This is a genomic window from Cupriavidus basilensis (genome assembly GCF_008801925.2).
GTDB lineage: Bacteria > Pseudomonadota > Gammaproteobacteria > Burkholderiales > Burkholderiaceae > Cupriavidus > Cupriavidus basilensis.
This window is the reverse complement of sequence record NZ_CP062803.1, coordinates 3,565,996-3,623,666: the sequence shown is the minus strand read 5'-3', so window position 1 is coordinate 3,623,666 and position 57,671 is coordinate 3,565,996. Positions and strand designations below refer to the sequence as shown.

Sequence of the window (57,671 nt, the reverse complement as noted above, 5' to 3'; positions counted from 1 at the left end):
GCGGAGTAGGTGTGATAGACCACGCCATCCTCAAGCACGAATGCGCTCAGGCCCGGCCGATCGCGCGAGTACGTGGCTGCGTCGGTGCCGCATGTGGCTGCGAACCGGGCGACGGGTTCCGGGGCCGGTGTGGCGTCCATCGCGTGGCCGCCGCGCTTGTAGTTGTATTCGACGAACCCGTCGCGCTGTTGCGCCTCGGTGAAGGAGACGTTGGCATCGAAGTTGAAGTCGCTGCCGAGCGAGGACGCCCAGGGAAACGTCCAGCCCATCCGCTGCTTGTACGCCTGCAGTTTCGCCAGCGGTGCGCGCGACACCGCCGCAAGCGTGACGTCGTGGTTTGCCAGGTGAACCACGACGCCGTCGAACCCGTCCGCGATCGACGAGCAGGATGGGCACCCCGCTGTGTAGTCGGGCCCGAACATGAAGTGGTAGATGAGGAGCTGCGAGCGCCCCCGGAAGAGGTCTGCCAGCGAGGCGCTGCCTTCGTCGGTCTCGAACCGGTACGCCTTGTCGACCCGGACCCATGGCAGCGCCTGGCGTCGCCGCGCGAGCTCGTCGCTGCGCCGCGTCAGGTCCTTTTCCGCCTCGAGCAGCGCGAGCCGCGCTGCCAGCCACTCTTCGCGTGTCGCGGTGATGTGTTGCGTCATCATGCTTTCCTCCGTTGGGTGTCCATCGTCGTTCGCTCAGTACCAGCTACCAGGGACGATGTGCGGGTTGGTGGTCGTGATAGATTAGTGCCGGGCATCCGAACGGCGGGAGTGACAAGTGTGGCGCGATTGGGATTCAGATGGATTCGCTGATCACGGCCGCGGCGCGCGCGCTCGCGGCGGGTGACCCGCTTGGTGCGCTGAACCGGGTCGCCTTGCGCGACGACGCGCCAGCGCTTGCGCTGCGTGGCATCGCGATGGCGCAGCTTGGCGATCTCGTGCGCGCGAAGGCGCTGGTGCGAAGCGCGGCGCGCGCCTTCGGCCCGAAAGAGGCCGTGGCCCGCGCGCGGTGCGTCGTCGCCGAGGCCGAGATCGCGCTGGCCTCGCGCGACCTGAGCTGGCCGGCGAAGGCGCTCGACGCAGCGCGCGCCACCCTGGAGGCGCACGGCGACCCGGTGAACGCCGCGCACGCGCGGTTTCTCGAAGCCAGGCGCCTCCTGCTGATCGGGCGCCTCGACGAGGCCGAGCTGACGCTGGCCCAGCTCGACCCCGCGCCCTTTCCGCCCGCGTCCAGCGCCGTCCATGCGCTGGTCGTTGCGGGGATCGCGCTGCGGCGCCTGCGCACAAAGGCGGCACGCGCCGCGCTTGCCCGGGCTGAGCACGCCGCGCGCCACGCCGGCATCCCTGCGCTGACGGCGGAGGTCCAGAGCGCATTCCTCGTCCTGCAAACGCCCGCGGCGCGCCTGATTGCGCGTGGCCAAGAGCGGTTCCTGCTGCTCGATGAGGTGGAAGCGTTGCTGGCATCCAAGGCGCTGGTTGTGGACGCGTGCCGTCATGCCGTGCGTGAGGCGGGCACGGTGGTCTCGCTGGCGAGGCGTCCGGTGCTGTTCGCGCTCGCACGCGCGCTGGCCGAAGCGTGGCCTGCGGACGTGCCGAGGGACGCGCTGATTGCGCGGGCATTCCGTGCCCGGCACGCCGATGCGTCGCATCGCGCGCGGCTACGCGTTGAAATCGGGCGGCTTCGCACCTTGCTTGGGCCGCTGGCCGGCGTGGGCGCGACCCGGCGCGGGTTTGCGCTGGTGCCGCACGTCGCCCGCGAGGTTGTCGTGCTGGCGAGGCCCGTCGACGAGGCGCACGCGGCGGTGCTCGCTGTCGTTGCGGACGGTGAGTCATGGTCTAGCTCGGCCCTGGCAGTGGCCCTTGGCGCCAGCCAGCGCACCGTGCAGCGCGCACTCGACGCGCTTGCGGCAGCAGGCAAGGTGCAGTCGTTTGGCCGCGGGCGCGCGCGCCGCTGGCTGACGCCGCCCGTGCCTGGATTCGCGACGACCTTGTTACTCCCCGCGCCACTGCCGGGTGACTAGAATGCACTGCATCGATTGCCCTTCATCGATTGCCCTTCACTGCAGCGTCATGAGGATGGAAACATGAAACGATCAGCGGCCGAAATCATCCGTGAGTATGGTCCCTTTCCGGGTGTCGACAGCGTGCATGGGGTTACCTATGACGGCCAGCAAGTCTGGTTTGCCACCGGCGACAAGCTGATCGCGCTGGACCCGGCGAGCGGGAAGACGCTGCGCGCGATGGATGTCGCCTCACACGCGGGAACCGCCTTCGACGGCCAGCACCTGTTCCAGATTGCCGAGGATCGCATCCAGAAGATCGATCCGCAGACCGGCCGCGTGGTCGCCACGATTCCGGCGCCCGGCGGCGGCAACGACTCGGGACTCGCATGGGCCGAAGGCACGCTCTGGGTGGGGCAGTACCGGGAGCGCAAGATCCATCAGGTCGATCCCCAGACCGGGGAGATTCTTCGCACCATCGAGTCCAATCGCTTCGTCACCGGGGTCACATGGGTCGAAGGAGAGCTCTGGCACGGCACCTGGGAAGGCGAGCAGAGCGAGTTGCGCAAGGTCGATCCCCAAACGGGAAAGGTCCTGGAGAGCATCGAGATGCCAGGCGGCGTCGGCGTGTCGGGGCTCGAATCCAATGGCGGCGACCAGTTCTTCTGCGGAGGCGGCGACAGCGGGAAGGTGAGAGCCGTGCGCCGGCCCGCGCGAGGCGGCGCGGCCGGCAGCAACGCCGGGATCCCTGTCGACGCCACTAGCAAGTAACCGAGGCGACCCTCACGGGCGACGGTGGCGGAAGCGGGGGCCACCTGATACCCGTCGCTAAACGGTATATACTGTTTAGCCTGTTTTTGATTTTGAGAGTTGCCGTGAATTCACCCATCATCAAGCCGCCGACGAACGAGGTCTTCTATTTTCCGACGAGCGTGCAAGTAGCCGACAGCGGCGCAGCCGCCCCCAAGGAGAAGACGCCAAGGGTCTCGGGCAGCAAGAAGGCAGTGTCCAAGGTTGCGACGAAGGCGCAGACCAAGGTTGCAACGAAGGCCGGGACCAAGGCCGAGACGAAACCGCAGAAGAGCAAGCCATCGAAGGTGGAAGCTCGCGCCGATGTGGCCGTGCCGAAAAAAGCGCAGGGCGCCAAGAAGGAAAAGGTGCTGCGCGACAGCTTCACGATGCCGAAGTCCGACTACGCGAAAATCGCCGAGCTCAAGCAGCGGTGCGTGGACGCGGGCGTGCAAATCAAGAAGAGCGAGATCCTGCGCGCCGGCTTGCTGCTGCTTGCCGCAAGCTCGCCGAAGCAATTGCTGGCCGCGGTCTCGAAAGTCGAAGCCATCAAGACCGGGCGTCCCGCGAAGGCTTAAGCGTCGCGCCGTGGGCCGGCGGGCTCCGGTTGCGGACAAAGCGCCTCGGGCCACGCCAGGCGCTCGTCGCGCGCCTGCGCGGCCTGCCGTTGCCGAAGCATCGGCCTATCCCTGTTTTGCCGAGCCCTCGAACTTGGCAAACACCCGAGCCTGGACCGCATCCATGACGGCGAGCACCTGCGCATCGGCGGGTGCACTTGCTGTCACGCCAGTCGCGTCCTTCGGTTTTGAGCCGACCGGATAGCACACAAACTCCGTATCGAACCTGCCTGCCGATTCCTTCTTCAGGCGCCGGTTGAGTGCCTTCAGGTATTGCTTCTTGGTGGTCTTTGACATAGGTGCCTCGGTCCTCCGTGCAGTTGCAAATAGCAGGGCGCAAGCGTCGTGACGCATGGTCCCCGTTTCCGTTGAAGTGCTTCCACGACTCTCTTCTTCGCCGACACTAGAACATAGCCCAGGAAGTTCCCATTGGTCAAATGTGCGTCCCGGGGCTGCTGGAGCTGGCACTTGCGCTGCCTGGTGGGCCAGCTTCGCATCACCGGGTACGCCAGCGTACCGACGCCTGGCGTGGCCGTGCACCATCAAGCCGGTGGAAACTCGCGCGTTCAAGTTCATCATCCAGACTGGTCGACATGGCCTATGGCAACGTCAAAATAGTGCTGACGGCCGCGGCGTGAGGCAGGGGGGAGTGGGGCAAGCACCCGGTCACGGTGGCTTCCCGAACCGCCATCAGGAAACCGGAGTCTGTCATGTCCCAACGCGTGCTATCCGTGGACCAGGTGCTGCTCGAACCCGGCAAGCGGATCGAGGCGAGGAACCCGGCGGCGGCCGCGACCAGAATGGCCAACAATTGTTGGCATATGGGGCGGCCGAACGTTAGCTCAAGCCATCGGCCACTATTGCTGCGTGAGCATCAGGTTCAGGTTCTGAACCGCAGCGCCGGATGCGCCTTTGCCAAGATTATCGAACACCGCGGACAGCAGGACGTGCCCGTGTTCCATGTTGGGAAATACGCTCAAGCGCATGTCGTTCGTGCCGTTCAGCACTTGTGGATCCAGGTGTTTCAAGGCGCACGATTCGTGCAGCGGCAAGACATGGACGTGGGCAGCCTCGGCGTAGTGGCGTGCGAGGCATGCGTGTAACGTAGCGCCATCCACGCCGGGTGCCAGCAGCCGCAGCGCCAAGGGCACCGTCAGCACGATGCCCTGGCGGAACGCACCCAACGCAGGGATGAAGATGGGACGCTGCGCGAGCCCGGCGTGCTGCTGGATCTCCGGGGTGTGCTTGTGCGCGAGTTCCAGGCCATATACCTGGTATGAAAGCGCGTTGGCGGCACCCTGGCCCTCATGTTCCTCCACGCCGGCACGACCGCGTCCGGAGTAGCCCGACACCGCATGAATGCTGATAGGGTAGTCCGCTGGTATGAGCCCAGCTTGCAACAGCGGACGCAGCAAGCCAATGGCGCCGGTCGGATAGCAACCGGGATTGGTGACCCGACGTGCGTTGGCAATGCGCTCAGCCTGTCCCTGCGTCATTTCCGGAAAACCGTATGTCCAGTCGGGCTGTGTGCGGTGGGCGGAGCTTGCGTCGATGACCCTGACGGCAGGATTCACAATGGCGTGCACCGCCTCGCGCGCGGCGGCATCCGGCAAACAGAGGATGGCGATGTCGCAGGCGTTGATGGCTTCTGCGCGACGGCGCGGATCCTTGCGCTCCGCAGCGGCAAGCGTGAACAGCCTGAGGTCGGTCCGGTCGCGCAGCCGTTCGTGGATTTGCAACCCCGTGGTGCCTTGGTCGCCGTCGATGAAAACAAGGGGAAAGCGCATACGTGAAATACTCCGGTGACTGCGGGTTTTGACAAGGAGAACGAGCCCCTATGTTCCACGGACCGCTAGAATAGAGAAAGTTGTATTTCATAACGTGAATATTCAGTTTTTCTGAATCTGGACGCCAACATGCGAGAGATCAGCCTGGACCGTTTGCGCACTCTGGTCGCCATTGCCGACCGTGGCTCATTTGTCGAAGCGGCGCGTGCATTGCACCTGGCGCCGCCAACGGTCAGCCTCCACATCGCTGAACTCGAAGACCGCATCGGGGCGCCACTCCTGTCACGCAAGCGCGGACATGTCAGGCCGTCGGCGATAGGAGAGGTGCTGGTGGAGCGCGCGCGCCGGCTGCTGGCCGATGCGGAGCAGGCGTTAGACGATATTCAACGCCAGGTGCAAGGGCTCGAAGGGCGCGCGCGGCTCGGTGCGTCGACCGGGGTGATCGCGCACCTGTTGCCGCAAGCGCTTGAGGTGCTGCGCCAGGACCATCCCGCTATTGACATTCAGGTTGCCGTACTCACTTCGCAAGAAACGCTGTCCCGGCTGGCGGATGGCAGGCTGGATGTCGGGCTGATCGCACTGCCTCAGCCCCCGGTGGCTGGACTCGTGATAAAGCCTTGGCGCCGCGACCCCGTGATGGCCTTTTTGCCGGCGCATTGGCGGTGTCCGGCCCGCGTCACGCCTGAATGGCTCGCTGCCCAACCTCTGATTCTCAATGACGCGACCACGCGACTCTCGCGACTGACCGCGGAGTGGTTCGCGACCGCGGGGCACCATCCTGCCCCGCGCATTCAGCTCAACTACAACGACGCGATCAAAAGTCTGGTCGCGGCAGGCTACGGCGCAGCGCTGTTGCCCCATGAGGCCACTACGCCATTGCCCGATGGGCGCATCGTCATGCGTGCGCTGCGCCCGGCGTTGTGGCGCCGGCTCGGCATTGCACATCGTGCGGGGTACGTTGAGCGTTCCACGCAACACGTGCTTGATGTGTTGTGGGGGCTGCGATTGGCGTAGGCGTTGCCATTCGCCATTCGCCATTCGCCATTCGCCGCTTCGGTTCGTTCCCGCTGGGACAGTAGCCTTATTGCACGCCGACGAGCAAATGGCCGGTTCGTAGAAATCTGACGGACAGAATTGGGGCGGCCGAGCGCTGGCCGCGTATTTTATGGCGCGCCCGCGGCGCCCCTATCTGCGGCAGCAAGTATGGCTGCGGGAAAACTGTTTTCTGCTTGCGAGGTGCTGCTTGCCGACCACTCACCGAACCTCTTGGGCGAGTGGTGCATCGCAGACGTCGACCTTGCTCTGATGCTGAACCGGCTCGTCCGCAATGGTGATGCGGTGCCGGGAAGGTTGGCTGACTACGCTGCGCACCAGTGGCGAAGGCCGTCTGTTCAGCGTTGGGTCGCCCTGAATCGCCCACCGCTGTGAAGCCCTTGAACTTGCCGCTCATTGCATATGCGACCGGCTAGTTGCTAGCCTCGTACCGCACTCCTGAAGGCGGCTGAAAGCACGGCAAGCGCATCGCGTGGCTAGCCTTGTCGAGGTCGCAAAGGCGAATTGGTCCCTTGGCAAAGGGCTCGCGCAATACGCCTGAGCCGGTGGTCGATGCTGTTGATCGCCTTGCTTTGTGGCCGGTGGGCGCCGCAAGGCGCAAGCGGCGCTTTGCGGCGTGCGGCCAGAAAAGCGACGGTCCTGCACGTCCGGTCGGCTATCATGCCATTCCTCTCCGAAGTGGCTCCCTATGATTTCCGTCCGTAATGTCACGCTGCGTCGTGGCGTCAATGCCGTACTCGACCGCGCATCCGTCACCTTCAACCCCGGCGAAAAGATCGGTCTTGTCGGGCGCAATGGCGCTGGCAAGTCGTCCTTCTTCGCCCTTCTCAACGGCACGCTGCATGAAGACAGCGGCGAGTTCTCGATTCCCGCTGCATGGAAGATGGGCCAGGTCGCGCAGGATATGCCGGAGACGGAGCAGAGCGCGACGGACTTCGTCGTCGAGGGTGACACCGTGCTGCTGGCCGCGCAGGCCGAAGTCGCCGCCGCCGAGGCCAGCGACGACGGCATGCGCATGGCGCACGCCTACATGGCCCTGCACGACGCCGGTGCACACGATGCCCCCGCACGCGCCCAGGCGCTGATCCTGGGCCTTGGCTTCAGTGCCGCGCAGCTTAGTCAGCCGGTCAACAGTTTCTCCGGCGGCTGGCGCATGCGACTGCAACTGGCGCGCGCGCTCATGTGCCCGTCCGACCTGCTGCTGCTCGACGAGCCGACCAATCACCTGGACCTCGACGCGCTGGTCTGGCTGGAAGCCTGGCTCAAGCGCTATCAAGGCACCATGGTCGTGATCAGCCACGACCGCGAATTCCTCGACGCGGTGACGCAGGTGACGGTGCACGTCGACAACGCCAAGCTCGTGCGTTATGGCGGCAACTACAGCAAGTTCGAAGACATGCGCGCTGAGCAACTCCTGTTGCAGCAGGCCGCGATGGCCAGGCAGGCAGACAAGATCGCCCACCTGCAGAAATTCATCGACCGTTTCAAGGCCAAGGCCTCGAAGGCGAAGCAGGCGCAGAGCCGGGTCAAGGCGCTCGAGCGCATGGAGAGAATCGCGCCGGTGCTTGCCGACGCAGAGTTCAACTTCGAGTTCAAGGAGCCACTCAACGTCCCGAACCCGCTGTTGTCGATGCTGGACGCGAGCTTCGGCTACCCGGCGCCGACCGACGCACTGTCGGGCACGCCGCCCACGGTCATCGTGCGGGGCATCAACCGTTCCGTGCTGGCCGGGCAGCGCATCGGCATTCTCGGTGCCAACGGCCAAGGCAAGTCCACGCTGGTGAAGACGGTGGCGCACGCGCTGGCGCCGATTTCCGGCGAAATCAGCGAAGGCAAAGGCCTGAATATCGGCTACTTCGCACAGCAGGAACTCGACGTGCTGCGCCCGCTCGACACGCCGCTGGAACACATGATCCGCCTTGCCAAGGACACGCCGGCGCACATGCGCGCGCCCGGCCAGAGTGGTACGGAGCAATCCCTTCGCACCTTCCTCGGCACATTCAGCTTCAGCGGCGACATGGTCCATCAGGCGGTCGGCACGATGAGCGGCGGCGAAAAGGCGCGGCTCGTGCTGTGCATGATCGTGTGGCAGCGTCCCAACCTGCTGCTGCTCGACGAGCCTACCAACCACCTCGACCTGGCCACACGCGAAGCGCTAGGCATGGCGCTCAACGAATTCGAAGGCACGGTGATGCTGGTCAGCCACGACCGGGCCCTGCTGCGGGCCGTATGCGACGAGTTCTGGCTGGTCACCAAGGGCGGCGTCGAGCCCTTCGACGGGGATCTGGACGACTACCAGCAGTTCCTGCGCGACGAAGCCCGTCGCATGCGCGAGCAGCCTGCCGCAATGGGCGCTGCCTGAGATATTCACCGGCCGCTTTGGCGGCGACCACGGAAGTTCGTAGTTCAGTCGGGGCGATCGAGCACTGGCCGGCGACGAACTTCCGGGTTCGGCCAGTTCGCGACGATTCTCGCCCGAGATCGAATGATCGCAGCAGGCACGAAGACAGCCACACGTTTCGTTTCTGCATCGCCTCATGACCCTGTTCGTTCGACAGGCGTCTACAAAATCCCCCCAACTATCGTTGCTCAAGCCATCTGGGCTTGCCTTCACTTCTAGCCACTGAAAGCGCTTTTCACATTGCGGAATTCACGCCGGGTTTCCGCGGTGTTTTGTTTTCGTTCCTCGAAAACGCGTTCCGCATCGCGAAATTAAATGCCTATCTCATTGAAAAATAAGGGAAAACCAACTCTTATGTCTTATATAAGACTTCACCGCAGTGCACCAGAAGCGCCATACAATGATTCCACGCTGCCTGCTTCGACATTCATAGATCCGTAGCGGCACAAGCACCCCTTTCTTCAAACACGCTTAGGAATTCGACATGGCCCAGTATCAAGACGACATCAAGGCAGTTGCCGGTTTGAAAGAGAACCACGGCAGCGCATGGAATGCCATCAACCCCGAGTATGCTGCCCGCATGCGTGCCCAGAACAAATTCAAGACGGGCCTGGACATTGCCAAGTACACCGCCAAGATCATGCGCGCCGACATGGCCGCCTATGATGCCGATTCGTCCAAGTACACCCAGTCGCTGGGTTGCTGGCACGGCTTCATCGGCCAGCAGAAGATGATCTCCATCAAGAAGCACTTCAACAGCACCGAGCGCCGCTACCTTTACCTGTCCGGCTGGATGGTGGCCGCACTGCGCTCCGAGTTCGGCCCGCTGCCGGACCAGTCGATGCACGAAAAGACCTCCGTCAGCGCGCTGATCCGCGAGCTGTACACCTTCCTGCGCCAGGCCGACGCCCGTGAACTGGGCGGCCTGTTCCGCGAACTGGATGCTGCCCAGGGACCCGCCAAGGCCGCCATCCAGGCAAAAATCGACAACCACGTCACCCACGTTGTGCCCATCATCGCGGATATCGACGCGGGCTTCGGCAACGCCGAAGCAACGTACCTGTTGGCCAAGCAGTTCATCGAAGCGGGCGCCTGCTGCATTCAGATCGAAAACCAGGTGTCCGACGAGAAGCAGTGCGGCCACCAGGATGGCAAGGTCACCGTGCCGCACGAGGACTTCCTGGCCAAGATCCGCGCCATCCGCTACGCCTTCCTGGAACTGGGCGTGGACGACGGCGTCATCGTGGCCCGTACCGACTCGCTGGGCGCTGGCCTGACCAAGCAGATCGCCGTGACCAACACGGCGGGTGACCTGGGCGATCAATACAATTCCTTCCTCGATTGCGAAGAACTGTCGGCCGACGAACTGGGCAATGGCGACGTCATCATCAAGCGCGACGGCAAGCTGCTGCGTCCCAAGCGCCTGCCTAGCAACCTGTTCCAGTTCCGCGCCGGCACGGGCGAAGCGCGCTGCGTGCTGGATTGCGTCACCGCACTGCAAAACGGCGCTGACCTGCTGTGGATCGAGACCGAAAAGCCGCATATCGCCCAGATCGGCGGCATGGTCAGCGAGATTCGCAAAGTCATCCCGAACGCCAAGCTGGTGTACAACAACAGCCCATCGTTCAACTGGACCCTGAATTTCCGCCAGCAGGTGTATGACGCGATGAAGGCCGAGGGCAAGGATGTGTCGGCATACGAGCGCAGCCAGCTGATGAACGTGGAATACGATCAGACCGAACTGGCGAAGCTCGCCGACGAAAAGATCCGGACCTTCCAGGCCGACTCGTCGCGCGAAGCCGGTATCTTCCACCATCTGATTACGCTGCCGACCTACCACACCGCCGCACTGTCGACCGACAACCTGGCCAAGGAATACTTCGGCGACCAGGGCATGCTGGGTTATGTGGCCGGCGTGCAGCGCAAGGAAATCCGCCAGGGCATCGCCTGCGTCAAGCACCAGAACATGTCCGGCTCGGACATCGGCGACGACCACAAGGAGTATTTCAGCGGCGAAGCAGCCCTGAAGGCGGCAGGTAAGGACAACACCATGAACCAGTTCTGATACCAGTTCTGATACCAGTAGTACGCCCCAAAACACAACGCCAACCCAAAGCGGGTTGGCGTTTTTTTATCCGGCGATATAGCGCGCGGAGGGGGGCTCATCGAACGATTTCCAGTGCGCTTACATGCCGAAGCTTTACGTGTGGCTCGGTAGGGAACGACGCGCAGCGGATGCGCAGACGGCGATTCGATGAAGGTGCTTTGCGCGACTCAGGCAAGAGCAGCCTTTTCGCGGACGGCGGACTCGTTCGATATTGCCAGGATTGTCGTCACAGACCGCTGATATTGCTGCGCCGGCCACTCTCCGTGGCCGACGCCGCGAAATATCCACTTTGCTTTTGCCTTTGCCTTACGCAATCGGCAGTTGTCGCACCGGTTTGCCGGTGAGCTGGGCGACGGCATGTGCCACGGCCGGCGCAACCGGGGGCACGGCGATTTCACCAGCGCCGCTGGGCTCGGCCGTGCTGGGCACGAGGTGGGTTTCGATCACCGGTGTCTCCCCCATCTTCAGCAGCGGATAGTCGGGGAAGTTGGCCTGTACGACCTGCCCGTCCTTGATCTGGACCTGGCCGTACAGTGCCGCAGTCAGCCCGAAGATGATCCCGCTTTCCATCTGCTGCGCAACGATGTCCGGGTTGATCACCGTGCCGCAGTCCGCGGCGCAGACAACGCGATGTACACGCGGCTTGCCGTCCCTGAGCGACACTTCCGCCACCTGCGCCACCACCGAGCCAAACGCATTGTGCAGCGCGAGCCCGCGCGCACGCGGCGCACCGTCTGCGGCTGGTGCCAGTGGCTGGCCCCAGCCTGCCGCCTGCGCCAGGGTGTCGAGCACCTTCAGCTCACGCGGGTGCGCCTTGAGCAAGTCGCGCCGCATCGCCAGCGGGTCAAGCTTGGCAGCGGCCGCCACGTCGTTCAGGAAGCCCTCGAGGAAGAACCCGGTGTAGGAATGGCCGACGCTGCGCCAGAACCCGATCGGGACCGGCAAATCGACCACCATGTGCGCGATGTGCTCGTGCTCGATCTCGTACGGCAGGTCGAACAGGCCTTCGGCTGTATAGCGGTCAATACCGGGCGACGGCACGCCGAACAGACGCTCCAGCTCGCCGGCCAGGATCGACTGCGCGGCACTGCGCGAGGCGATGGCCGTCACCTTGCCATGCTCGACGCGTGCCTTCAGCCGTGCGATGGCCTGCGGGCGATAGAAGTCGTGGCGGAAGTCGTCTTCGCGCGTCCAGATCACCTGTACCGGGCGGCCCTCGGTCTTGGTGGCGATCGACACGGCCTGGCCGATGAAATCCGACTCCAGCCGCCGTCCGAATCCGCCGCCAATGAGCGGGATGTCGATCTGCACCTGGTTGCGGCTCACACCTGCGGCGCGCGCGGCGACCAGTTGCGCCAGCGTGGCCACCTGGGTGGGCGCCCATAGCTGCACGCCATCCTTGCTGACCTGCGCCGTGCAGTTGATCGGCTCCATGGCGGCATGCGCCAGGTACGGCACACTGTATTCGGCCTCGACGATGGTTGCGCCACCCGTCTTGTCAAAGGCCTTCAGGCCATCGCCCATCGAACGGTACGTGAAGCCGCTCTTGTCGCTGTCGAGCGCGCTAACGAGCTGGCGCCGGATGCCCGCGGAATCGAGCGAGGCATGCGGCCCGTTGTCCCAGACCGGTTCGAGCTTTTCCAGGGCCTGTCGCGCCTGCCAGTAGTGGTCGGCCACCACGGCCACGCCCGGTGCGCCACCCGCCGAGCCCTCGAACGGCACGACATACCGCACACCGGGCATGGCAAGCGCCGCCTTCGACTGGAAGGTCTTGAGCTTGCCGCCAAACACCGGACACATGACGACCGCCGCATACAACATGCCAGGCGGCCGCACATCGATGGCAAAGCGTGCGCTGCCATCCGTCTTGTCGGCGATGTCATTGCGCGGCGCAGGCTTGCCAATCAGTTGATATTGCGCAGCCGGTTTGAGCGTGACGCTCGATGGCGGCGCAATGTCGCGCGCCTTGCGCGCGACCGAAGAGAAAGGCATCTGCTTGCCGCCCGGGCCAATGAGCTGGCCTTCCCGCACCGTTACCTGCGCCGCCTGCACGCCCCATTCGCGCGCAGCCGCTTCCACCAGCGTGGCGCGCGCAGTTGCGGCGGCCTCGCGCACGGGCTGCCAGCCGTCGGCCACGCTGCTGCTGCCGCCCGTGATGATGAGGCCGATCTCGCGCGCGCTCTTTGCCATGATCCAGTGCAGCGCGCGCGCCCAGGTCTTGTCAGCGTCGTCCGGATGCAGCGGCAGCGAGCTGTCGCCCATGGCGACGACATTGCCATAGATTCGCTCGATGGGCGACGACTCGATGCTCACCCGCGCCAGCGGAATATCGAGTTCCTCAGCGGCCAGCATCGAGAGCGCGGTGTGGATGCCCTGGCCCATCTCTACCCGCGGCATGGCCAGGATGACGTTGCCCCCCGGCGTGATCTTGATCCAGCCGTTCAGGGCAATCTGGCCGGACTTTTCAGGGAATACCTCGGGACCGCCAAGCCGGCTGCGCGGGGGCATCACGCCCCAGCCCACCACCAGCGCGCCGCCAAGGCCGAGCGCCCCCAGCAGGAATCGGCGCCGTCCACGGCGCGGGGTCGTTGCGTTGCGGCTCATGCGTGGCCCTCGCGCAGCGCCTTCGCGGCACGTTTGATGGCGGTACGCACGCGCGGATAGGTGCCGCAGCGGCACAGGTTGGTGATGGCCACATCGATGTCGGCATCACTAGGGTCTGGCTGCCGGGCCAGCAGGTCCGCCGCCGCCATCAGCATGCCCGACTGGCAGTAGCCACATTGCGGCACCTGTTCGTCAATCCAGGCCTGCTGTAGCGCGTGGCGCTTGCCCGGTGCGCTGGCCAGCCCTTCGATCGTGGTGATGCGCTTGCCGGCCACCGCCGCCACGGGCAGGACGCAGGACCGCACCGCCGTGCCATCCAGATGCACGGTACACGCGCCGCAAGCCGCGACGCCGCAGCCGAACTTCGTCCCTGTCAGGTTCAGGTGGTCCCGCAGCACCCACAGCAAGGGGGTGGCAGGGTCGCATTCAACGCTGACCGGCTGGTGGTTCACGTCCAGAATCATGTGTTATCTCCTTGCCCTTACCGAAATGCATGCTGGCTTGTCGCGCATGCCGAGCGCTTTGGCCGCACAGTTGCGCCGACCATCGACGGTGCATCAGCCAGTCCTGCCTGACCGGCGCCGGCTCGCCTTGCGAAGGGTAGTGACATCGCCGGTCGCCAGGGCTGGGCTTTCCAATTCCCCGGATCGTATCCACGACAACACCCTGCCCGCATTGGTAGCACAGTCAATTTCCTCAGGTTTCGCCTCGATCTGCGCCAGGAGTGCGACGAGGTGCGCCTTGCTCTGCGCAAGCCGCCTCTCCAGCGCCTCGATGTCCTGCACCTTGCTGCGGAGCGTTTCAATCAACGAGCCATGCTCCCAGCGCGCCAGGTCGGGCGGTAGCAGCGTACGAATCTCGTCCAGACTAAAGCCGGCCTGCTGCGCAGTCGCGATCAGCTCGAGCACCAGCACCGCCTGAGGTGGATAGGTCCGGTAGCCGTTCGGCTGACGCTCGACCTTCAACAGGCCGATGCCTTCGTAAAAGCGGATGCGCGACGGGGCAAGGCCAGTGCGCTCCGCCAGTTCCCCGATCTTCATGTTCACCACACTCCTCAAACAGTTTGAAGTCGCCCTCAAGAATCTCTGACTCTATCGTCTCTGGCTCTATACATCAGTTAAAACGCACTATCGACTGCCGCTATGTCGAGCTCGTCCCGCGGACGAACCGCTTGCGCTTGATCCGATGCTGCCATGCCTTGGCTTCTCCGTTTTCAGCGTTTGGCCAGCGCCATCCTGGCTTGCAGGCGGAACGCGCGTGGCATTTCGTGGCATTTGTCAGGTGCTTCGTCATATCACCTCGAAGCGCAAACCAGCATGGCGCGTCAGGCGGTCGATAAAGCGCTCGTCGAACATCGTCGCCGGTGTCCAGAAGCCGCCACCGCGCCCGATCTTGATGCCGTTCTTAACGTGATCCAGTGCCAGGCTGGCCGCCGCCTGGCCAAGTATCTTGCTGGTGGAACCATAACCCGGATCGCGATCGCCCGTGACTTTCACACGTAAGGTCTGGCCCCCTGCGGTTCGACCCAGGAAGCGCAGATCGTAGCGACCGGCCAGCTGTGCCGCAGGGCTTGGCCCTTCACCGGGCTTGGGCAACAAGAAGCGCTCCATCACGGCACGTATGGGGCTGACGACGGCTCCCGCCAGGAACGCACCGAGACCCGCCACGATCGTCAGTGCAGTCAAGCGGCCTCTGAAACCCACCCCCGTCAGCATCGCTTCGTCATACGTGAACGAGTTGCCATAGGCCTTACCGGACAAAGCGTTGGAGCGGTGAACCACGCGCTCATTGATCGCCGCCATGACGAAGGGGGCTATCCAGGCATCGAAGTCGGTATCGAATTCAGCGGCGCTAACGTAGTGCTGGCGCGCCGTGAGACTGTGGCCTGTGGGGCAAAGCGCATAGGGGTTGACCAGCTCCTTGCGCAAGGAAGGATCGGCAGCGGCCTCCTTGACCACGTTGATCATGCTGGCCACCGTGCCGCCTGAAGCGCCGCCCTTGAGTGTCTTGACGCGCATCTTGACGTGGGCGGCCGGGGCACCAAAATGCCGCATCGCCTGTCGTTGCAAGAAATAGACGCCCATGTCGGAGGGCACCGAATCGAAGCCGCAGCAATGCACGATGCGCGCCCCCGATTGCTGGGCCGTGGCCTCATATTTCTCGATCATCCGTTTGATCCACTGGGTCTCGCCCGTGAGGTCGCAGTAGTCCGTGCCACTTTGCGCGCATACCTTGATCAGCGGTTCGCCATACAGCGCGTAGGGGCCGACGGTGGACACCACCACCCGGGTCTGCGCGCACAGGGCCTGCAACTGGGCTTCGTTCGCAGCGTCCGCCACGATGATGGGCAGGGATTGCCCCGCCGCGCCCAGCGAGCGCCTGACGTCCTCAAGCTTCGCTTCGGATCGGCCCGCAATGGCCCAGCGCAAGGTTTCAGCCTGAGCCGAGAGGTATTCCGCCAGGTATCGCGTCAGGATCTGGCCAACAAAGCTGGTGGCGCCAAAGACGACGACGTCATAGTCTGGGGCGGTCATGGGCGCTCCCTAGCGGCGCAGATTGCCGAGGGGCTGGAATTCAAGCCTTCCGGCTCACCTTCCATCGGTCCGAATTCGATCCGTGTGAACCGCCTATCCGTCTTCATTGCGCTTTCTCGATGATTGACCCGCTACGCAGTGCCCGAGGCGAGCCAACTCACAGCCGGCAGCCAGTAGCCAGTAGCCAGCACTTTAAGGTTAAACGCAACTTTAAGGTCAAGCATCCAGATGCGGATCGTTCAGGTTGGCCCCATTCCGGTCACCTTGTGGGCGGGAAAGTGGCTTATGCGCTACATAGGAGAAGCGAAGAGGGGATACGTGACAACAATGCATGGCGTTGAGATCTTCTACGAAGGCTGGGGCCACGTGACGCACAGGTGGTTTTCTTCCATCACGGTCGGCGCACCCAGTGCTGACGACCGGGATGCCCGGAAGGCCCGTGTTCGGTGTCCAGTTCTCGCAGCCATGCGCGGCGATGCATATACATCACCTCGCAAAAGGCATTGACATTAAAGTTGACTTCAACCTTAAAGTCGAATCACGATCAAAACGAGGTGACTCCATGAACGTGTTCGACAAGTTGACCCTTCGTAACGGTTCAATCGTTCCGAATCGCATCGCCAAAGCCGCCATGGAAGAGAACATGGCGGACGCTGACCACGCACCCTCCGAGGCGCTGATGCGCCTGTACGAGGCCTGGGCAGAGGGGGGGGCCGGCCTGCTGATGACCGGCAATGTGATGGTGGACAGCCGTGCCATGACGGGGCCCGGCGGCGTCGTGCTGGAAGACGCCAGGCACCTGGACCGGTTCAGGCGCTGGGCACGGGTCGGCCGGTCCAAGGGGGCGCAGTTCTGGCTGCAGATCAACCATCCCGGCCGCCAGATGCCTGCCAATCTGGGGCAGCCCACCTGGGCTCCCTCCGCCGTGTCAATGAACCTGGGCAATATGTCCAGGCACTTCAACACGCCGCAGGCGATGACGCAGGAGGTGATCGAGGACGTGATCCAGCGCTTTGCCCGTACGGCGCAACTGGGGGAACAGGCAGGTTTCACGGGCGTCGAAATTCACGCGGCGCACGGCTACCTGCTGAGCCAGTTCCTCTCGCCGTTGAGCAACCAAAGAACAGATGCGTGGGGTGGCCCGCTGGAAAACCGCGCTCGCTTGCTCTTTGAGATCATCAAGGCCGTACGCGCCGTGGTCTCGCCCGGATTCGCCGTTGCCGTCAAGCTGAACTCTGCCGACTTCCAGCGTGGCGGCTTCAGCGCGGATGACGCCCGCCAGGTTGTGATGATGCTCAACGCGCTTGCCGTTGACCTGGTCGAGTTGTCGGGAGGCAGCTATGAGGCCCCGGCCATGCAGGGTGAAGCCCGCGACGGCAGCACGCTCGCCCGCGAGGCCTACTTTGTCGAGTTCGCCCGCGACATCCGCACGGTGGCGGAGATGCCAGTGATGGTCACAGGCGGCATCCGCCGTCGGCCGGTGGCCGAGCAAGTGGTCAGGAGCGGCGTGGACATGGTTGGCATCGGTACCGCCCTGGCCATTGACCCCAATCTGCCGCGCGACTGGCGCGCTGGCAAAGACAGTGCGCCTGCGTTGCTGCCGATCAGTTGGAAGAACAAGCCGCTGGCCGCATTGGCCAACATGGCGGCAGTCAAGTTTCAACTGCGCCAGCTAAGCCGAGGCAAGGCCACGGATCCCAGGGTGTCACCACTGCGTGCGCTGATCCTGCAACAGGTGTCCAACGCATGCCGCGTCCGCCAATACCGGCGCTGGGTGGCGCAGCGCGTCCATGCCTGACCGGCCAGACAACGCTGCAAGCTGATGCCCGGACCCTTCGGACCCCAAGCATCCATGAACGCACCGCTGACGAACGTGCTCGCCCTCGTGATGACATCCGTGCTTATGCTTCCCCTGCTGGGGCAAGCACAGGCCCGTGGTTCACAGGATGTTGCCGCGCAAGGTGCGCGCGTGCCGGTTGTCGTCACTAATCACGCGGACTACCCGAGTCGCCAGGCAGTGGTCGACGCGTCACGGGCTTATCCGATTTCGAGGGGCGCTTGTCGGGCACCCGGGATCCATTCCCGTTCTCAACTTAAGCACCCAAAGTATCGTCAAGATGAAAATCAGCAATCTTGCTGCAGCAGGGGTAATCATGAGTGTCTTCTTGAATCCTGCATGGGCCGATGAGACATCGGAAACCAGGCAAACCGAAAGCACAACAATCAGCATCGCCGGCCATGAGGTCCCTGTGGTCAAAGGCGGGCTGTATGACCGCTATCGCTCCAATCCTCCGCTTTCCGTCATTGCGTCCGAAGCGCCAGACGTTGACTTGAGTTGGTTCAAAGAACTCAGGAAGGAGACAGTGAATATCGGCTTTGAATCCCATTCGCCCAACTTCTACTACAAGAACAGCAGGGTGACGGTCATCTTCACCGCCGACTTGAACAAGCTTCGGGAATTGATGCCTGCCCAAGTCCTGGAGAAGGTTCAACCGCTCCAGGTCTGGCCGGGCAGGGGCCTTGTCGCACTCACCGCTTACGCCTATGACTATTGCGACAACGACAGCTACAACGAGATTGGTCTCTCCGTCATCACGAATCGGCCGGGTAGCGCCAATCTCGGGCCGCTGACCTTGATGCGTCAGGCGATGTCGAACGACTTCTGGGGCTACGTACTGAAGCTTCCGGTCAATACCGAGCTTGCCAGGGTACGGGGTGTTGTTGGCTACAATCTACCCAAGTGGCTGACGGGCATTAACTACCGGGAAACCGACGAGTCAGTTGTCGTCGAGATCTTTGACAGCGAGACGGGCAAGGTCGATGTCACCATCGAAGCCAGGAGGCTGGACGATCTTTCAAAAAAGATCTCCACGGTGACCAATAGCTTTACAAATGTCGATCAGCAAGGGCGATTAACCACGGGTTATGCGATTTCCCGTCAGCTCAGTCATGCCTCCAGCACAAGTGCGGAGGCGGTGAGCCTCAGCCTGACAGAAGGAAGTCTATCGACGTTCATTAAGTCCCTGGAGCTAGGCAAGATGCTCAAGTACGAGTACGTGCCCGAATTCCAAAGCGCGCTGTATGCCCCCAAGCCGCTGTAATCCTTTCCTGTCGTCGAGTCGACGCCGGTAGCCCCACGGGCATGTCTGGGGGCTACCGCCTTTTATCCTTGTCATCCGACGCAGCCCCCCACAGATGTTGCCGCCTTGGCGCGTGACATTGGCAGATAACAATAGGCCCGGTTGGTACACCGGGGGGGGGGCGTGTCAATCGGGCTCGACGACACGGCTTACGGCACGCACACCATGCGACGCACGAAGGCATCGTTGACCTACCGGCGGACAAGGCATCTTCGGGCGGTACAGTTGCTGCTTGGGCACATGAAGTGCGAAATCACGGTCCGATACCTCGGCACTGCGGTAGATGACGCCCTCGAAATGGCCGAACAAACAGGGGTGTAAGGCTTGCAAGGGCCGCAGAGCGGTCGCTTGCCGGCCATCTCCTGCCTTTCGCCGGCGTGCGCCCCGCAGACACTCAAACGGCCGTTCCGCAGCAAGCAGCGAACGTTCACTCGCATATCACTCTCGTCGCGTCATGGGCCTTTGCGGACTTACACATCTGTGTTCGACGCTGCCGGTCTGGTGTTGATCGCTCGCCCCGCATCGCCGGCGGCTCGAAAATCTGATGAAGCCTGCGGGGCCCCGAGTTTTAAATAACAGAAGACTTGCCCCACCACAGCGTCTGCAGGCAGCCGAATTAGTGCAGGCTAGCGCGCTATGGCATGAAGATGCCCCCCAAAAAAACGAAGGAACTTAAATCTCCCGCAAGAAAACTAAGTTCTCCCCGCCCCGGTTGTCGGCCATAGTGGGAAGCCCGCATCTTCGCTGCGGATATGCCACAAAGCAAACTGACAAAACCGGAACGGACGACCAACGCCATGCGCGCTCCCAAATGGATTGTGACCTCAATCGCAGCAGGCTTCATAGGCCTTGGCATGACCGCCTGCAGCTCACCCAGTACGAGCACGACCGCGAGCAGTGCGACTGCGAGCGCCGCCGCTCCCTCCGATGAGCAGATCGTCTCGGCCTGGACGTATCTGTACGGGCGCTACCTGGTTCTGCAGCAAGAGAACTACGACATCAACATCGAGAAGGTCGGCTACAACAGGATCAAGTACAACCCGCTGGGTTCCGCCCAGTTCGTGAATCCGAACCTCGACGTGGCCTATCTGGAAGCTTGGCTCGCCACAGACAACGATCACGCCGTCATCCTGAATGTTCCAAAAATCAAGGGGCGTTACTACACCGCCCAACTGCTCGACGGGTGGGGCGAAGTCATCACCAATATCAACGAGCGTACGTATCCGGATCACCCGTATGGCAAGTTTGCGCTGGTGATCAAGGGAACCAATCCCCCGGTGCCGGCTGACGCGGTCAGGATCGAGTTGCCGTCGGCCAAGGCAAAGATGCTGGCGCGCGTGGAGATCAAGGGTACGCCTGAGACGGCCAAGCGGCTGCAGCACCAGTTCACGCTGGATGTACCTGCCGGCATCAGCATCGATTTGCCGCATCCGGTGCCGGCTTTTACCCCGGCCGCCCCGATTCGCGCGGAGATCTTCGACAACGTAGCCGCAGTGCTGGCCACTTATCCCGACGTCATGCCGAAGGCGCCAGAGTTCCAGGCCTCGGCGCTCAGCGTTGCCAACTATATGAATGGCAACGACGCCGCGCGCAAACGGGTGGATGACGTTGTCCAGACCAAGGCAATCCCCGCTTTCCTGGTGGGCGCGAAGGGATTCGGAACGCAAAAGGGCGGGTGGTCGGTGACGTATGTGGCTGGGAAATTTGGTAACGACGTCATGGCCCGCGATATCGTCAACTATGGCGGCTTGTGGGCCAATGTCATCAGCGAGGCACTCTATTTTATCGGCCTGACCGACAGCGACAAGCAGCCGCTCGACGGCAGCAAGACCTACGAAATCCGGTTTCCGAAGGGCGAAAAGCCGGACGCACACGTCAACGGATTTTGGTCCACGACGCTGTACAGCGTGCCGGACTATCGTGTGGTACCCAATCCGATGCACCGCTACAACCTGAACAACGTCTCGCATCTGAAGGCCAATGCAGACGGCAGCACCAGCATTTGGCTTGCACCAGTGCGACCCGACAAAGTGCCCCAAAGCAACTGGCTGCCCACCCCGGCGGGCAAGGGCTTCTCGCTGAACTTCCGCACCTATGTGCCGAAGGAAGATGTCCAGCGAGGCGAGTGGTTTCCGGCACCAATCCGGCTGGTGAAGTAACTGTCGACTCTTGCCGCAGGGGCGTGCCGGCTGCTGGCCTGCGCAGGCTAGGCCCCGGCATCGCCTTCCTGAGCCGTTACTTCGTCTGAGTCATGGCCATTTGCTCGACCCGGCTCAGTGCCTTCATTCGGAAGGGTGGACCGAGAGATCCGGGGTGACGTTGTATCGAATGACGTACGGGCTGCGCATGGCGCTGCCCACCAGCCTGGCAACCCAATGACCTGGAGGTCTTGTCCAATGAGTAGCCTGTTGCGCATTAAGTTCTCCTCCCCGCTCCTCTCAGTGGCGCTGGCGTCGCTGGTCGCGGTCGCGACTCCTGTCGGGGCGCTGGCGACGCAAGACTCTCCGGCGGCGGTGACCGGCCCGGTTGCGGGTACGAAGATGACTGATGCCTATCTGCAGATGGCGGCCCGGAACATCTATTTCTGGGCGTGGCCAATGATCAATGTCTACAATCGCCGCCTTGCATTCAAGGATCTACCCGAGCCAGGCCTGATGGGGGGCACGGTACCGATCGCCCCGTCCAACCGACTGTCGATGCTGACCGACTACATCGCGCCGGATGAACGCCTGGTGGCTTGCCCCAACCAGGACGTTGTCTATGGCTTTAGCGTGCTGGCACTCGACCAGAGCCCCGTAGTCGTGCAGGTGCCCGATTTCGGCAAGCGGTTCTGGGTCTACCAGGTGGTGGATCTGCGCACCGACAGCTTCGCCGAGTTCGGCAAGATGTACGGCACCAAACCGGGCTTCTACCTGCTGGTCGGCCCAGACTGGAAGGGGGCCGTGCCGAAGGGCATCACCAAGGTGTTCCGGGCCAAAAGCAACACTGGTGTGTTTATCCCACGCGTATTCCAGGACGACGCCCCCGCCGACAAGCAGGCGGTCCAGTCCTCGCTCTCAGGCGTGAATCTCTACCCGCTGGCCGAATACACGGGCAAGATGCAGACGCGGGACTGGACGAAGCTGCCCAAATTCCCCAACCAGAGCACGGGAGACGCCGAAACCAAATGGGTGGTGCCGGAGAAATTCTGGGATGCGCTGCCGCTGGTGCTGAAGGACGCCCGGCCGCTGCCGGGCGAACAAGCCCGCTACGCCGAAGCCCTCGCGCTGGTCGACGCCGCGGCCAAGGATCCCCGTATCAAGGAGGTTCTGATCAAAGCGGCCGCGCAGGCGGACAGCGAGATCGTGGATCCGCTCTTCCAGTTCCGCAACTACGGCCTGCAATTGCCCGACCACTGGAGCACGATCAGCAACGGCGCCGCCTTTGGCACGGACTACTTCAGCCGCACCGCTGCGGCCAAATCCAATATCTTCGTCAACAAGCAGAACGAGACCAAATACTTCTACCAGGATCTCGATGCCGCCGGTGGACGCCTGAACGGTGCAAGCAAGTACACCATTACCTTTGCCAAAGGCGCCGAGCCGCCTGTAAAGGGCTTCTGGTCGCTCACGCTCTACAACCAGCACCATTTCTTTTCGGAGAATGCGCTCAAGCGCTATTCGATCGGCACGAAGAACAAGAATCTGAAGTACAACGCCGATGGCTCGCTGACGCTCTATATCCAACCCGATTCGCCGGGCGGCGACAAGGAGAGCAACTGGCTGCCGGCACCGAAGGGAGAGGATTTTTCCCTGTACGTGCGAGCCTACTGGCCGGAAGCAGCCGTGCTGAATGGCAAATGGACGCCACCGCCAGCCGTGAAATCGAATTGAGGAAGCGCAAAGGAAACCTCGCTGCCTGGTGCGAGGCAGTCAACGACTGCCCGTGCTGGCCGACGCGCGGTCGCCGGCAGCAGAGCTGGCGAAGGACCTAGACCAGGGACAACTGTTCTCCCGCCGCAACTCCCCTTTACCAAAGCGACCGGTCGGCTCACAGGGCTGCTTGCTGGATCTGTGCCTACTCTGAGATCGCCAGAGCGTCATCCACCTCGATCCCGAGGTGCCGCACGGTGCACCAGTCAGGGGGGCAGTGTTTGGTCAAGTGAACGACTTGGCCGATAAACGGCAGGCGCCCCGGCGTAAACGAAGGGCCGTTAGAATTTGAGAACGGACATTGCCGTCGCGGAGACCGGTTGAATCCGCAGTCGGGAAGCGACGGCCGGCTGCCCGATGACCGAGGTCTCTTCCCGGCCGGCCCGGCCAACATCATCAGATGCCGAACGGAATCTCTCCCCTTGGAGCGGAGGGAGCCTTTATGAGAAGATTGTGCGCCACAAGCGCCGCGAATGATGTCCGGGTGCCGTGTTGCGCCCGGTGCTTCTCATACTTGCCAAAACCAGACCATAGGCAAGGTTATGCATTGGCGTCTTGTGCGATGTCGTTAGCAGGGTTCGGTTGCGCAGCATTCATCAGGAGACTCCATGAATCCGAGATCAGGATTGCGGTGGTTCACCGCGATTGCATCCCTTTGTCTGACGACGAGCTTCGCGCCGTCGTCGTACGCTGCTTCGGTGGCGCCGGTCGCCGCCGAGAACGGCATGGTCGTCACCGCGCAGCACCTGGCTACCAGGGTTGGAGTCGATGTGCTCAAGCGCGGTGGCAACGCTGTCGATGCCGCCGTGGCGGTGGGGTACGCCCTGGCGGTGGTGTATCCGGCCGCGGGCAACCTCGGCGGTGGCGGATTCATGACCATCCAACTGGCCGACGGCCGCAAGACATTCCTTGATTTCCGGGAGGTTGCGCCGAAGGGTGCGACCGCGAACATGTACCTGGACAAGGACGGCAACGTAATCAAGGGCGCCTCCACCAAGGGACATCTGGCCGTGGGCGTGCCCGGCACCGTGTCCGGCATGGAGTACGCTCGCCGGAAGTATGGAACGATGAAGCGCGCGGACCTGATTGCCCCTGCCGTCAAGTTTGCTGAGAACGGCTTCACGCTAGAGCAGGGCGATGTGGATATGCTGCTCACCGCAACCAAGGACTTCCAGGAAGACCCTGCCTCCGGCGCAATCTTCCTGAACAAGGGGCAACCGTTCCAGGTGGGCCAGAAGCTGGTTCAACGTGACCTTGCCAAGACGCTGCGCGCGATCAGTAACGGGGGAACCGAAGGCTTCTACCAAGGCTGGGTTGGCAAGGCAATCGTCGCCTCCAGCCAGGCTGGGAAGGGCCTGATCACGCAGGCAGATCTTGACGCCTACAAGACGCGCGAGCTTGCGCCGGTCGAATGCGACTATCGCGGCTATCACGTCGTGTCGGCACCTCCGCCGAGCTCGGGCGGCGTGGTTATCTGCGAGATGTTGAACATTCTGGAAGGCTACCCGCTCAAGGAACTGGGCTACCACTCTGCGCAGGCCGTGCACTACCAGATCGAAGCCATGCGCCACGCCTATGTCGATCGCAACAGCTACCTGGGTGATCCGGACTTCGTGAAAAACCCGCTGGACCGCCTCCTGGACAAGAACTACGCCGCCAGGATTCGCGCGGCAATCGACCCGAAGAAGGCAGGCGTTTCGAAGGACATCAAGCCCGGCGTGGAGCCGCATGAAGGCAGCAACACCACGCATTACTCAATTGCCGACAAGGATGGCAACGCCGTTTCCGTCACGTACACGCTCAACGACTGGTTTGGCGCGAAGGTCACTGCGGCCACGACAGGCGTGGTCCTGAACGATGAGATGGACGACTTTACCGCCAAGGTCGGCGTGCCGAACCTGTATGGCCTTGTCCAGGGCGAAGCTAACTCCATTGCCCCAGGCAAGCGCCCGCTGTCCTCGATGAGTCCGACCATCGTTACCAAGGACGGCAAGCCGGTGATGGTGGTGGGCACGCCAGGCGGCAGTCGTATCATCACGGCTGTACTGCTGACCATGATCAACGCCATCGACTACAACATGAACGTGCAGGAAGCCGTGGACATGCCGCGCTTTCATCAGCAATGGCTGCCGGACCTGACCAATGTGGAGGACTACGCTTTGTCCCCGGATACGCGCAAGATCCTGGAGGACATGGGGCATCGGCTCGGCCCGCCACAGCCTGCCAACCACCTGGCGACGATCATCGTCGGCGCACCGGCTCTCGGTGGCAAGCCGGTCGGCAACAACCGCTTCTATGGCGCCAACGACCCGCGCCGCAACACCGGGCTGGCGGCCGGTTATTGATTCGGCATGGCACGTTGGTTGCACGCTTTGCGTTCAACGGGGTGGCGACATAAGGCTACGTGATAGAGGATGACGATCGAATCTACCACGATCAATTGGCAATTGACGATTGGCCCGGAAGGGCGCCGGACGTGGTCCGGCGCCCTTGTTTGCCGCTTGTTTGCCCCTTTCTTAACGCTATGTACGCAGATCGAAGCGGTCGAGGTTCATCACCTTGACCCAGGCGGCGACAAAGTCCTTGACGAACTTGTCCGCCCCGTCCTCGCTTGCGTAGACTTCGCTCAAGGCCCGCAGTTGAGAGTTTGAGCCGAACACCAGATCCACTCTTGATCCGGTCCACTTGACCTGTCCCGTCTTGCGGTCACGGCCCTCGAACACATTCTGGGCGAGCGGTTTCCATTCCACGCCCATGTCGAGCAGGTTGCGAAAGAAGTCGTTGGTCAGCGTTTCCGGGCGGTCGGTGAAGACGCCATGCGCATCCTTGCCTGTATGGACGTTCAGCACGCGCAGGCCGCCGATCAGCACCGTCATTTCGGGCGCGGTCAGGGTCAGCAACTGCGCCTTGTCCAGCATCATCGCTTCCGCCGGAGCGCGAACCTTCGGGTTGAGGTAGTTGCGGAAGGCATCGGCCGCCGGTTCGAGGGCGCCAACCGATTGCACGTCGGTCTTTTCCTGCGAAGCGTCCATGCGGCCCGGCGAGAAGGGTACGGTGAGCTTTCGCCCGGCCTTCTCCGCTGCCTTCTCGATGCCGACGCCGCCCGCCAGCACGATCAGATCAGCCATCGAGATCTTCTTGCCACCCGACTGGGCACTGTTGAACTCGCTCTGGATACCTTCCAGGGTCTTTAGCAGCTTGCCCAGCTGATCCGGCTCATTGGCCGCCCAGTCCTTCTGCGGAGCCAGGCGAATGCGCGCGCCGTTGGCGCCGCCGCGCTTGTCGGAGCCGCGGAACGTCGATGCCGATGCCCAGGCAGTCTTCACCAGTTCCGAGACCGACAGCCCCGACGCCAGGATCTTCTGCTTGAGCACCGCCACGTCCTGGTCATTGACCAGCGGATGGTCCAGCGCCGGAATGGGATCTTGCCAGAGCAACTCTTCGGCCGGGACTTCCGGGCCGAGGTAGCGGGCGCGCGGTCCCATGTCCCGGTGGGTCAGCTTGAACCAGGCGCGGGCGAATGCATCGGCGAATTCCTCGGGGTTCGCCATGAAGCGCCGCGAGATTTTTTCGTAGATGGGGTCGAAGCGCAGCGACAGGTCCGTGGTCAGCATGGTCGGCTTGAGCTTCTTCGACGGATCGTGCGCGTGCGGAACCGTTTCACCGGCATTCTTTGCCACCCACTGGTGGGCGCCTGCAGGGCTCTTGGTCAGTTCGTACTCATAGCCAAACAGGTTTTCGAAGAAGCCGCTGTCCCACTTCGTGGGCGCGGTCGTCCAGGTGACTTCCAGCCCGCTGGTGATCGAATCCGCGCCCTTGCCTGTGCCAAAGCTGCTCTTCCATCCCAGACCCTGTTCTTCAAGGCCGGCGGCTTCGGGCGCCGGGCCGACGTGATCAGCGGGACCGGCACCGTGCGTCTTGCCGAAGGTGTGGCCGCCGGCAATCAGCGCGACGGTCTCCTCATCGTCCATGGCCATGCGGCTGAACGTATCCCGGATGTCGTACGCCGCGGCGAGCGGGTCCGGATTGCCATCGGGGCCTTCCGGATTCACGTAGATCAGGCCCATCTGCACGGCACCCAGGGGATTCTCGAGGTTGCGGCCGGGGTCGGTGCGGCTGGCTTCACTGCCGTGCAATTGCTCGTCGGCCACGATCACACCTTCGCCGCCGTCCTTGCCGTAGCGGACGTCGCCGCCCAGCCAGGTCTTTTCGTTCCCCCAATAGACGTCCTGGTCCGGCTCCCAGGTGTCTTCACGGCCGCCACCAAAGCCGAATGTCTTGAAGCCCATGGTTTCGAGGGCGACGTTCCCGGCGAGGATCATCAGGTCGGCCCAGGAAATCTTCTGGCCATATTTCTGCTTGATGGGCCAGAGCAGCCGGCGAGCCTTGTCCAGGCTGACATTGTCCGGCCAGCTGTTGAGCGGCGCGAAACGCTGCTGGCCCCGGCCGCCACCGCCACGGCCGTCACCGATGCGGTATGTGCCGGCGCTGTGCCAGGCCATACGGATAAACAAACCACCGTAATGGCCGAAGTCCGCCGGCCACCAGTCCTGCGAGTCGGTCATCAGCGCCGCGAGGTCCTTCTTGACTGCGGCAAGGTCGAGGCTCTTGAACGCCTCGGCATAGTTAAAGCTCTTGTCCAACGGATTGGACTTGTCGGAGTGCTGGCTGAGCAACTCTAGCCGCAACTGTTTCGGCCACCAGTCCCGGTTGGTGGTGCCGTCACCTGCGGCGTGGTTGAAGGGGCACTTTTCGTTAGACATGCTCTCTCCTTCGGAGGCGTACCAAACGTGAGTTCTAGCGTGGGTTCTAGGGTGAGTTCTAAGATTTCCGCGTCAATGCTTCCACTCGGGGCCTGCGTCGGCAGGCCTGCCGCACACAAAATATAGTTGAAAGCGCTCCTCAACCAAATGAGAGGTTTGCAATCGCCTCAATAGTGCATCGCTATTGGTGGTCGCCCGCAACCGTGCCGGGGTTAGCCCCACCGATTGGGGCCCGGTGTTTGACCTATAGTTCCGATACGTAAGCAACTGCAGCGATCAGCGCTCGGAGGTTGCAATCATGACCATGGCTACCACGCTGGCAAGATGCCTGAGCAAGAAGCAGAGCCGGTTTGAAACCGTTCCTCGCCCAAGCAGCCCGGCAACTGCGCAGACGGCGTATGTCCCCGGAGACCGGCTCGCCCGAACTGTCCTGCTGGAGGACAGCCGAGGCTACCTCGCCGCGGTGATCCCTTCCACCCACCAGCTCAAGCTGTTGGATATCTGCGAACAAACCGGCCGCAAGCTGTCGCGGGCGCATGGGGATGGCGTGCGCGAAGTGTTCAGGGACTGCGACATCGGCGCGCTCCCGCCGGTCGGCATGGCGTATGGCACGCTGACCTGGCTCGACGACAGCCTGCTGACGCATCCCGACGTCTATTTTGAAGCGGGCGACCATGAGGAACTGGTGCACATGAGCACCGAGCAGTTCACCGCCCTCATGGCCGAAGCTCGGCGCGGGCATTTCGCGCACCGGATGATGTAGGGCGCCGCGCCGCATACGTTTCCTGGCGACTGGCAAGGTGGATCGAGGATCACGCGGCAGCGCGCGCGCAAGCTCAGGGAAGCGATCACGGCATCCAGAATCGAAGCCGTGCAGGGCAAGCTATTCGGCGAGCGGAGGCTGGGCGAAGGATCGTCGTGAGCATGGTCGGGGTCGTGGTTCGGACCTCCCGATTGGGTTCGCCAGGTGAGCCGCCGTGCCATCCGTTTTATCCCGCGATGGGTAACGCTGCGACGGCTAGGAAGCCGGATGCGCACGCAGGTCCGTGATGAAGCCATTCAGCTCGGCTTCGCCGGCATCGGTAATCGCCCAATAATTCATCCCCGCGGCACTCCAGTGGGCGAGGTGATAGCCCTGCTGCGCGTATATGCGAGGCATGGCGCCCGCGTCGTTGCCCGGCCACACATAAAGATTGATCGGGTGCAGCTTGTAGCGATAGACCATCACGGCTACCGCCCGCCCATTCAGGTAGTCCAGCCGCCCCCCGACCAGCGGATACCCCTGCTGGGCAAGATCAACCACAGGCGGCGCAAAGTCCAGCTTGCCGTCAAACCACGGCTTGACCGTATGCCGGTCGGTTGAGATCACATCGGAGAGGTGATTGACCTGCAGCGAGCGGATATGGTTATCCACGAGTTCCCGGGTCAGGCGCGTCTCGCTCGATGGCACCGCGAGGTACAGCCCCACGCTCCAGGTCAACGCGACCACACTCATCAACATCGCCCCGGCCGGCGCCCAGGCCAGCGACCCGCCGCCGCTCCACCGACCAAATCGCTCACCCAGCCGCTGCCAGAGCGGGCGGCGCACCGGCAGCGCGGCCCTGATGCGTTTCACCAGTTCCTGCGGCGCCGCTACGCGCAAATCCGCCTGGCGCAACTGCGCACTCACCCGGCGCTGTTGTGCATAGACCTGTTGGCACTGCTCGCAGTCAGCAAGATGGCGCTCGAATTCGAGCGCTTCGGACAGGCTCAACTCCTGGTCGAGATAGCCCGGCAGTAATGCATACGCCTGTTGGTGATCCATCACGCCTCCTGATCCGTCGGCGCTAGCAGCGCCGCGAGTTGCTGGCGGCCTCGGCCCAGGCGAGACATCACCGTGCCGATCGGGATGCCCACGATGGTGGCGATTTCCTTGTACGACAGATCTTCCAGCTCCCGCAGCACGACAACCTCCCGGTATTCCAGCCGCAAGCCCAGCAACGCCTTGTGCACCTGCTTCTGGCTCTGGCTACGTATCAGCATCGCTTCAGGACTGTCGTCATGGTCGGCGACACTCGTCTCAAGGCTATGCATGTCTTCTTCGAACATCATGGTTTGCGCTGCATGCCCCCGGTTTTGCTGATGCCAGGTGTAGAAGGTGTTGCGCACAATGCTCAATAACCACGCGCGGGCATCCTCGCCATGGAATCCGCCAAAGAACCGGAACGCGCGCAGGTACGCCTCCTGCACCACGTCCTGGGCATCCTGGTCGTTATGTGTCAGCCAACGCGCAACATTGAAGGCCGAGTTCATATGCGGCAATAAAAGCGTCTCGAAGCGCTGCGCGGTGTCTGGATCGGCCATCGTGAAGTTTCCGCTGTAACCGCAATCCGTGCCCGACAGTGAGTTAACAGCAAGACCGCCGGCATGCCGTTTTTATTCCCGGCACCGCATCCTGTTTCGAGATCCCGTGTGCGACCTGCGCCCGCAATCAAGGCGCGGGCTTCGTCTGTGCGGTCTGGCTGTCACCGGTCGGTGCTGCCGGGTTTCCACCCGTCAGCGCATTCCTTTGCGCTTGATGTTTGGCTTCCAGCCTTTGTTCCGCCGCTTGAATGTCGGCGGGATAGTCACCATTGTCGCCTTGGGAGGGGTTGTAGCCGACCGACTCCAGTTCCTCGAGTTCATGTCGCACTTGCGCGCGGGTGACTTGATGCGTGGCGGGTGCCGGCGGCGTTTGCGCATAGACACAAACGGAAGTTGCCATCCACGCAGTGCTCACGATGAGCGAGCCGCGCATGGGCAGCACGAAAAGCCGATTCAGCGAATTCGATTTCATGTCAGTACTCCTTGGTTGTCCGAGGGAGCGATGCCCGTGGTCGACCCGACTGCGCAGCAAGACGCTCTGCACGGGTAAACCGCGGAGCCGGTCTGCTTATTCCCCAATTTCCTGCGCGGAAGAATGCATCCGCGGCATCAGGGATTAGAGGGCAGAGTAACGCGAACCGAGGCACAGGAATCTCCCTGGGCCGGCGGCCGCGTCAACAGCTGGCGCGGGAATAAAACGGGTGGCCGCGCGGTTCTACAAATGCACGGCGAACCCGTTCTCGGGATGCATCGATATCCACGGAAACCGGAAGCGAGTTACGTGCCCAAGCGTAGCCTTCACGCCGATGCGCTTTGGAAGCTATCCCTACTGCATTTGGAGCTCGTCATGAAAATCCTGATCTCGGCCGCTGTCGCGGCATTGGCTTCCTTCTCAGCCCTGGCCCAGTCGTCCAGCCCCCCCCCAACTTCTGACAGCAGCACCCATATCGTCGGGCCGCGCGATCCCTACACGGATGGCGCGAAAGCAGGCAAGTTCGACGTTTATTCCGACGGTGCAAGAATCACGGATCGGCGCGATCCGTTTACCGACGGCGCGCACAGCTAAGACGCGCTGCCAGATCCACCGATGGCTTGAATAGAAAGGGCGGGGCCGCGGCCCGCCCGTAGCATGTCACACGTTCCCTATCTTCAACGGTGGCGGCCGGCGGGTGTGCGATCGGCCCGTCTGGCCACCGGACTGGTGCTGTTTACCTATGTCGGTACGCACCTCCTGAACCACTCGCTGGGGAATATCTCGCTCGCCTGGCTGGAGCGTGGTCTGCTCGTGCAGAAGTTCATCTGGCAGGGATGGCTTGGAACGGCCGTGCTGTACAGCGCGCTGGCGGTGCATTTCTTCCTGGGACTGTGGGCTCTGTACGAACGGCGCTCGTTGCATTGGACCCCGGGTGAGGTAGCGCAACTTGTCCTCGGCATGTGCATACCGCCGCTGCTTGCCAACCATATAGTGAATACGCGGGTCGCCTTTGCCGCGTTCGGCCTGAACAAGGGCTACGCGCAGTTGCTGTACGCGTTCTGGATCGATTCACCGTTCTTCGGCCGCGTGCAGCTGATGCTATTGGTGGTCGCCTGGCTGCATGGGTGCTACGGCATCTGGTTCTGGTTGCGCTTGAAACCATGGTTCGGGGCGTGGCGCAGCGTGCTGCTGAGCGTCGCCGTGCTGATCCCGGTGCTCGCGCTGCTCGGCTTCTTGCAGGGCGGACGGGAAGTGATCGCGCTCGCGCAGGATCCCGTCTGGCGCGCCGCGGCGACCCGGACGACGATCGTCGGAACGGGGTTGCAAAACCTCTGGCTCGCCGGGCTGCGCAACGACTTTTTGCTCTTCGATGGTGGTGCGCTGCTGCTGGTGCTCTCAGCGCGGCTGGTACGGACGATGCGGGAGCGCCGGGCCGGTCGGCTCTGTGTTCTGTATCCGGACGGGCGAAGGGTATTCGCGCCGCTCGGATTCTCGGTGCTGGAGGCTAGCCGCATGGCCGGCGTGCCCCATGCCAGCACCTGCGGTGGCCGTGCCCGATGCACGTTGTGCCGGGTGCGTGTGCTCAGCGCTGTGCCACTGCCCGCACCGGGGGAGGCGGAGCGGCGCGTTCTGGAGCGGCTGGGAGCGGATTCGCAGACCGTGCGCCTGGCCTGCCAGTTGCGGCCGACCCATGATCTGTCCGTGTGGCCACTGGTGCCGCCGGCCGCATCGGTGGCCTTCCTGCAGCGGCGCCAGCGGGACGTCATGCCGCAAGAGCGGTTCGCGGCGTTCATGTTCGTGGATATGCGGGATTCCACAAAGCTCGCGGCAGCACAATTGCCGTACGACAGCCTGTTCATGGTCAGCCGCTTCCTCAGTGCGGTCTGCGCCGCGGTGGTTCAGGCGGGCGGTCTGCCAAACCAGTTCCTGGGCGACGCGGTGCTCGCGATCTTTGGCTTGCGCTGCGCGCCGGCCGAGGCCTGTCGCCAGGCGCTCAGCGCAGTACCGCTGGTTGCCGCCAATATCGAGGAACTCAACGCTGCGCTCAAGCAGCAGTTGCAGACGCCGATCCGCTTTGGCATTGGATTGCATTGCGGCCGGGCAGTCATGGGCGAGATTGGTTTTCGCGATCACGTTACGTTCACGGCAATTGGTGACCCGTTGAATGTGGCCTCGAGACTTGAGCAGTTGACAAAGGAGATGGCTTGCGAGGCAATCGTCTCGGAACAGGTCTTCCAGCAAGCCGGCGTTTCGGCCGCGGGCCTGCCGCAGCTTGCCGCACGCCTGCGAGGCCGCGATGACCCGGTGCCTGTCTGTGTGCTGTCCAAGGCGGCGCAGATGCCCAGGGCCTGACTGCGCCCCGCGCGCCACGCCCGAGCAGGGCAAGGGCAAGCTGCGCGAAGTGTTGAAGTGTTCGCTCGGCCACCATCAGCACTGGCCACGCTCCCCGGCTCGCTTGCGCGAATGCGCTTATGCGTGAATGCTTGTTCCTATGCCACTTTCACGGAGCCGCATCATGGACACGTGCAGTGAACTGCAAGCCACCGTGGATGCCCTGGTTCAAGCGGGCAAAGGACTGCTGGCTGCCGACGAGAGCGGGGCGACAATCGCCAAGCGGTTCGAGCGCATCGGCGTGGCATCGAGCGAGGAAAGCCGCCGGGCGTGGCGCAACCTGCTGCTGTCGACAGCAGGTCTTGGTGAATACATCAGCGGCGTGATCCTGTACGAGGAAACGCTGGGCCAGCGCGCCGACGATGGCACGCCGCTGCCGGAACTGGCTGCACGCCATGGCATCGTGCCCGGCATCAAGGTGGACAAGGGCAAGCTCGCGCTCGCCCACGCACCCGGCGACGAGATCACCGAAGGCCTCGACGGGCTGGCCAAGCGGCTTGCCGTCTACCGCCAGCAAGGCGCGCGCTTTGCCAAGTGGCGCGCGGTGTACAACGTGTCCGACAAACTGCCTGGCCGGCTTGCCATCGAGGCCAATGCGCAGGCGCTGGCGCGTTATGCCGCGATCTGCCAGGAGATGGGTGTGGTGCCGATCGTCGAGCCCGAGGTCCTGATGGATGGCGCGCACGCCATGGCGCGTTGCGCCGAGGTTACCGAGGCCGTGCTGCACGAAGTCTTCCACGCCTTGCACCGGCATGCGGTCGTGCTCGAACACATGCTGCTGAAGCCCAGCATGGTGCTCCCCGGCAAGGAGGCCGGGCACGCGGCGCCGGCCGAGGTTGCCATGCAGACCGTGCAGGTGCTCAAGCGCACGGTGCCCGCGGCGGTGCCGGGCATCTTCTTCTTGTCCGGCGGCCAGACGCCCACCGAGGCCACCGCCAATCTCGACGCCATGAACCGGCTCGCCCCGTTGCCCTGGCGGCTGTCCTTCTCCTACGGGCGCGCCTTGCAGGAGCCGCCCCTGCTGGCCTGGCGCGGGGAGGCCGCTAACGCGGCGCAAGCGCAACTCGCGCTGCTGCAGCGCTCACGGCTGAATGGCATGGCGTGCCTGGGGCAATATGATGCGGCGCTGGAGACCGCCGCGGGCTGAGCATTCGGCAGCCGCGGCCAGGGCAGGGCGCTTAAACCATGAAACAGCGCGCCAGCAGGAAGTCGGGTAGCGCTCGGGCGCGCGGCGCCATGCAGTCCTGGCCGCCCACCACGGTGCTGGATTTGACGGGCAGCCCGGTCTATCTTTTTCTCGGACTCGTGCCAGCGACCGGTCGGCTGACCGTTTTGCGCGGCGCCGGATGCGCCGGCGTCGGGTACGCTCGCCGCCACGCAACCGCAGCAGGCGGCTGCTGTTCAACCGGTGCAATACCGCAATACCGCAATACCGCAATACCGCAATACCCGACAGGAGACAATCAAATGCGTGTTTCAATCTCGCGGCGGAACCTCATGTGGCTCTCCGGCCTCGCCCTGGCGGGGTCAATGACCTTGGTGCAGGCGGCGCCACTCTCGTTTACCGTGCCGCTCACCGGCGCGCAGGAGGTGCCTCCTGTCGAGACCAAGGGCAGCGGTGCCGCCGACCTCACCTATGACCCCGGCACACGGCTTGTCACCTGGACGGTCACGCTCAACGGTCTGCCCAGCGAGGCCACCATGGCGCATTTCCACGGGCCCGCCGCCACTGGCAAGAATGCTGGGGTGAAAGTCTGGCTATCCGGGAAGGGCGCGCCGGTCACCAGTCCTCTCAAGGGCCAGGCCACCCTCTCCCCGGCTGACGCGCAAGAGTTCCTTGCCGGCGAGATGTACATCAACGTGCACACAAAGGATCATCCGGCCGGTGAAATACGCGGCCAGGTGCTGCCACCGAAGAGCAACTGAAGCCGCGCCGCAGCTCAGAGATACGCCGTAAGAAGCGCCGCCGCGGCGGCGCCAACGCCCAGCAGAAGCAGCGCCAGCAGCGCGGACGCCAGTCGCGGCGTGGCGATGCGCGCCGGCAAGGGTTTGCGGCCGGTCAGCATGGGAAGCAGCAGGTTGTGGCCCTTGGCCACCGCGTACAGCGCGATGGCCAGCATGTGCAACGCCACCGCCGCCAGCAGCGCGTCCCACAGGATGGTGTGCAGCGCCGTGATCGCATTGGCGACCGACGCGGGCACCCATTCGGTGAGCGGCCCTTTGTCCGCGATGTCGTTGTTGATATAGAGCCCGCTGAGCGTCTCGCCCAGCATCAACGCGAGCAGCAGCAGCACCATCCACCCGCCCGCCGGGTTGTGGCCGACTTGCACGTCGGCCTCGCGGCGCAGGCCATGCCGCAGATGGCGAAACGCAGCGGCGGGCGAGGCCACAAAGCTGCGAAAGCGTGCGGTTTCGCTGCCAAAGCAGCCCCAGAGCAAGCGGAAAAGCACCAGTGCGAGCAGTGCTTCGCCAATCCGGACATGCCAGTCCATCCAGTTCAGCCGCCAGGTCGCATAGGCTCCCGCCACCAGCACCACCGCCAGCCAGTGGAACAGCCGCGTCGGCAAGTCCCAGACCAGCACGGAGCGACGATCAGCTTGCCCCGGAGATTTGCCCTGGCCGTCAGGTTTCATCGTTGAGCCGTCCCGCATATGTTGCCCCGGTGGTTTCTGGCCACAATGGCGCCACGCAATCTGGAGCCATTCAACCGCAATCCGCGGCAATGGGCAATCGTTGGCACGGGCTCACGGCAAGACAGGTTCCTCCATCTGATAAGCCCGGTGAAGCAGTGCCAGGAAGCTCGGCGACTCAGGCATGGGCGCGGAACCGATCCGGCTCACCGCCACCCCCGGCGTCCAGGAGTTCATCACCGCCGCACCGGCCAGGCCAGGCAGATCGGCCAGCGTCACGGGCTGGACGCGCTGACGCACACCGAGGCAATCCAGTTGCCGGCGGACGATACCCATGGTCGTGCCTGCCAGCATCTCGGCCTCGGGCCACACGACCGTTTCCGCTTCTCCGTCCCAAAAGACCAGGTTCCAGATGGTCCCCTCGCTGAGCCGCCCCTGCGCGTCAACGAAGGCGGCATCGTCAAAGCCTTTGCTCACGGACTGGCGCAGGAAATACGTCTTGGCCACTTCGCCAACGTGCTTCAGGGCGGGGAGCACCCGCTCGTGGGGGACGGCGGCCAACGCCAACGGGCCCCGTGGGCCGGACGCGGGCGGCCCGGTACGCACCAGCACGTCAAGCTCGACATCCGCGCCGGCCACGGTGAACTCACCCGCCGGCGAGTACACGTTGGCCACCAGCGAGACGTCCGCCGGCGCGCACGCCAGCGCCGCGCGCAGATAGGCACGCACCTGATGGTCGGGCAAGGCGCGGCCGAACAACGCCATCGAGGCAGCGCTGAGCCGCTCGAGATGCAGATCGAGCCCACGGACCCGGCCGCCGCGCACCTGCATCGCGGTGAAATGCGCGTAGCCGGCAAAGGCGAGGGGGGCCAACTCGCCGAGCGTTGCCGGCAAGCCGTTGCGTTGAACGATAAAAGAAGATTGGCTAGCTGACATGGGCTGCTGTGACTCCGGTAGTGGCTTGCAATGGGCTTGGCGAACGTCGCGTCCCGCCTGCATGCGCAGGGTTGGACGCAACTATCTGCTATTGACCAAGCTTTGAGAAACGAGTATTTCTTGCCGGATCATTAAAAAGGGCTTGAAGATCGATGAAGCGAATGCTGCCGGGCACACGAGCCCTGAGGACCTTCGAGGCGGCCGGGCGGCACTTGAACTTCACGCGCGCGGCGCAGGAGGTGGGCTTGACGCCGGCGGCCGTCAGCTACCAGATCAAGGAGATCGAGGACCAGCTGGGCATCACGCTGTTCGCGCGCACCAGCCGCAGCATCCAGCTGACGCCTGCCGGCGCCGTCCTGTTCGAGGCGGCTGCCGACGCGCTTGACACCTTGCAGCGGGCCACCAGCCGGGCCCGGAGAATGGCGCGGGGCCCGGCGCATCTGCGCATCTCGCTAGGCGCGATGTTCGCCACCAACTGGCTGCTGCCCCGGCTTGCGCGGTTCAGGGCCGCCAACCCCACGCTCGAACTCACCTTCGATATCTCCGATCAGGTACGGGACTTCGACGCGGACGACGTGGATATCGCAATCCGCTTTGGCGCCGGGCACTACGAAGACACGTGCTCGGACCGGCTGTTCGACACAGTTGTGGTCCCGATCTGCAGCCCGAAACTGCGCGAAGCCGGTGCCCGGTTGCAAACGCCGCGCGACCTGCTTGGCCACACGCTGTGCTATGTCGACTGCCCGGTCGACGGCATGGCCTGGCCCGACTGGCGCATGTGGATGGCCGCTGCCGGCGTCGACGATTTCGACGACAGCCGGTGCGTTGCCTTTGCCGATTCGAGCCATGTCGTGCAGGCCGTGATCGACGGCGCCGCCATTGGCCTCGTGGAACTGCCCATGATCGCCAATGACCTGGCCCAGGGCCGTCTGGTGCGGCTATTCGAGATTGGCGTGAGCATCGCGCCGGCGTATGCCTATCATCTCGTCTATCCGGCGCGCAGCAGCCAGGATCCGCGCATCCTGGCGTTCAGCCAATGGATGCGTAATGAGACGGCGCACCCTGTTCAGGGCAGTCATGCGGGCTGATGCCGGACCGCGCGCAGCACGGATCAGAGCAGTGAGTTTTCCTGCGCGCGCGCCAGCGCGCTCGTGCGGTTGCGCACGCCGAGCTTCGCAAAGATGTTGTGAAGGTGCCATTTGACCGTCGCTTCCGACACGAACAGGCTTTGCGCCAGCTCGCGGTTGCCCAGGCCAGCCTTGAGCAAGCGCAGGATCTTCAGTTCGCGCTCCGTCAGCTCCATGGTCCCGGCCGGCGTGGGCGGCGCGCTGCGCACGCCCGTCACGCTGCGGCCGGCCGCCTGGAGCAACTGCTGCAGGTAGCCAAGCGGCACGCGCATATCGGCGGCGCCCTGCAGTGCATCGCGGCCCGCGGCCATGGTCTCCACCATGGCGAGCAGCAGGGCATCGGCATCCAGCAAGCTGCGCAGCAAGCCGTACTGCGCGGCAAGCTGCAACGCCTCGTCCAGCGTACGCATTGACTGCGCCCGGTCACCCGCGCGGTGCTGCTGCACCGCCTTGAGGGCCAGCAGGCGCGCCAGCTGGCCCTGATGGCCGTCGCGCTGCGCGCGGCGGATGGCATCGTTGAGCGCGCCGAAGGGACCCGGCCCGGCGCCTTGCGCGAAACGCAGGCGCAGCCGCATCAGGCAGACGATGTCCTCGTCGGCGGCCGCCAGCAGCGGCGCGGTCTGCGCACCACGCGCGACGAAGCCATACGATTGGGCGAGCTTGAGCGCATCGTCCGGCGCCCCAGCCTGCAGCCGCAGCGTGCAGCGCTCAGCCGCCAGGATCAGCGACAGCCGCGGCAGCCTGAGCCGGTGCCCCAGCGACTCGCCTTCAAGCAAGCAGGCATCGGCCGCCGTGTGCTCGCCGCGCAGGCGCAGCAGCCGCGCGCGCGTGAGGTAGCCAGCCGTGGTCATCTCGACCAGCCCGTGCTCGTCGATGAAGGGCAGGCCTTGGTCGATGAAGCGCTGCGCCTGCGCCAGGTCGTTCTGTTCATAGCAGACTTCGGCGGCCAGCAACGTGAGCATCGAACCCGCGTACGACGCGACACCGAGGCTGCGCGCAACGATGGCAATGCCGGCCTTCGCCCGTGCCATCGCCTCGTGCTGATCACCACGGCGCATGGCGATCATCATCGCCAGCGCCGAGGCCCAGGCCAGGCCGTAGTCGGCGCGGCATTCCTCAAATGCGCGCCTGGCCACGGCAAGGGCCTGGATACCCTGCTCGAAGGCATCGGACTCGCAGCAGCCGCTTGCCAGCACGTTGGCGACCACGCCGGTCAGGAAGGCGTCGGCGTGCGGCCAGCTCCGCAGCCAGGCTTCGCTGCGCGACTTGGCAAGCAGCGGCTCGCCGGTATGGGCCCAGTAGACGCAGCGGATCATCTCGATCACGCTGCGCAGCGCGCCCTCATCGTCCACCGCAGCGTCCACCGCACCGCTGTCCGCGCAGGCGGCTTCGAGGGCGCGCAGCTCCTGTTCGGCCTCGGGGTAGCGCCGCGTGAGCACCAGCGACCAGGCATGCCCGGTGCGGATCTTCGGCCGCGCATGCACCAGCGCCTGCGGCAGACGGGTCAGCCAACCCAGCAAGGTGGCGTGTTCGCCGCGGTGTTGCACCAGCTCGCCCGAGAACGAGGCCACGAGGTCGGCCGCGCGTTCCAGGTCGTGGGCCTCGAACGCATGGCGCACGGCCTCATGCGGCAGCTTGTGGCGATGGAACCAGTCGCTGGCGCGCAGGTGTACCGCGAGCATGGCGTCGCCAGGCAGCTCGCGCGCCCGGCCGCGCAGGTAGTCGGCGAACAGGTGGTGGTAGCGGAACCAGGTGCGCGAGCGGTCCAGGCCCGAGAGGAACAGGTTGCGGCTCTGGACTTCGGCCAGCATCGCGCGGCTGTCGTCGCGGTCCAGCACCTCGTCGCAAAGCTCGGCGCAAAACCGGTCCAGCACCGACGTGCGCAGGAGGAACGCGCGCAGGTCGGGCCGCAGGCTGTCGAGCACCTGTTCGCCGAGGTAGTCGGTGATGTCGCGGTCGGTGCCCGAGAAATCCGCGAGGAAGGCCCTTCGGTCGTCGGACCCGCGCAGCGCGAGGGAGGCCAGCTGCAGCCCGGCGATCCAGCCTTCGGTGAGATCATGCAGCGTCTGGACTTGCGCGCGGTCGAGCGGCGTGCCGCTGACGCGGCCAACGAAATCAGCGGCCTCGTCCAGGCCGAGGCCGAAATGCACGGCATCGAGCTCCAGCAGCTCGCCGCGCAAGCGCAACTGGCTCACCGAAAGCGGCAGCCGGGTGCGGCTGGCCAGCACCAGGCCGATGTTCGGCGGGAGGTGGGCGATCAGCCATTCCAGCTTGCGGTGCAGGCCTTCGTGCTGCACCAGGTGGAAGTCGTCCAGCACCAGTATCAGCCGCCGGTCGTGGCCGAGCAGATCGTGCAGCAGCGAAGTCACCAGCGCGTCGAGCGACGCCATGTTGCCGCCATCGGCCTGCGCGAGCGTGTTGCGGCCCAGGCGCGCGTCGGCATGGTGCAGCGCCGCAGCGAGGTAGCGCATGAAACGCAGCGGGTCGTTATCCTCGGCGTCGAGGCTGAGCCAGGCCGTGGTGATGCCAAGCGGCTCCAGCTGCGCGGCGAACTGGGCCAGTGCCGTGGTCTTGCCGTAGCCGGCCGGCGCCGTCACGCTCAGCAGGCGCTGCGCCAAGCCCGCATGCAGCAGGCTCGAGAGCTGCGGGCGCGCCAGCAGACGCGCCGAGAGTTGCGGCGGAGCCAGCTTGGCCTCGACCAGTACCGCGGCCGATGTTTCGGCCGACCGCCTTCCACGTGCCCGTTGCTGCGCCATGCTGGTTGTCCCCGGTCGATCTTTGGCGGGCCAGTTTGCCATATCGGGCGTCAACCCGGGCGTATCGAACGTCAGCCCGGGCATCAACCCGCGCTCACGCCGGCACCTCCTGCCATTCGATGCGCCAGTGCAGTGGCAGGCGTCCAAGCTCGGCCTCGGCCCGCTGCATCAAGGCCATGCCATGCGCGCCCGCAGGGCGATGCGCGACCACATGCGATTCGATCCCGTGCTTTGCGTGCGGCTGCACATCCACTCGCACCTCGATGGCGCCGCAGACCTTTTGCAGCGTATCAGCCAGCGCCTTGGCGATCGCCAGTTCGCGCAGCTTCGGCTTGAAGATCTTGTTCACCGCCGTCAGCGGCATGGTCTCAAGGATCACCACGTCGACCGGCACCGCGGCGCGTTCGGCGATGGTGGCGCGGGCATGGGCCAGCAGTTCGGCGGCCTCGCAGGCCTGTCCCTTGCGCAACGTCACATAGGCCATCGGCAGCTCGCCCGCATAGCCGTCCGGCTTGCCGACCGCGGCGGCAAGCTCCACCGCCGGATGCCGCATCAGGCCTTCCTCGATCATGCCCGGGTCGATGTTGTGGCCGCCACGGATGATCAGGTCCTTGGCCCGGCCCGTGAGCCAGAAGTAGCCCTGTGCGTCCTGGCGCCCGAGGTCGCCGGTGTTGAGCCAGCCATCGGCCAGGCAGACGCCGTGGTTGTCGCTGTCCTTGACGTAGCCGGAGAACACATAAGGCCCGCGCAGCAGGATGGTCCCGATCTCGTCGACCGCGGCCTCGCGGCGCACCTCGCCATCGGCGCCCAGGTGCGCGACTTTCATCTGCTGGTAGGGCATGCGCAGTCCGATGGAGCCGACCGCGCGCTCGCCGTCGCGAGGGTTCAGCGAGCTGACGCAAGTGGCTTCCGTCATGCCGTAGCCTTCGAGCAGCTTGAGGCCGGTTGCGGTCTCGAAACGCTGGAACAGCTCGGGCGAGAGCGGCGCCGCGCCGCAGATGGCAAAGCGCAGCGAGCTCAGGTCGGCACCCTCGCGCGGCACATTGAGCAGCGCCGAGAGCACGGTCGGCACCGCGCTGAACAGCGTCGCGCGGTAGCGCTGCACCGAGCGCCAGAAGGCCGCGAAGGTGCGCGGGTCGCGGTAGCCCGCGCTCGACAGCAGCACCACATGGGCACCGACGCTGAACGGCGCCAGGCCCGTGACCATCATCGCGTTGGAGTGGAACAGTGGCAGGCCGCAGAGCAGGGTATCCGCCGGGCTCATCGCCACCGCGGTGGCCACGCCCCAGGCGTTGGCTGCCTCGTTGAAATGGGTGCGCCGCGCCAGCTTGGGCGTACCGGTGGTGCCGCCCGTGTGGAAATAGGAAGCAACGTGATCGCCCTGCGGCGGCGCGGCGCTCAGCGCATCGGCGGGTTGCGCGGCCAGCAGGGCATCGAAGTCCACCGCCCAGGGCGGGCAGGCGCCCAGTCCGCCCACGCGCACCACGGCGCGCAGGCTTGGCACCTGGCTGCGCAGCGCCTCCACCTTCTCCCAGATGCCGGCCTGGTCCTGGCGTCCCTGCGCCACCAGCACCACGGTGCCGGCCGCATTGAGGATGCCGGCCATGTGGTCGACTTCGAGAAACGGGTTGACGGGGTTGACGATGCCCACGGCCTCGGCGCCCCACAGCGTGAAGTGCGTCTCGGGCAGGTTGGGCAGCAGGTACGAGACCACGTCGCGCCGGCCCACGCCGAGGCTGGCGAAGGCATTGGCGGCCTGGGTGACGCGCGCGGCAAGCGCGGCGTAGTCGTAACGCACTTCGCCGTCGGCGGGGTCGCCCGAGGCCACGAAGGTGAGGGCGGGTGCGCGCGGCGTGGCGGCGGCCGCGCGGCGCAGCGCGGCATAGCTCGACACCGGCTGCGCCAGCCGGCGCTCGATCGGTAGCCGCTCCAGCGCCTCGATATCGGCCAGGTTCCGCAGAGGCAAGACAGCCTTGGTCATGGGTGCCGGCCCGCCTCAGTGGTGAACGATCAGTTCGGGCTTTGCCACCAGGCCAAAGCTGCGCAACTGGCCCAACAGCTCATGGTGGCCGAAGGCCTGGCAACCCGAGGCAAAGCCGACCCGCTTCGGCGCCTGCTGCAGCAGCGCGTGGGCGGCATAGGCTTGCAGCATGCCGGTCTGCTTGTAGTTGCAGTTGCCGAAGATCACGCAGTGCGCGCGCCCAAGCGGGCCCGAGGCATGCACGGAGTCGACCGACTTGTTCAGGCGCGGGTTTTCGCGCGGCGGCATGCTGTTCATCACGCCGGCCGCGGTCTGGGCCAGCGCGGCATAGCGCTCGTCCGGGTCCATGCCTTCGGTGGCCTTGAGGGCGGCCTCGACGATCTTCGGCACGCCCAGCATCAGCGGCTTGTTGAACACCCCGCCCAGCACCTTGACGTTGGCCACGCGCGGGTCCTTGCGGAACCACACCGGATGCGAGGTGCCGCCCCACGGCAGGGCTAGCGCCATCTCGTGCTGGCCCGGGATCGCGAGGTTGTAGAGGCCCGCGTCGGGCTGCCACTCGACCAGCCGGTTCTGCTGCAGGTGGAAAGCCTTGGACGTCGCCGCGTTGACCAGGATGGTCTGGGTCGAGGCGATGGTCGGGCTGCCGCCCCAGAACACGGCAATGTCCAGCGTGTCCAGGCCCGGCGTCTCCAGGCACAGCTGCGCGGCGATCTCGCCGGTGGTGTACATCTGCGCCAGGCCGGGCGACAGCAGCAGCCCGGCTTGCGCGAACTTCGCGCCGTACTGTTCGTCGAGCGTGATCAGCCAGTCCTGCTCGCCGGTGGTGTCGGTGTAGTGGCACCTGGCGGCCAGGCAGGCCTGGACCACTTCCGGCCCGAACTTCGCGAACGGGCCGACGGTGTTGAGCACCACGCTGGCGCCGCGGAACAACTCGGTCAGCGCCTCCGTGTTGTGCTGCACTTCGACGACTTCGTAGTCGGCGGTCTCGATGCCGGGCACATTGGATTGCATGGCAGCGTGGAGCTTTTGCGCGCTACGTCCGGCCGCAATGAAGGGGATGCCGTACTCGCGCAGGTACTCGCACACCAGGCGGCCGGTGTAGCCGCTGGCGCCATAGACGACGACGGGTTTCTTGTTGTTGCTCATGGCATGGCTCCTGAAGTCTTGAAGGGATGACGTTCAAAGCAGGGACGAGCTCACGCCGCCGTCCAGGACGAAGCCGCTGCCGTTGGAGAAGCTCGAGCGTTCCGAGGCCAGGAATACCGCGAGCTGGGCGACTTCCTCTGGCGTGCCGTAGCGGCCCTGGCGCTGCGCGATGACGGCGTTGAAGTCGGGGATGTTCAACTGCTGCTCGAACTCGAGCCGGTGCGAGCTGACCAGCTCCGTGTCGACAAAGCCCGGCAGGATGGCATTGACGCGGATATTCTGCGCGCGCAATTCGATCGCCGCCGTCTGCGTGAGCGACACCACGCCGGCCTTGGCCGCGGCATAGCTGCCGATCAGCGCGCAGGCCGCCTTCGCGGTGACCGACGCCATCGTGATGATGCTGCCGCCGCCGGCCGCGATCAGGGCGGGCGCCGCATAGCGGATGCAGAGGAAAACGCCGTCAAGGTTGGTCGAGGTGACCTCGCGCCACTGCGCGTAGCTTTGCGCCGCGAGCGGGGCGACCACGGCGATGCCGGCGTTGGGCACCATGATGTCGAGCCGGCCATGTTGGCGCACGCAGGCCGCGACCAGGGCCTCGACCTGCTCGGGCACGCGAACGTCGCAGGCCACGGCGCTGGCGCCCGGCAGCGTGGCCGCGACTCGCTGTGCCGCGGCCAGGTCGAGGTCCGACACGACGACCTTGGCGCCTTCGGCCGCATACGCGCGGGCAATGGCTGCGCCGAGCCCGCGGCCGGCGCCGGTGACGATCGCCACCTTGTCCTGGAGAAGAAGCTTGCTCATAGCAATCCGGCAGACAGCCCGCCGTCCATGATGTAGTGGGAGCCGGTGGTCCAGCTGGCGGCGTCGGAGGCCAGGAACGCGGTCATTTCGGCCACTTCCTGCGGCGTGCCGAGGCGCAATTGCTTGACCGCGACCAGCGCGCTGAACGGCACCCCGACGATGGCTTCCACGGTGGGGATCAGCCGGTCCACCATCGCGGTGCTGACAAAGCCGGGGCAGACCGCGTTGACACGGATGCCGGCGGGACGCAACTCGGCCGCGGCCGTGCGCGTGAGCTGGATCACGGCGGATTTCGAGGCCGCGTAGGAGCCGAACAGCGGCACGCCGTTGGTGCCGGCCAGCGACGAGATGTTGACCACCGCACCCTTGCCCGAGGCGGCGAGCGCGCCCAGCGTGTGCTTCATGCCGAGGAACACGCCCATCACGTTGATGCTCATGAGGCGGCTGACCTCTTCCTCGCTCTGCTCGAACAGCGGTTTGACGATCTCGATGCCGGCGTTGTTGACCAGCGTGTCGAGCCCGCCGAAGGCGGCCGTGGCCGCCTCCACCGCGCGGGCCCAGTCAGCGCTCCTGGTAACGTCGCAAGGCACGAAGCGCGCCTGCGGGCCTAGTTCGTCCGCGGCGCTGGCTGCCCCGGCCTCGTCGATGTCGGCCAGCATGACCCGTGCGCCGCGTTCGACGAACAGCCGGGCGATGGCAAGGCCGAGCCCCTGCGCCGCACCGGTGATGAGGGCGTTGCGGCCCTGTAGTTCGATCATGTCGTTGTCTCCTGTCCGCCTGTGATCGGCGGTGGAGACATTGCAACAGGCGCAGGCGGATGCGCAGCCCACCGAAAGGTTGGTTTTTCGTGTTGCGACGCAGCAGGGCCTGGCGCGCGCATTTGCGCTTGTGCCAGAGCCCGCAGGCTCCGGGGCGGCCTTGCTGCTACGTGACCGGGTAGTCGACGTGCTTCAAGGCAGCGCGCCGGGCGGCAATACGCTCAACCCTGAAGCACCACTCGACGTCGTCCTGCGCTGGCTCCTGAGGACCCCACCCTCGTCGAACTCGAAAAGGACCGTCGACGACCGGATCTCACCGCCTGAAAACAGCGGGCCAATGAACGGAATAAAGCTCTCGGGGTGAGGCTTTGAGGTCGCGAAGGCGTAAATCAATATCGTGGATCCGTCTCGCAGCGTCGTCGTGGAGGTGGGCGCCCCAAGCTGCGCGGTAACGTCGTCAAGGGTAGAGAAGTCGGGAATGAAGTTCGATAATTGCTCCGGCTTCACGTCGACGCCCGTTGATACACAGGCAGCCAACACGATGCAAGTCGCAATCAGTGCATACACACGCTTCATGCCGACACCGCCGTACTGTTGGGCCGTGACTGAGAACAGAACGTGCTGATGGCCAGGATGCCAGCCAGGCCGCGCGATGCGTCCGGCACGTCATTCTCAAAGGATAGAACGTTGCCGTGCGCTTCGCTGAAGCACGCGGCGGGCTTACCCGCCCACTACCGGTTTTGCGCAGCGACAACGCTGTTACCACGCATCGATCAAGCGGTCCGCGCCGCCTGCGCGCGTGATGTCAGAAAAGTCAGGAAGGCCGCGACCAGCAACAGGGCTGCGCTCGCTTCGAAGGTGCTTTGGTAGCCACTGCTGTCGAACAGCAAGCCCCCCACGGTAGAGCCTATGGCAATGGCCAGCTGGACAACGGCCACCATCAGCCCGCCGCCGGCCTCAGCGTTCTGCGGAAATGTCCTGGCCACCCAGCTCCACCATCCTACGGGCGCCGCGGTGGCAACCAGCCCCCAAAAACCCAGCAGGGCAACGACGGCAGTCGCCCAGCCTCCAAAAGCGACCAATGCCACGGCGATGGCGGCCATCAAGATCGGTATGGCAATCAGCGTCTGGTAGAAGCGCCGCTTGAGTACCGTGCCGATGAGCGTGGTACCGATGAAGCCTGCCACACCGATCAGCAGCAGAATGAGCGAGAGCGCGGATACGCCAACCTGCGTCACCGTTTCCAGGAACGGCCGCAGGTAGGTGAACAACGTGAACTGCCCCATGAAGAAGAGGCCAGCCCCGATCATCCCCAAGGTCACGACCGGATTCCGAAATAGTGCGAAGACATTGCCGGAGCTGGAGCCGGCGCTACGCGGCGCCACGCGCATGGAAGGCAGGCTGATCCATTGCCACGCCAGCGCGATCAATGCCACCGGCACCAGGCAAAAGAAGGCGCCACGCCATCCAATGACCGAACCCAGGTAGCTGCCTAGCGGCGCGGCCACCACCGTGGCCAGGGCGTTGCCGCCATTGAAGATGGCCAAGGCGCGCGGCACTTGGCTGGCCGGAACCAGCCGCATGGCTGTCGCCGCCGACATGGACCAGAATCCGCCCACGACCACGCCAATGAGCGCACGGCCGGCCATGTAGGTGACATAGTCCGAAGCCATCGCGACGATTGCGCCTGACAGCGCCATGACGCCCGTCAGCCCCAGCAGCAGTGTCTTGCGATTCATGCTGCCGGCAAGCGTGGAAATGAACAGGCTCGTCACCACAGCGCATGCGCCGGAGATCGCAATGCCTCGCCCCATCATCCCCTCGGTGACATGGAGATCCGCAGCCATGGGCGTCAGCAGGCTGACGGGCATGAATTCCGAGGCGATCAGCGCAAAGACGCAAAGCGTCATCGCAAAGACGCCGCTCCAGAACGCCGGCTGCTCCCCAGCCTCTCGCTGGGTGGCGGTTTCGCCCGCAGGGGCGGTACAAACGTTCGTTGTCATGGCATTGAAATTGACTTTCTCTTGCCCCGTATCTTCGCGAACGCAAGCCACCGCGACTAGCTAATGAATACTTAAATACGATATAAGCTAGGCTACTGAATATGCCTTGGGAGACTGCGCTGTGGCCAGACGCAACCTCAACGATCTCTTGGCCTTCGTCACCGTGGCGCGCGAAGGCAGCTTCACCCGTGCCGCTGCTGTGCTGGGTGTGACGCAATCGGCGCTGAGCCAGACCATTCGCGGATTGGAGGCGCGGTTGCAGATCCGGCTGCTCACGCGCACCACACGCAGCGTTTCACCAACCGCAGCGGGCGAACGGCTGATGCAGGCCATCGGCCATCGCTTCGACGAGATCGAGGCGGAGCTCGATGCCTTGACCGAATTGCGCGAGAAGCCCGCCGGCACCGTGCGCATCACCTGCGGTGACAACGTGCTGCACAGCATTTTGCTGCCCAAGCTCACGCCGCTGCTGCGCGCGTATCCGGACATCAAGCTGGAGTTCGACGTGAATTACGGCTTCCGTGACATCGTGGCTGACCGGTTCGATGCCGGCGTACGCCTGGGCAACACCATCGATAAAGACATGATTGCCGTGCCCATCGGGCCGCCGTTGCGTCTGGCGGTGGTGGCCTCGCCGGCATATTTTGCAGCCCACCCCATCCCCAGGACGCCAAATGACCTGACGGCGCACCGCTGCATCAATCAGCGCATGGCCACGTCAGGCGGGTTGTACGTTTGGGATTTCGAGCGCCGAGGCCGCCGGGTGAACGTGCGCGTCGATGGTCAGCTGATCTTCAACACCGCGCAGCCCCAGGTGGACGCGGCGCTGGCCGGGCTGGGCATCACCCTGCTGCCCGAAGATGAGCTGACGCAGCATATCGAAGCAGGCCGGCTAGTGCGCGTGCTGGAGGACTGGTGCCCGAAATTCGAGGGCTACCACCTGTACTACCCCAGCAGGCGCCAGCCCTCGCCGGCGTTTTCGCTGGTGGTGCAAACGCTGCGCATCGTTGGCCCCGGGGCGGCAAGTGTGGCAAGGCATTGAGCAATCAGCAATCCACCGGTTGAATCCCCAGTCAGGCGCACTCATTCGGCTATCATGCTGGCTCTGGTGATACCGGCAACTACGCGTCATGGCGGGGAAATTCGGGTTTGTCCCGGTACAGTATTCGCACTCGTTGTCGATATGCAGTGTAGGCACCGCCCCCCTCAATTCGCCCGATCTGCTGTCATGGCCAAACATACGCATCCCAGCCGTCGTAAGCGTTTCCCGATGCGGGTTGGCTGCGCATTCACGCTTGTCGATGCCGTTGCAAGCGATCGCAGTCCGGACGCCGCCATGCCTTGCCATCGGTTCTTTCGCGACGCAAGCGCCAACGGTTCGCTTCGCGGTACGTCAAAAGTGCCTGCTGAAGCACGGCTAATCCAATTCGAATCCGCAAAGTGAATCACCAGGCGCGACGCATTGGGTTTGCCTGCCTGCTAACGGGCATGGTCAGCCTTCTTTTATTGTTCTTGCCCGGTTGCCAACAGCAAGATCACGCCGCGCCAGGCGCAGCCGTGCCCGCCAGGACCGCCATTACCGCGTTGATATGGGCGCCAGACTGGCCGGAGGAGATGCTCCAGATTGCGGCGCAATTCAGCAAGCTCAATCCAGACGTCCGCGTGGATGTGCAGTTCATGATCGGCAATTCGGTCGAGGAGAACATCAAGCCCCGGATCGCCTCTGGCAACCTGCCGGATCTGGTGAGTGTCAACCCGAACGCCTATGCGGCAGAGTTGGCCGATCAAGGCATCCTGACAGACGTGAGTACCACATCGGCATGGAACAACATGCTCAGCCCGCTCAAGGGGGACTGGACCAGTCGCCAATCCAAGCGCTTTGGCATCTCCGGCGGCGTGGCGACAACGCTGATCTACTACAACAAGGCACTGTTCGCGCAGGCTGGGATCAAGGCGCTGCCTACCAATTTCCACGAGTTCCTGATGGTTTGCGAGCAACTCAAGCTTGCGGGCGTCACCCCCATCATGTGGAGCGGCGGCTTTCCGAACATGCTCGGCAACGGCCCCTTCAGCTTTGGCTTTGCCAACAACGTGGTGGCGCGTGAGCCAGCCTGGAAGCAGAAGATCGGCGATGGCACGCTGGACCTGAACACGCCTCAGGTCGCCGATATCTTTGCCAGTATTGCGCTGATGCCGCAACGCGGCTACGTGCAAGACGCCTTCATGGCGACGGATTACGACGAGGGCATACGGCTGTTCAAGGAGGGCAAGGTCGCCATGGCTTTTCACGGCAGTTGGGCGGCTGGCCATTTGCTGCACGGCAACCCTTTCGAGGTTGGCGTGTTCATCCCGCCCTGGAATGCGCCCGGCAAGCGCGTGGTACCCGTGATCGGCAGCGAAACCGGGTTTGCGGTGTGCGACACGCCCAACAAGGCCGCCGCCACGCGTTTTCTCGAATTCATTGCCGGGAAGGGGTTCGCCATTCTCCAAAGAAAACGCCAGAACATCCCCCCGTTCAAGCAAGGCGCGGGAACGCTCGCGAGCGATCAGAAGATGGTCGACTACACCAACATGGTCAGCCGCTATCCGGTCACCGCCAGCCCCTACTATTCGGTTCTACCCTCTAACTCGATCGAGGAGCTTCATCGATTGATGCAGGACGTGCTGACCGGGAAGATCACGCCCGCACAGGCAGCCAGACGCCTCGACGCGTCGGTCAAGAATGAAGCAAAGATGCACTACAAATGAGCTCAATCACAGGTTCGCTGCGAAGCGCCTTCGCCTATCTCTCGCTGGACCTGCTGCGCCGTGTCGAAATCCGCTACCGGCTGATGACCGCGTTCAGCCTGCTGTCGCTGATACCGATACTGATTTCGGGCTACATCTCGTACGTGGAGTCCACCGCCGCGATCAAGGAGAAGGCGGAGATCTTCTCCAAAGAGATGGTCAAGCAAGTATCCAAGAACATCTCGCTGCGCATGGAGCAGGTCGAGACGGAAAGCAGCCTTCTTGTCCTGTCGGATCGCGTTCAAAATGCGCTGACCAACGTGGTCAATGGCAGCGCAAAGGAGCAGAACGAGGCGCGCCAGGATATGACCCGGCTGCTGCTGCAGCACTACGGATCGGCTGACTTCATCAACCAGAAGTATCTGCTCGACAAGAACAACCGGATCATGGATACCCAGGCGTTCGCGCAACTGACACGGGGTGTCATGCACCTGGTCAAGCAGGCGCCCGAGCGCAATGGCCGGGCTTACTGGGGCAGCTACGACAACGGCGCCGGACAACAAAACCTCGGGATGGTGCGTGCCATCATCGGCAAGAGCAACAACCAGCGCATCGGCAACCTGGTCCTGGTCATTCGCCCCGGCTATTTCTCGACCATGTTCAATGACGTCGCCTTGGGAAGCGGAACGGAGATCTACGTGCTCGATGCCAGCAGCCACAAGCTGGTTGTCCGCACCGACGGCATCTCCACCAACACCGATGGGACAGCCGAGCCTGACCTGATCAAGAGAATCGCGAACAACACGCTAAACGGGGAGCCGAGCGGGTTCGTCGACTTCGAGGGCAAGCGCGAGGGGCGCTACCTGGCCGCGTACACGGGCATTCCCGGCACGACATGGATCGTGGTCAGCACAATCCCTGAGAAGAAGCTGATGGCGGAGGCACAGTCCGTGCGCAATCAGATCGTACTGGTTGGCATCTTGGGTTTCCTGCTCTCGATCTTCCTGGCCTACTTTATTTCCCACAGCATTTCGGCACCACTCAAAGAGCTGGTGCGAAAGATGCACGACACCGGCAACGACGCGGGCGCCGAGGCGCAGGCGCTGGCGCGCACGGATGCCGGCGGCAAGGACGAACTAGACTGGCTCGCGCAGTGTTTTGAAAGAATGAGCGGGGCTATCAAGCAAAAAATCCAGAAGATCAACGAGATCAACGCCTCCCTGGAGCATACCGTCGACGAGCGAACCGCGGAACTCGTCACCCGGGAGCAGGAGTCGCGCACGTTGATCGAGAACTCGCCGGACACCATTACCCGCTACGACCGCGACCTGCGCCGCACTTACGCTAATCCCGCCTTCTGCAACTCGGCAGGGTGCAGCCTGGCCGAATCGCTCGGCAAACGGCCCTCGGAAGTCCCCGGTGGCGCCAATGCGCTGCTCTACGAGGAAAAGATCGCCGAAACCATTGCAAGCGGAAAAAGTGGGCAAATGGAGCTGCGATGGCTCAGCAGGGATGGGCAGGAACATTGCACCCATATCCGCCTGACGCCGGAGATCGACCGCTCGGGCAAGGTGAACTCGGTGCTGGCCGTGGGCCGTGATCTATCGGACCGGATGGCGTTCGAGGCCACCATCTGGAAACAGGCCAATTTCGATGCGCTGACCCATCTGCCGAATCGCCAGATGTTTCACAGCCGTCTCGAGCACGAAGCCAGCATCGCGGATCGCTCCCGGCAGCATATGGCCTTGATGCTGATCGACCTGGATCGCTTCAAGGAGGTCAATGACTCCCTGGGACACGACACAGGCGACATCCTGCTGATCGAGGCAGCCAGGCGCATCATTTCGTGCGTGCGCGAAACGGACATCGTCGCTCGCCTTGGCGGTGACGAGTTCACCGTCATTTTGCCCAACACGGGCGATACCAAAAGCATTGAGCGCATCGCAAAGGCCATCATCCACAAGCTGGCCGAGCCCTTCGCGCTTGGCGCGGATGAGGCTTTCATTTCCGCCAGCGTCGGCGTCACGCTTTACCCCGACGACACCAGCGAACTGGACGTCCTTTTCAAGAATGCCGACCAGGCCATGTACGCGGCCAAGAACGCCGGGCGCAACCGCTTCAGCTACTTCACGCCCGACCTGCGCGTAGCGGCAGAAAAGCGCCTGCGTCTCACCAGCGATCTGCGTGCCGCCCTGCCTGGCGGACAGTTCAAGGTCTACTACCAACCCATCGTCGACCTGGCCACCGGGGAAATCCGCAAGGCCGAGGCACTGATCCGCTGGCTGCACCCCGAGCGCGGCACCATCAGTCCGCTGGACTTCATTCCCCTGGCCGAAGACACGGGGCTCATCGTGCCAATCGGGGATTGGGTGTTCAAGCAAGCCGTGCATCAGGCCCGTCAATGGCGCGGCCGCTTCCACCCGTTTTTCCAGATCAGCGTCAACATGTCACCCATGCAGATCCGGCAAGACGGCCAGGTCTGTACGCAATGGTCCGACTATCTCATGCGGGAAGGGATGCCCGGGCAGAGCGTTGTGGTGGAAATCACCGAGGGCCTGCTACTGGACGCCGAATTGAACGAGAAGCTGCTGACCTTCCGTGACGCCGGCATCGGCATCTCGATCGACGACTTCGGCACCGGTTACTCGTCCCTGGCCTATCTCAAGCGCTTTGACATCGATTACCTCAAGATCGACCGCTCATTCGTGCAGAACCTGGGCTCCGACGGCGACAATCAGGCGCTTTGCGAAGCCATGGTCATGCTGGCGCACAAGCTGGGATTGAAGGTAATTGCCGAGGGGGTGGAGACAACCGAGCAGCGCGATTTCCTCATCGCCGTGGGTTGTGATTTCGCCCAGGGCTTTTTGTACTCCCAGCCGGTTCCGCCGGAGCAGTTCGAGGGCCTGGTCTGGCCGGATCTCGAGAAACGGCAGGGCAGCCAGGCTTGCGTCACGATCTAGTGGCTGAAGGAGGCGGCCCGCCCGGACATGCAACGCCGCAAGGGCAGGGCACGGCAGAAGACAGCCGAGCCATCGCGCAAGCCCGGCAGTCTTCACCGCCATGCTCATTCCCGTATCGCGGCATCGCGGCATCCCGGCAACCCATCAATCCACGCCGTTGCCATGCGCCTTATGCTGCGACGCCATCACCTGCTGCTGGGCGGGCGGCACGGCTTCGTAGTGACTGAGTTGGATCGTGTAGTTGCCGTGGCCGCCTGTGATGCTGTTCAGGCGCGACTGGTAGTCGTTCAACTCGGACAAAGGAACCTGTCCCGCCACCAGCACGCTATTGCCCGCCGCGGTGCGCGTGCCACGCACCTGGCCGCGCTTGGCGGAAAGGTCGCTGATGATGTCGCCCATTGCCGCTTCGGGCATCGTCACCTCGATATCCACGATCGGCTCCAGCACGCTCGGCCGCGCCTTGAGCACGGCCTCGATAAAGGCCTTGCGCCCCGCCGCCGCGAACGCCACCTCCTTTGAATCCACCGAATGGCTCTTGCCATCGAACACGGTCACGCGCACGTCCTGCATCGGAAAGCCCGCCAGCGGCCCGCACTCAAGCACTTGGCGGATGCCCTTTTCCACGGCGGGAATGAACTGGCCCGGAATCGCGCCACCCTTGACCGCATCCACAAACTCGAAGCCCGCGCCGCGTGGCAGCGGCTCCACGCGCAGCTGCACCTCGCCGAACTGGCCGGCACCGCCCGTCTGCTTCTTGTGGCGATGATGCCCCTCCGCCTTGCCGCCGATGGTTTCGCGATAAGCGATCTTCGGCGGCCGCGTCACCACCTCCAGCTTGTACTGGCCGGTCAGCCGCTCCAGCGCGCAGCGCAGTTGCAGCTCGCCCAGACCAAGCATCACCGTCTCATTGGTGCCCGCCGGGTGCTCGATGCGCAGGCAAGGGTCTTCCGCGCCAAGCTTCTGCAGGACCTCCGACAAGCGCTGCTCGTTGCCGCGGCGCGCCGGCTCGATCGCCAGGCCGTAGATCGGGGTGGGGAAGTCAAGCGGGGTCAGGTGGATGTTGCCATCCTCGCTGGCATCATGCAGCACGGCATCAAAGGCGATCTCGTCGATCTTGGCCACGGCGCAGATATCGCCCGGCCCGGCCTGCGGCACCTCAACCCGCTCCTTGCCCTGCAGCATCAACAGATGCGCCACCTTGAACGGCTGGCGCGCATCGCCGATAAACAGCAGGCTGTCACGCGTGACCGTGCCCTGGTGGATGCGGAACACAGCCATCTTGCCCAGATACGGATCCATCGTGATCTTGAAGACATGCGCCAGCACATGCTTGTCCGGCACCGGCTCCGCGCGAATCGCCACCTGGCGCTCGCCCGCATCACGGTAAAACAACGGCGGATTGCCCTCGGCCGGGTTCGGCAGCAAGCGCACAAACACATCAAGCAGCTCCGTGACACCAGCCCCGCTGGCCGCCGAGGTAAAGCAGATCGGCACCAGGTGGCCCTCGCGCAGCGCCCGCTCGAACGGCGCATGCAACTGCTCCGGCGCAATCTGCTCGCCCTGCTCCAGATACAACTCCATCAGCTTCGGATCGATCTCCACCACCTGATCCACCAGCGCCTCGTGCGCCGACGCCACCGACAGGAAATCCGCCTCGCCCGCCGGGTTAAAGAAGCAATCCACCACCTCACCGCCGCGCCCCGCCGGCAGGTTGATCGGCAAGCACTCCTTGCCAAACGCCTCCTGGATATCCGCCAGCAGCTTGGGCAGATCCACCTTCTCCTTGTCGATGCCGTTGACCACGATCATCCGGCACAACTTGCGCGCCTGCGCCCAGCCCATCATGCGCCGGGTCGTCATCTCGATGCCCGTCTGCGCATTGATGACGATGGCCGCCGTCTCCACCGCCGCCAGGGCGCTCATCGACAGCCCAGAGAAATCGGGGTAGCCGGGCGTGTCCAGCAGGTAGATGCGGGTATCGCGATAGTGGAGGTGGGCCACCGCGGTGGTGAGCGAGTGGTGGTACTTGCGCTCCAGCGGATCAAAATCGCAGACCGTGGTGCCGCGCTCCACGCTGCCGGGCATGTGCAGCGCACCTCCCTTGTGCAGCAGCGCCTCCACCAGGGAGGTCTTGCCGCACCCCGCGTGCCCCAGCAGGGCGACGGTACGAATTGCATCGGGACTATAAAGCATGGTCGCCCTCGTCCGGCAATGGCAGTGAGATCATTATTGGCGATATGGGGTGGGAACGCCATGTGGGGTGAATCCGGATCTGGGGCGGGGTGGGGATGGTGTGCGTGGTGGGGGTGTGGGGAAGGGGGGGCGTGTGCAGGTGCTTCTTTTTATGGTGCGCTGCGCAATGGCTGTTTCGTTCCTGCAATTCACTTGGCGATGCCGTCGTCACGGGGTCGCTGCGGTTTCTGCTGCCAGCAGGTTTGCGTCGCGGGTGAGCCGCCAGCGTCCGTCGGGGTCTTTGCGCAGGATGGTCAGCGTGTAGCCGGAGCGGTGCATGGCTGGGCTGCCGTCAGGCGGCGTGACAGTCATGCGGATGTGGTTGCGGAGATAGGCCTAGTTGCCCAGGACTTGGCCTTCCTGGATGTCGTAGGTGCGACTACGGAAGTTCGGGGCTGAGTCGGGTCGATCGAGCGCTGGCCGGCGACGAACTTCCGAGTTCGGCCACAAAGGGACAGCCGTCGGATCTGTCGCTCAGACATCTGGATGGCAGCCTTGCCGTCGGAAGCAGCCGTTAACTATTCGAGAGCTGCTCGCGTAGCGGCGCGGGGGGGGCAGCGGCGGTCCGCCGGCCCGATCTCTGGCCTCGAGGCGCCTGCATAACGTCCACGGTCCCATTCACCACTCTGCGCTGAACCGCTATTCACTTAAACCAACCAGCCTCCACGACTCCCGGGGCGGTTCAGTGTCTGCGTGGCCAGGACGTACCGCATGCCGCATAGAGCCATGACGGAGATTCTCAAATCCTTGACGCTGCGTGGTATCGCTCAGCCGCTGGACGACCTGACGGCGCAGGACTCACTGTCTATTAGAGCATCGTTCCCATTCTGTCTCGCCTGCTGGAGGCAGAACCCACTGAGCAGGAAGTGCACTAGAAGGCCTGAAAGATGAAGGTGGCCCGCTTCCCGGTCATCATGGTCTAACTGGCTGCGACTTTAGTTGCGGCGAGTCCGACGCGGCACTGTTGGGGCAACTCTACCGCTGAGAAGCCCTTGAACCCGCCCACAACATCGCGCTGGTTCGCCACCCCGGGACGGGCAAAACGCTCTTGGGAGTGCCATCCGGACAGGCCGGCGCTAGGCAATTCTTGACATTACGAGCATATGCTCCTACTCTTACCACAAGAGAGCATATGCTCTCATTTAAAAAACGGAGCGAAACAATGAACGAACCTGACATTCTTGTAAGCGGTGCAACCGGGCGCACTGGAGGTGCAGCCATCGACGAACTGCTCACGCTCGGCAGACGAGTGCGGGCCTACGTCCGCACGGACGACGATCGCGCTGCCGCCTTGAGGCAGCGTGGAGTGGATATCGCTGTTGGCGATTTCACCAGTATTGACGCGATCCGCGCGGCGATGGAGGGCATCCGTTCGGCGTATTTCCTTCATCCGATCGCGCCAGGGATCATCAGCGCTGCCGCTTCCTTCGCGCAGGCAGCGAAGGAAGCGGGCGTGGCGGCGATCGTCAACATGTCACAGATTTCTGCACGCCGGGAGTCTGCAAGCCACGCCGCTCAGGATCACTGGATTTCCGAGCGTGTTTTCGACTGGTCGGACGTTCCGACTACGCACCTGCGTCCCACTTTTTTCGCCGATTGGCTGGTATATCCGCACTTTGCGAAGGAGATCTGGGCCAAGAAAAGAATTGAGTTCCCCTTTGGCCACGGCAGTCATGCGCCGATTGCCAGTGACGATCAGGGCCGAGTGATCGCCCATGTGCTGGCAGCGCCTGAGGCCCACGCAGGAAAAACCTACACGCTCCATGGCCCCGTCGAGATGGACCACACGGAAATCGCAGCAGCGATGAGCGAGGTACTTGGCGCTCGCATCGAATACACACCGACTTCAATCGAAGAGTTTCAGTACAAGATGGAGAACCTCTACAGATTTCCGCCGTTCCTCACCCAGCATTTGGTGGAAGTGGCGCAAAACTACCAAGAAGGAATTTTCTCTGGTACCAACGACGTTGTTGCGAGGATCACCGGTAAGCCACCGCTCTCGGTCGAACAGTATGTTGCACAGAATCGCGCTGCTTTTGCATGAACGTTGTCCTGCAACGATTGGAGATGAACGTGTCCGATTCACGGAATGAACGTCACCCATTTCTGGATGATCTGACGGCAGACGCGGAGCTAGCGAGTTCCGTGTTGCGTGATCGCGTTGTAGGACGCGATGACATCAGGCTCCTGATCAATGCCGTTGGAGCTCTCTACGGCTCCCAAACGCCAACGTTCCTTGAAACCAGCGACGTGCGGCTGGTGCTCGAATACGAGGCTGTTCTGACAAGCGGCGAGAAGCTGAGCGCAACCGTCGTTGCCGACCGAAATTCTGATGGATCGGTGCCGCGAGTAAGCGTACGAATGTCCCCGCTCGGTGCTGTCCTAAACATCGCTACGCATCTGCGGGAAATGTTCTCGGAGCGATTTCCAGAAGAGATTTTTCTTTGATACCACGGGCGCGTTGGGGGCCGGGATCTTCGCCTCCGATGGCTCGCACCACTAATAAGGAGTTGTCATGGAAGTGAAGAACGCAACTGTCTTCATCACCGGCGCCAGCCGTGGCCTTGGCTTGGAGTTCGCTCGCGAGGCGGTTCGTCGCGGGGCGAAGAAAGTTTACGCTGGCATGCGCAACATCACCGGATTCGATGAACCAGGTATCTTGCCGATCAAGATTGACGTCACAGATAGAGCATCGATCGCCGCAGCCGC

General features: G+C 63.8%; 44 protein-coding genes and 3 pseudogenes (2 of these 47 only partly in view). 25 read left to right on the top strand and 22 right to left on the bottom strand.

Going from position 1 to position 57,671, the window contains the following annotated elements; translation table 11 throughout:
• A protein-coding gene (locus F7R26_RS16610; protein WP_416351336.1) for a DUF899 domain-containing protein crosses the window boundary here: on the bottom strand, positions 1-647 show its 5' portion. 118 nt of this gene lie to the left of the window's left edge; only the first 647 of its 765 coding nucleotides appear in the window; its start codon is at positions 645-647; its stop codon lies beyond the left edge, outside the window.
• Positions 648-787: 140 nt separating this feature from the next.
• Between F7R26_RS16610 and F7R26_RS16605 the strand changes: the two genes are divergently transcribed.
• From F7R26_RS16605 to F7R26_RS16595, 3 genes are all read left to right on the top strand, one after another.
• Positions 788-2,008, top strand: a complete 1,221-nt coding sequence (locus tag F7R26_RS16605) for a helix-turn-helix domain-containing protein (protein WP_150990852.1) — start codon at positions 788-790, stop codon at positions 2,006-2,008.
• 63 nt (positions 2,009-2,071) lie between these two features.
• Positions 2,072-2,758: a Vgb family protein gene (locus F7R26_RS16600; protein WP_150990854.1), complete on the top strand. Its 687-nt coding sequence runs from the start codon at positions 2,072-2,074 to the stop codon at positions 2,756-2,758.
• Between the two features lie 104 nt (positions 2,759-2,862).
• Positions 2,863-3,354, top strand: a complete 492-nt coding sequence (locus F7R26_RS16595) for a hypothetical protein (RefSeq protein ID WP_150990856.1) — start codon at positions 2,863-2,865, stop codon at positions 3,352-3,354.
• Between the two features lie 105 nt (positions 3,355-3,459).
• Here the strand turns inward: F7R26_RS16595 and F7R26_RS16590 are convergent, their stop codons facing one another.
• Both F7R26_RS16590 and argC read right to left on the bottom strand, forming a co-directional pair.
• Positions 3,460-3,690 carry a hypothetical protein gene (locus F7R26_RS16590; protein ID WP_150990858.1) on the bottom strand — a complete coding sequence of 77 codons (231 nt, stop codon included), beginning with the start codon at positions 3,688-3,690 and terminating at the stop codon, positions 3,460-3,462.
• 560 nt (positions 3,691-4,250) lie between these two features.
• Positions 4,251-5,180, bottom strand: coding sequence for an N-acetyl-gamma-glutamyl-phosphate reductase (gene argC / locus F7R26_RS16585; RefSeq protein ID WP_150990860.1), 930 nt, complete (start codon positions 5,178-5,180; stop codon positions 4,251-4,253).
• 129 nt (positions 5,181-5,309) lie between these two features.
• On the opposite strand from argC, the gene F7R26_RS16580 reads away from it, so the two are divergent.
• The 4 genes and pseudogenes from F7R26_RS16580 to F7R26_RS16565 all read left to right on the top strand — a co-directional run bounded on the left by F7R26_RS16580 (position 5,310) and on the right by F7R26_RS16565 (position 10,699).
• The gene (locus F7R26_RS16580; protein ID WP_150990862.1) at positions 5,310-6,194 is read left to right on the top strand and encodes a LysR family transcriptional regulator; all 885 of its coding nucleotides are present in this window, start codon (positions 5,310-5,312) and stop codon (positions 6,192-6,194) included.
• A 144-nt stretch (positions 6,195-6,338) separates the two neighbouring features.
• A pseudogene (locus F7R26_RS16575) lies at positions 6,339-6,608 on the top strand (glutathione transferase); the annotation flags it as partial.
• Between the two features lie 313 nt (positions 6,609-6,921).
• On the top strand, positions 6,922-8,595 hold the full coding sequence (locus F7R26_RS16570; RefSeq protein ID WP_150990866.1) for an ABC-F family ATP-binding cassette domain-containing protein: 1,674 nt from the start codon (positions 6,922-6,924) through the stop codon (positions 8,593-8,595).
• Between the two features lie 523 nt (positions 8,596-9,118).
• Entirely contained in the window at positions 9,119-10,699 is a 1,581-nt protein-coding gene (locus F7R26_RS16565) for an isocitrate lyase (RefSeq protein WP_150990868.1), read from the top strand.
• Between the two features lie 348 nt (positions 10,700-11,047).
• Here the strand turns inward: F7R26_RS16565 and F7R26_RS16560 are convergent, their stop codons facing one another.
• The 4 genes from F7R26_RS16560 to F7R26_RS16545 all read right to left on the bottom strand — a co-directional run bounded on the left by F7R26_RS16560 (position 11,048) and on the right by F7R26_RS16545 (position 15,879).
• Entirely contained in the window at positions 11,048-13,345 is a 2,298-nt protein-coding gene (locus tag F7R26_RS16560; protein ID WP_150990870.1) for a xanthine dehydrogenase family protein molybdopterin-binding subunit, read from the bottom strand.
• A complete protein-coding gene (locus tag F7R26_RS16555; RefSeq protein ID WP_150990872.1) occupies positions 13,342-13,809 on the bottom strand; it encodes a (2Fe-2S)-binding protein in 468 nt (155 codons plus the stop codon). Before F7R26_RS16555 ends, F7R26_RS16560 begins: the two co-directional genes overlap by 4 nt.
• 93 nt (positions 13,810-13,902) lie before the next feature.
• Positions 13,903-14,385: a MerR family transcriptional regulator gene (locus F7R26_RS16550; protein ID WP_150990941.1), complete on the bottom strand. Its 483-nt coding sequence runs from the start codon at positions 14,383-14,385 to the stop codon at positions 13,903-13,905.
• 249 nt (positions 14,386-14,634) lie between these two features.
• Positions 14,635-15,879: a saccharopine dehydrogenase family protein gene (locus F7R26_RS16545; protein ID WP_150990874.1), complete on the bottom strand. Its 1,245-nt coding sequence runs from the start codon at positions 15,877-15,879 to the stop codon at positions 14,635-14,637.
• Positions 15,880-16,441: 562 nt separating this feature from the next.
• Between F7R26_RS16545 and F7R26_RS16540 the strand changes: the two genes are divergently transcribed.
• From F7R26_RS16540 to ggt, 6 genes and pseudogenes are all read left to right on the top strand, one after another.
• Positions 16,442-17,677 carry an NADH:flavin oxidoreductase/NADH oxidase family protein gene (locus F7R26_RS16540; RefSeq protein WP_150990943.1) on the top strand — a complete coding sequence of 412 codons (1,236 nt, stop codon included), beginning with the start codon at positions 16,442-16,444 and terminating at the stop codon, positions 17,675-17,677.
• Between the two features lie 319 nt (positions 17,678-17,996).
• Positions 17,997-18,980 (top strand): acetoacetate decarboxylase (ADC), encoded by a 984-nt coding sequence (locus F7R26_RS16535; protein ID WP_150990876.1) that lies wholly within the window; start codon positions 17,997-17,999, stop codon positions 18,978-18,980.
• A gap of 135 nt (positions 18,981-19,115) precedes the next feature.
• Positions 19,116-19,340: pseudogene (locus F7R26_RS41035) on the top strand (integrase); the annotation flags it as partial.
• A gap of 431 nt (positions 19,341-19,771) precedes the next feature.
• Positions 19,772-21,178, top strand: coding sequence for a DUF1214 domain-containing protein (locus tag F7R26_RS16530; RefSeq protein WP_241754348.1), 1,407 nt, complete (start codon positions 19,772-19,774; stop codon positions 21,176-21,178).
• A 216-nt stretch (positions 21,179-21,394) separates the two neighbouring features.
• Positions 21,395-22,891, top strand: coding sequence for a DUF1254 domain-containing protein (locus F7R26_RS16525; RefSeq protein WP_241754347.1), 1,497 nt, complete (start codon positions 21,395-21,397; stop codon positions 22,889-22,891).
• A 647-nt stretch (positions 22,892-23,538) separates the two neighbouring features.
• Positions 23,539-25,275, top strand: a complete 1,737-nt coding sequence (gene ggt, locus F7R26_RS16520; RefSeq protein ID WP_170301976.1) for a gamma-glutamyltransferase — start codon at positions 23,539-23,541, stop codon at positions 25,273-25,275.
• Between the two features lie 177 nt (positions 25,276-25,452).
• On the opposite strand, the gene katG is transcribed toward ggt, so the two are convergent.
• Positions 25,453-27,693 carry a catalase/peroxidase HPI gene (gene katG / locus F7R26_RS16515; RefSeq protein WP_150990880.1) on the bottom strand — a complete coding sequence of 747 codons (2,241 nt, stop codon included), beginning with the start codon at positions 27,691-27,693 and terminating at the stop codon, positions 25,453-25,455.
• A 298-nt stretch (positions 27,694-27,991) separates the two neighbouring features.
• Between katG and F7R26_RS16510 the strand changes: the two genes are divergently transcribed.
• On the top strand, positions 27,992-28,456 hold the full coding sequence (locus F7R26_RS16510; RefSeq protein ID WP_150990882.1) for an aminoacyl-tRNA deacylase: 465 nt from the start codon (positions 27,992-27,994) through the stop codon (positions 28,454-28,456).
• A gap of 255 nt (positions 28,457-28,711) precedes the next feature.
• Here F7R26_RS16510 and F7R26_RS16505 read toward each other — a convergent pair whose 3' ends face one another.
• The 3 genes from F7R26_RS16505 to F7R26_RS16495 form a co-directional block, all read right to left on the bottom strand.
• A complete protein-coding gene (locus F7R26_RS16505) occupies positions 28,712-29,497 on the bottom strand; it encodes an anti-sigma factor family protein (protein ID WP_150990884.1) in 786 nt (261 codons plus the stop codon).
• Positions 29,497-30,036 (bottom strand): sigma-70 family RNA polymerase sigma factor, encoded by a 540-nt coding sequence (locus F7R26_RS16500; protein ID WP_150990886.1) that lies wholly within the window; start codon positions 30,034-30,036, stop codon positions 29,497-29,499. The genes F7R26_RS16505 and F7R26_RS16500 overlap by 1 nt, the downstream gene beginning before the upstream one ends.
• Before the next feature lie 127 nt (positions 30,037-30,163).
• Complete coding sequence (locus F7R26_RS16495) at positions 30,164-30,508, bottom strand: DUF4148 domain-containing protein (protein WP_150990888.1); 345 nt, start codon at positions 30,506-30,508, stop codon at positions 30,164-30,166.
• Positions 30,509-30,883: 375 nt separating this feature from the next.
• On the opposite strand from F7R26_RS16495, the gene F7R26_RS16490 reads away from it, so the two are divergent.
• The 4 genes from F7R26_RS16490 to F7R26_RS16475 all read left to right on the top strand — a co-directional run bounded on the left by F7R26_RS16490 (position 30,884) and on the right by F7R26_RS16475 (position 34,828).
• A complete protein-coding gene (locus F7R26_RS16490; protein WP_150990890.1) occupies positions 30,884-31,102 on the top strand; it encodes a hypothetical protein in 219 nt (72 codons plus the stop codon).
• A 63-nt stretch (positions 31,103-31,165) separates the two neighbouring features.
• Positions 31,166-32,863 (top strand): adenylate/guanylate cyclase domain-containing protein, encoded by a 1,698-nt coding sequence (locus F7R26_RS16485; RefSeq protein ID WP_241754346.1) that lies wholly within the window; start codon positions 31,166-31,168, stop codon positions 32,861-32,863.
• A 163-nt stretch (positions 32,864-33,026) separates the two neighbouring features.
• Positions 33,027-34,049, top strand: coding sequence for a class I fructose-bisphosphate aldolase (locus tag F7R26_RS16480; RefSeq protein WP_150990892.1), 1,023 nt, complete (start codon positions 33,027-33,029; stop codon positions 34,047-34,049).
• Positions 34,050-34,369: 320 nt separating this feature from the next.
• Entirely contained in the window at positions 34,370-34,828 is a 459-nt protein-coding gene (locus tag F7R26_RS16475; protein WP_150990951.1) for a CHRD domain-containing protein, read from the top strand.
• A 14-nt stretch (positions 34,829-34,842) separates the two neighbouring features.
• On the opposite strand, the gene F7R26_RS16470 is transcribed toward F7R26_RS16475, so the two are convergent.
• Both F7R26_RS16470 and F7R26_RS16465 read right to left on the bottom strand, forming a co-directional pair.
• The gene (locus tag F7R26_RS16470) at positions 34,843-35,535 is read right to left on the bottom strand and encodes a cytochrome b/b6 domain-containing protein (protein ID WP_150990894.1); all 693 of its coding nucleotides are present in this window, start codon (positions 35,533-35,535) and stop codon (positions 34,843-34,845) included.
• 111 nt (positions 35,536-35,646) lie between these two features.
• Positions 35,647-36,468: an aminotransferase class IV family protein gene (locus tag F7R26_RS16465; RefSeq protein WP_150990896.1), complete on the bottom strand. Its 822-nt coding sequence runs from the start codon at positions 36,466-36,468 to the stop codon at positions 35,647-35,649.
• Positions 36,469-36,620: 152 nt separating this feature from the next.
• On the opposite strand from F7R26_RS16465, the gene gcvA reads away from it, so the two are divergent.
• Positions 36,621-37,556: a transcriptional regulator GcvA gene (gcvA, locus tag F7R26_RS16460; RefSeq protein WP_150990898.1), complete on the top strand. Its 936-nt coding sequence runs from the start codon at positions 36,621-36,623 to the stop codon at positions 37,554-37,556.
• Between the two features lie 23 nt (positions 37,557-37,579).
• On the opposite strand, the gene F7R26_RS16455 is transcribed toward gcvA, so the two are convergent.
• From F7R26_RS16455 to F7R26_RS16425, 7 genes are all read right to left on the bottom strand, one after another.
• Positions 37,580-40,351, bottom strand: coding sequence for a LuxR C-terminal-related transcriptional regulator (locus F7R26_RS16455; RefSeq protein WP_170301977.1), 2,772 nt, complete (start codon positions 40,349-40,351; stop codon positions 37,580-37,582).
• 94 nt (positions 40,352-40,445) lie between these two features.
• Positions 40,446-42,332 carry an acyl-CoA synthetase gene (locus F7R26_RS16450; RefSeq protein ID WP_150990902.1) on the bottom strand — a complete coding sequence of 629 codons (1,887 nt, stop codon included), beginning with the start codon at positions 42,330-42,332 and terminating at the stop codon, positions 40,446-40,448.
• Positions 42,333-42,347: 15 nt separating this feature from the next.
• Positions 42,348-43,481 carry a DUF5938 domain-containing protein gene (locus F7R26_RS16445; RefSeq protein WP_150990904.1) on the bottom strand — a complete coding sequence of 378 codons (1,134 nt, stop codon included), beginning with the start codon at positions 43,479-43,481 and terminating at the stop codon, positions 42,348-42,350.
• Positions 43,482-43,514: 33 nt separating this feature from the next.
• Positions 43,515-44,282: an SDR family NAD(P)-dependent oxidoreductase gene (locus F7R26_RS16440; RefSeq protein WP_150990906.1), complete on the bottom strand. Its 768-nt coding sequence runs from the start codon at positions 44,280-44,282 to the stop codon at positions 43,515-43,517.
• Positions 44,279-45,040 (bottom strand): SDR family NAD(P)-dependent oxidoreductase, encoded by a 762-nt coding sequence (locus tag F7R26_RS16435; protein ID WP_150990908.1) that lies wholly within the window; start codon positions 45,038-45,040, stop codon positions 44,279-44,281. The genes F7R26_RS16440 and F7R26_RS16435 overlap by 4 nt, the downstream gene beginning before the upstream one ends.
• Before the next feature lie 192 nt (positions 45,041-45,232).
• A complete protein-coding gene (locus F7R26_RS16430) occupies positions 45,233-45,616 on the bottom strand; it encodes an META domain-containing protein (protein ID WP_150990910.1) in 384 nt (127 codons plus the stop codon).
• A gap of 197 nt (positions 45,617-45,813) precedes the next feature.
• Positions 45,814-47,043, bottom strand: a complete 1,230-nt coding sequence (locus F7R26_RS16425) for an MFS transporter (protein ID WP_150990912.1) — start codon at positions 47,041-47,043, stop codon at positions 45,814-45,816.
• 121 nt (positions 47,044-47,164) lie between these two features.
• Here F7R26_RS16425 and F7R26_RS16420 point away from each other — a divergent pair, with 121 nt between their 5' ends.
• The 3 genes from F7R26_RS16420 to F7R26_RS16410 all read left to right on the top strand — a co-directional run bounded on the left by F7R26_RS16420 (position 47,165) and on the right by F7R26_RS16410 (position 52,730).
• The gene (locus F7R26_RS16420; RefSeq protein ID WP_150990914.1) at positions 47,165-48,085 is read left to right on the top strand and encodes a LysR family transcriptional regulator; all 921 of its coding nucleotides are present in this window, start codon (positions 47,165-47,167) and stop codon (positions 48,083-48,085) included.
• Positions 48,086-48,600: 515 nt separating this feature from the next.
• The gene (locus F7R26_RS16415; protein ID WP_150990916.1) at positions 48,601-49,791 is read left to right on the top strand and encodes an ABC transporter substrate-binding protein; all 1,191 of its coding nucleotides are present in this window, start codon (positions 48,601-48,603) and stop codon (positions 49,789-49,791) included.
• A complete protein-coding gene (locus tag F7R26_RS16410; protein WP_150990918.1) occupies positions 49,788-52,730 on the top strand; it encodes a bifunctional diguanylate cyclase/phosphodiesterase in 2,943 nt (980 codons plus the stop codon). Before F7R26_RS16415 ends, F7R26_RS16410 begins: the two co-directional genes overlap by 4 nt.
• Before the next feature lie 144 nt (positions 52,731-52,874).
• On the opposite strand, the gene fusA is transcribed toward F7R26_RS16410, so the two are convergent.
• Positions 52,875-54,923, bottom strand: a complete 2,049-nt coding sequence (gene fusA / locus F7R26_RS16405; protein WP_150990920.1) for an elongation factor G — start codon at positions 54,921-54,923, stop codon at positions 52,875-52,877.
• Positions 54,924-55,130: 207 nt separating this feature from the next.
• Positions 55,131-55,364 (bottom strand): annotated as a pseudogene (locus F7R26_RS16400) (SgcJ/EcaC family oxidoreductase); the annotation flags it as partial.
• Positions 55,365-56,124: 760 nt separating this feature from the next.
• Here F7R26_RS16400 and F7R26_RS16395 point away from each other — a divergent pair.
• From F7R26_RS16395 to F7R26_RS16385, 3 genes are all read left to right on the top strand, one after another.
• Entirely contained in the window at positions 56,125-57,006 is an 882-nt protein-coding gene (locus F7R26_RS16395; protein WP_150990922.1) for an NmrA family NAD(P)-binding protein, read from the top strand.
• Positions 57,003-57,410 carry a hypothetical protein gene (locus F7R26_RS16390; RefSeq protein ID WP_241754345.1) on the top strand — a complete coding sequence of 136 codons (408 nt, stop codon included), beginning with the start codon at positions 57,003-57,005 and terminating at the stop codon, positions 57,408-57,410. The genes F7R26_RS16395 and F7R26_RS16390 overlap by 4 nt, the downstream gene beginning before the upstream one ends.
• 67 nt (positions 57,411-57,477) lie before the next feature.
• Positions 57,478-57,671 carry the 5' end (the start) of an SDR family oxidoreductase gene (locus tag F7R26_RS16385; RefSeq protein WP_150990924.1) on the top strand. The gene runs 520 nt beyond the window's last position, so only the first 194 of its 714 coding nucleotides appear in the window; the start codon lies at positions 57,478-57,480; its stop codon lies beyond the right edge, outside the window.

Coding starts and splice junctions, on each gene's coding strand:
- F7R26_RS16600 (WP_150990854.1), top strand. CDS start 2,072: ATGAAACGATCAGCGGCCGAAATCATCCGTGAGTATGGTCCCTTTCCG.
- F7R26_RS16555 (WP_150990872.1), bottom strand. CDS start 13,809: ATGATTCTGGACGTGAACCACCAGCCGGTCAGCGTTGAATGCGACCCT.
- F7R26_RS16540 (WP_150990943.1), top strand. CDS start 16,442: ATGAACGTGTTCGACAAGTTGACCCTTCGTAACGGTTCAATCGTTCCG.
- F7R26_RS16425 (WP_150990912.1), bottom strand. CDS start 47,043: ATGACAACGAACGTTTGTACCGCCCCTGCGGGCGAAACCGCCACCCAG.
- F7R26_RS16580 (WP_150990862.1), top strand. CDS start 5,310: ATGCGAGAGATCAGCCTGGACCGTTTGCGCACTCTGGTCGCCATTGCC.
- F7R26_RS16550 (WP_150990941.1), bottom strand. CDS start 14,385: ATGAAGATCGGGGAACTGGCGGAGCGCACTGGCCTTGCCCCGTCGCGC.
- F7R26_RS16545 (WP_150990874.1), bottom strand. CDS start 15,879: ATGACCGCCCCAGACTATGACGTCGTCGTCTTTGGCGCCACCAGCTTT.
- F7R26_RS16485 (WP_241754346.1), top strand. CDS start 31,166: ATGTCACACGTTCCCTATCTTCAACGGTGGCGGCCGGCGGGTGTGCGA.
- F7R26_RS16475 (WP_150990951.1), top strand. CDS start 34,370: ATGCGTGTTTCAATCTCGCGGCGGAACCTCATGTGGCTCTCCGGCCTC.
- F7R26_RS16525 (WP_241754347.1), top strand. CDS start 21,395: ATGACCTGGAGGTCTTGTCCAATGAGTAGCCTGTTGCGCATTAAGTTC.
- F7R26_RS16590 (WP_150990858.1), bottom strand. CDS start 3,690: ATGTCAAAGACCACCAAGAAGCAATACCTGAAGGCACTCAACCGGCGC.
- F7R26_RS16465 (WP_150990896.1), bottom strand. CDS start 36,468: ATGTCAGCTAGCCAATCTTCTTTTATCGTTCAACGCAACGGCTTGCCG.
- F7R26_RS16440 (WP_150990906.1), bottom strand. CDS start 44,282: ATGAGCAAGCTTCTTCTCCAGGACAAGGTGGCGATCGTCACCGGCGCC.
- F7R26_RS16450 (WP_150990902.1), bottom strand. CDS start 42,332: ATGACCAAGGCTGTCTTGCCTCTGCGGAACCTGGCCGATATCGAGGCG.
- F7R26_RS16560 (WP_150990870.1), bottom strand. CDS start 13,345: ATGAGCCGCAACGCAACGACCCCGCGCCGTGGACGGCGCCGATTCCTG.
- F7R26_RS16470 (WP_150990894.1), bottom strand. CDS start 35,535: ATGAAACCTGACGGCCAGGGCAAATCTCCGGGGCAAGCTGATCGTCGC.
- F7R26_RS16505 (WP_150990884.1), bottom strand. CDS start 29,497: ATGGATCACCAACAGGCGTATGCATTACTGCCGGGCTATCTCGACCAG.
- F7R26_RS16445 (WP_150990904.1), bottom strand. CDS start 43,481: ATGAGCAACAACAAGAAACCCGTCGTCGTCTATGGCGCCAGCGGCTAC.
- F7R26_RS16565 (WP_150990868.1), top strand. CDS start 9,119: ATGGCCCAGTATCAAGACGACATCAAGGCAGTTGCCGGTTTGAAAGAG.
- F7R26_RS16510 (WP_150990882.1), top strand. CDS start 27,992: ATGACCATGGCTACCACGCTGGCAAGATGCCTGAGCAAGAAGCAGAGC.
- F7R26_RS16535 (WP_150990876.1), top strand. CDS start 17,997: ATGAAAATCAGCAATCTTGCTGCAGCAGGGGTAATCATGAGTGTCTTC.
- F7R26_RS16500 (WP_150990886.1), bottom strand. CDS start 30,036: ATGGCCGATCCAGACACCGCGCAGCGCTTCGAGACGCTTTTATTGCCG.
- gcvA (WP_150990898.1), top strand. CDS start 36,621: ATGAAGCGAATGCTGCCGGGCACACGAGCCCTGAGGACCTTCGAGGCG.
- F7R26_RS16430 (WP_150990910.1), bottom strand. CDS start 45,616: ATGAAGCGTGTGTATGCACTGATTGCGACTTGCATCGTGTTGGCTGCC.
- F7R26_RS16390 (WP_241754345.1), top strand. CDS start 57,003: ATGAACGTTGTCCTGCAACGATTGGAGATGAACGTGTCCGATTCACGG.
- F7R26_RS16570 (WP_150990866.1), top strand. CDS start 6,922: ATGATTTCCGTCCGTAATGTCACGCTGCGTCGTGGCGTCAATGCCGTA.
- F7R26_RS16605 (WP_150990852.1), top strand. CDS start 788: ATGGATTCGCTGATCACGGCCGCGGCGCGCGCGCTCGCGGCGGGTGAC.
- F7R26_RS16495 (WP_150990888.1), bottom strand. CDS start 30,508: ATGAAATCGAATTCGCTGAATCGGCTTTTCGTGCTGCCCATGCGCGGC.
- F7R26_RS16455 (WP_170301977.1), bottom strand. CDS start 40,351: ATGGCGCAGCAACGGGCACGTGGAAGGCGGTCGGCCGAAACATCGGCC.
- F7R26_RS16410 (WP_150990918.1), top strand. CDS start 49,788: ATGAGCTCAATCACAGGTTCGCTGCGAAGCGCCTTCGCCTATCTCTCG.
- argC (WP_150990860.1), bottom strand. CDS start 5,180: ATGCGCTTTCCCCTTGTTTTCATCGACGGCGACCAAGGCACCACGGGG.
- fusA (WP_150990920.1), bottom strand. CDS start 54,923: ATGCTTTATAGTCCCGATGCAATTCGTACCGTCGCCCTGCTGGGGCAC.
- F7R26_RS16530 (WP_241754348.1), top strand. CDS start 19,772: ATGCCACAAAGCAAACTGACAAAACCGGAACGGACGACCAACGCCATG.
- F7R26_RS16435 (WP_150990908.1), bottom strand. CDS start 45,040: ATGATCGAACTACAGGGCCGCAACGCCCTCATCACCGGTGCGGCGCAG.
- F7R26_RS16395 (WP_150990922.1), top strand. CDS start 56,125: ATGAACGAACCTGACATTCTTGTAAGCGGTGCAACCGGGCGCACTGGA.
- F7R26_RS16490 (WP_150990890.1), top strand. CDS start 30,884: ATGAAAATCCTGATCTCGGCCGCTGTCGCGGCATTGGCTTCCTTCTCA.
- katG (WP_150990880.1), bottom strand. CDS start 27,693: ATGTCTAACGAAAAGTGCCCCTTCAACCACGCCGCAGGTGACGGCACC.
- F7R26_RS16480 (WP_150990892.1), top strand. CDS start 33,027: ATGGACACGTGCAGTGAACTGCAAGCCACCGTGGATGCCCTGGTTCAA.
- ggt (WP_170301976.1), top strand. CDS start 23,539: ATGAATCCGAGATCAGGATTGCGGTGGTTCACCGCGATTGCATCCCTT.